The 57,671-nt window shown below is 37.3% G+C and carries 56 protein-coding genes, 1 tRNA gene, 1 other RNA gene and 1 pseudogene (2 of these 59 only partly in view); 41 read left to right on the top strand and 18 right to left on the bottom strand.

The annotated features are described in order from the left end of the window. A protein-coding gene (gene lmrA, locus RSC39_RS03185) for a multidrug efflux ABC transporter LmrA (RefSeq protein WP_231722475.1) crosses the window boundary here: on the top strand, window positions 1-1,209 show its 3' portion. It extends 546 nt beyond the left edge of the window; only the last 1,209 of its 1,755 coding nucleotides appear in the window; its start codon lies beyond the left edge, outside the window; it ends in the stop codon at window positions 1,207-1,209. A 19-nt stretch (window positions 1,210-1,228) separates the two neighbouring features. Here the strand turns inward: lmrA and RSC39_RS03180 are convergent, their stop codons facing one another. From RSC39_RS03180 to RSC39_RS03165, 4 genes are all read right to left on the bottom strand, one after another. Continuing rightward, window positions 1,229-1,840, bottom strand: coding sequence for a TMEM175 family protein (locus tag RSC39_RS03180; protein WP_332535049.1), 612 nt, complete (start codon window positions 1,838-1,840; stop codon window positions 1,229-1,231). A 74-nt stretch (window positions 1,841-1,914) separates the two neighbouring features. Continuing rightward, window positions 1,915-2,559, bottom strand: a complete 645-nt coding sequence (locus RSC39_RS03175; protein WP_332535047.1) for a DedA family protein — start codon at window positions 2,557-2,559, stop codon at window positions 1,915-1,917. A gap of 276 nt (window positions 2,560-2,835) precedes the next feature. Continuing rightward, window positions 2,836-4,830 (bottom strand): ABC transporter ATP-binding protein/permease, encoded by a 1,995-nt coding sequence (locus RSC39_RS03170; protein ID WP_014572963.1) that lies wholly within the window; start codon window positions 4,828-4,830, stop codon window positions 2,836-2,838. 105 nt (window positions 4,831-4,935) lie between these two features. Next, the gene (locus RSC39_RS03165; RefSeq protein ID WP_011675679.1) at window positions 4,936-5,154 is read right to left on the bottom strand and encodes a zinc ribbon domain-containing protein; all 219 of its coding nucleotides are present in this window, start codon (window positions 5,152-5,154) and stop codon (window positions 4,936-4,938) included. 210 nt (window positions 5,155-5,364) lie between these two features. Between RSC39_RS03165 and RSC39_RS03160 the strand changes: the two genes are divergently transcribed. Then, window positions 5,365-6,027, top strand: a complete 663-nt coding sequence (locus RSC39_RS03160) for a YoaK family protein (RefSeq protein ID WP_003129657.1) — start codon at window positions 5,365-5,367, stop codon at window positions 6,025-6,027. A gap of 28 nt (window positions 6,028-6,055) precedes the next feature. Here RSC39_RS03160 and RSC39_RS03155 read toward each other — a convergent pair whose 3' ends face one another. Next, a complete protein-coding gene (locus tag RSC39_RS03155) occupies window positions 6,056-7,042 on the bottom strand; it encodes a zinc-binding alcohol dehydrogenase family protein (RefSeq protein WP_332535044.1) in 987 nt (328 codons plus the stop codon). 167 nt (window positions 7,043-7,209) lie between these two features. Between RSC39_RS03155 and RSC39_RS03150 the strand changes: the two genes are divergently transcribed. The 10 genes and pseudogenes from RSC39_RS03150 to RSC39_RS03105 all read left to right on the top strand — a co-directional run bounded on the left by RSC39_RS03150 (window position 7,210) and on the right by RSC39_RS03105 (window position 12,799). Continuing rightward, entirely contained in the window at window positions 7,210-8,319 is a 1,110-nt protein-coding gene (locus tag RSC39_RS03150; RefSeq protein WP_332535042.1) for a vitamin B12 independent methionine synthase, read from the top strand. 148 nt (window positions 8,320-8,467) lie between these two features. After that, window positions 8,468-8,541: transfer RNA gene (locus RSC39_RS03145), tRNA-Met, on the top strand. Between the two features lie 118 nt (window positions 8,542-8,659). Next, window positions 8,660-8,860 (top strand): hypothetical protein, encoded by a 201-nt coding sequence (locus RSC39_RS03140; RefSeq protein ID WP_011675683.1) that lies wholly within the window; start codon window positions 8,660-8,662, stop codon window positions 8,858-8,860. A 122-nt stretch (window positions 8,861-8,982) separates the two neighbouring features. After that, window positions 8,983-9,183 (top strand): annotated as a pseudogene (locus tag RSC39_RS03135) (cold-shock protein). Between the two features lie 269 nt (window positions 9,184-9,452). Then, window positions 9,453-9,653, top strand: coding sequence for a cold-shock protein (locus RSC39_RS03130; protein ID WP_011675685.1), 201 nt, complete (start codon window positions 9,453-9,455; stop codon window positions 9,651-9,653). A 325-nt stretch (window positions 9,654-9,978) separates the two neighbouring features. Continuing rightward, the gene (locus RSC39_RS03125; RefSeq protein ID WP_332535039.1) at window positions 9,979-10,731 is read left to right on the top strand and encodes an MBL fold metallo-hydrolase; all 753 of its coding nucleotides are present in this window, start codon (window positions 9,979-9,981) and stop codon (window positions 10,729-10,731) included. Beyond that, window positions 10,719-11,657, top strand: a complete 939-nt coding sequence (locus RSC39_RS03120; protein WP_332535037.1) for a phosphatase — start codon at window positions 10,719-10,721, stop codon at window positions 11,655-11,657. The genes RSC39_RS03125 and RSC39_RS03120 overlap by 13 nt, the downstream gene beginning before the upstream one ends. Continuing rightward, complete coding sequence (gene tadA / locus RSC39_RS03115; RefSeq protein WP_043736449.1) at window positions 11,658-12,125, top strand: tRNA adenosine(34) deaminase TadA; 468 nt, start codon at window positions 11,658-11,660, stop codon at window positions 12,123-12,125. Window positions 12,126-12,140: 15 nt separating this feature from the next. Continuing rightward, an RNA gene (gene ffs, locus RSC39_RS03110) (signal recognition particle sRNA small type) lies at window positions 12,141-12,226 on the top strand. Window positions 12,227-12,277: 51 nt separating this feature from the next. Next, window positions 12,278-12,799 (top strand): hypothetical protein, encoded by a 522-nt coding sequence (locus RSC39_RS03105; RefSeq protein ID WP_332535035.1) that lies wholly within the window; start codon window positions 12,278-12,280, stop codon window positions 12,797-12,799. A 26-nt stretch (window positions 12,800-12,825) separates the two neighbouring features. Here the strand turns inward: RSC39_RS03105 and RSC39_RS03100 are convergent, their stop codons facing one another. From RSC39_RS03100 to RSC39_RS03070, 7 genes are all read right to left on the bottom strand, one after another. Beyond that, complete coding sequence (locus tag RSC39_RS03100) at window positions 12,826-13,242, bottom strand: PaaI family thioesterase (RefSeq protein ID WP_332535033.1); 417 nt, start codon at window positions 13,240-13,242, stop codon at window positions 12,826-12,828. Between the two features lie 451 nt (window positions 13,243-13,693). Next, window positions 13,694-14,806 carry an o-succinylbenzoate synthase gene (gene menC, locus RSC39_RS03095; RefSeq protein ID WP_332535031.1) on the bottom strand — a complete coding sequence of 371 codons (1,113 nt, stop codon included), beginning with the start codon at window positions 14,804-14,806 and terminating at the stop codon, window positions 13,694-13,696. After that, a complete protein-coding gene (menE, locus tag RSC39_RS03090) occupies window positions 14,803-16,158 on the bottom strand; it encodes an o-succinylbenzoate--CoA ligase (RefSeq protein WP_332535029.1) in 1,356 nt (451 codons plus the stop codon). Before menE ends, menC begins: the two co-directional genes overlap by 4 nt. Before the next feature lie 221 nt (window positions 16,159-16,379). Next, complete coding sequence (menB, locus tag RSC39_RS03085) at window positions 16,380-17,222, bottom strand: 1,4-dihydroxy-2-naphthoyl-CoA synthase (RefSeq protein ID WP_332535027.1); 843 nt, start codon at window positions 17,220-17,222, stop codon at window positions 16,380-16,382. Window positions 17,223-17,609: 387 nt separating this feature from the next. After that, entirely contained in the window at window positions 17,610-18,425 is an 816-nt protein-coding gene (gene menH, locus RSC39_RS03080) for a 2-succinyl-6-hydroxy-2,4-cyclohexadiene-1-carboxylate synthase (protein ID WP_332535025.1), read from the bottom strand. Continuing rightward, a complete protein-coding gene (gene menD, locus RSC39_RS03075) occupies window positions 18,415-20,079 on the bottom strand; it encodes a 2-succinyl-5-enolpyruvyl-6-hydroxy-3-cyclohexene-1-carboxylic-acid synthase (RefSeq protein ID WP_332535023.1) in 1,665 nt (554 codons plus the stop codon). The genes menH and menD overlap by 11 nt, the downstream gene beginning before the upstream one ends. Window positions 20,080-20,120: 41 nt before the next feature. Next, a complete protein-coding gene (locus RSC39_RS03070; RefSeq protein WP_046125008.1) occupies window positions 20,121-21,260 on the bottom strand; it encodes an isochorismate synthase in 1,140 nt (379 codons plus the stop codon). 264 nt (window positions 21,261-21,524) lie between these two features. Here RSC39_RS03070 and RSC39_RS03065 point away from each other — a divergent pair, with 264 nt between their 5' ends. The 3 genes from RSC39_RS03065 (at window position 21,525) to RSC39_RS03055 (ending at window position 24,411) form a co-directional block, all read left to right on the top strand. Beyond that, a complete protein-coding gene (locus tag RSC39_RS03065; protein ID WP_332535020.1) occupies window positions 21,525-22,106 on the top strand; it encodes a GNAT family N-acetyltransferase in 582 nt (193 codons plus the stop codon). Window positions 22,107-22,112: 6 nt separating this feature from the next. Continuing rightward, window positions 22,113-23,393: a DRTGG domain-containing protein gene (locus tag RSC39_RS03060; RefSeq protein ID WP_011835597.1), complete on the top strand. Its 1,281-nt coding sequence runs from the start codon at window positions 22,113-22,115 to the stop codon at window positions 23,391-23,393. A 94-nt stretch (window positions 23,394-23,487) separates the two neighbouring features. Next, window positions 23,488-24,411, top strand: coding sequence for a bifunctional oligoribonuclease/PAP phosphatase NrnA (locus RSC39_RS03055; protein ID WP_063281384.1), 924 nt, complete (start codon window positions 23,488-23,490; stop codon window positions 24,409-24,411). Window positions 24,412-24,424: 13 nt separating this feature from the next. Here RSC39_RS03055 and RSC39_RS03050 read toward each other — a convergent pair whose 3' ends face one another. Then, window positions 24,425-24,679, bottom strand: coding sequence for a hypothetical protein (locus RSC39_RS03050; protein ID WP_332535018.1), 255 nt, complete (start codon window positions 24,677-24,679; stop codon window positions 24,425-24,427). Window positions 24,680-24,719: 40 nt separating this feature from the next. Then, entirely contained in the window at window positions 24,720-25,688 is a 969-nt protein-coding gene (locus RSC39_RS03045) for an asparaginase (RefSeq protein WP_011835594.1), read from the bottom strand. 194 nt (window positions 25,689-25,882) lie between these two features. Here RSC39_RS03045 and RSC39_RS03040 point away from each other — a divergent pair, with 194 nt between their 5' ends. From RSC39_RS03040 to RSC39_RS03030, 3 genes are all read left to right on the top strand, one after another. Next, a complete protein-coding gene (locus RSC39_RS03040; RefSeq protein WP_021036903.1) occupies window positions 25,883-27,271 on the top strand; it encodes a Cof-type HAD-IIB family hydrolase in 1,389 nt (462 codons plus the stop codon). Window positions 27,272-27,357: 86 nt separating this feature from the next. Continuing rightward, window positions 27,358-27,702, top strand: a complete 345-nt coding sequence (locus tag RSC39_RS03035) for a hypothetical protein (protein WP_011675709.1) — start codon at window positions 27,358-27,360, stop codon at window positions 27,700-27,702. A gap of 60 nt (window positions 27,703-27,762) precedes the next feature. Then, window positions 27,763-29,274, top strand: coding sequence for a flotillin family protein (locus tag RSC39_RS03030; RefSeq protein WP_011675710.1), 1,512 nt, complete (start codon window positions 27,763-27,765; stop codon window positions 29,272-29,274). Window positions 29,275-29,310: 36 nt separating this feature from the next. Here RSC39_RS03030 and RSC39_RS03025 read toward each other — a convergent pair whose 3' ends face one another. Both RSC39_RS03025 and RSC39_RS03020 read right to left on the bottom strand, forming a co-directional pair. Then, on the bottom strand, window positions 29,311-30,663 hold the full coding sequence (locus RSC39_RS03025) for an aspartate kinase (protein ID WP_332535014.1): 1,353 nt from the start codon (window positions 30,661-30,663) through the stop codon (window positions 29,311-29,313). Window positions 30,664-30,884: 221 nt separating this feature from the next. Next, window positions 30,885-31,109, bottom strand: coding sequence for a hypothetical protein (locus tag RSC39_RS03020; RefSeq protein ID WP_332535011.1), 225 nt, complete (start codon window positions 31,107-31,109; stop codon window positions 30,885-30,887). Window positions 31,110-31,242: 133 nt separating this feature from the next. Here RSC39_RS03020 and RSC39_RS03015 point away from each other — a divergent pair, with 133 nt between their 5' ends. The 18 genes from RSC39_RS03015 to RSC39_RS02930 all read left to right on the top strand — a co-directional run bounded on the left by RSC39_RS03015 (window position 31,243) and on the right by RSC39_RS02930 (window position 52,344). After that, entirely contained in the window at window positions 31,243-31,911 is a 669-nt protein-coding gene (locus RSC39_RS03015) for an HAD family phosphatase (protein WP_063281669.1), read from the top strand. A 92-nt stretch (window positions 31,912-32,003) separates the two neighbouring features. Next, entirely contained in the window at window positions 32,004-33,968 is a 1,965-nt protein-coding gene (locus tag RSC39_RS03010) for a DHH family phosphoesterase (RefSeq protein WP_332535009.1), read from the top strand. Continuing rightward, window positions 33,965-34,417, top strand: a complete 453-nt coding sequence (rplI, locus tag RSC39_RS03005; RefSeq protein ID WP_021036908.1) for a 50S ribosomal protein L9 — start codon at window positions 33,965-33,967, stop codon at window positions 34,415-34,417. Before RSC39_RS03010 ends, rplI begins: the two co-directional genes overlap by 4 nt. A 5-nt stretch (window positions 34,418-34,422) precedes the next feature. Further along, window positions 34,423-35,790, top strand: a complete 1,368-nt coding sequence (gene dnaB / locus RSC39_RS03000) for a replicative DNA helicase (protein ID WP_021036909.1) — start codon at window positions 34,423-34,425, stop codon at window positions 35,788-35,790. Between the two features lie 225 nt (window positions 35,791-36,015). Further along, a complete protein-coding gene (locus tag RSC39_RS02995) occupies window positions 36,016-36,273 on the top strand; it encodes a Veg family protein (protein WP_010905542.1) in 258 nt (85 codons plus the stop codon). A 68-nt stretch (window positions 36,274-36,341) separates the two neighbouring features. Beyond that, complete coding sequence (locus RSC39_RS02990) at window positions 36,342-37,115, top strand: phosphotransferase family protein (RefSeq protein WP_063281664.1); 774 nt, start codon at window positions 36,342-36,344, stop codon at window positions 37,113-37,115. 125 nt (window positions 37,116-37,240) lie between these two features. Continuing rightward, window positions 37,241-37,894 carry a tRNA (guanosine(46)-N7)-methyltransferase TrmB gene (gene trmB, locus RSC39_RS02985; RefSeq protein WP_003132468.1) on the top strand — a complete coding sequence of 218 codons (654 nt, stop codon included), beginning with the start codon at window positions 37,241-37,243 and terminating at the stop codon, window positions 37,892-37,894. Between the two features lie 188 nt (window positions 37,895-38,082). After that, a complete protein-coding gene (gene nrdR, locus RSC39_RS02980) occupies window positions 38,083-38,529 on the top strand; it encodes a transcriptional regulator NrdR (RefSeq protein WP_003132469.1) in 447 nt (148 codons plus the stop codon). 95 nt (window positions 38,530-38,624) lie between these two features. Further along, window positions 38,625-39,800: a replication initiation and membrane attachment family protein gene (locus RSC39_RS02975; protein WP_332535006.1), complete on the top strand. Its 1,176-nt coding sequence runs from the start codon at window positions 38,625-38,627 to the stop codon at window positions 39,798-39,800. Further along, entirely contained in the window at window positions 39,800-40,681 is an 882-nt protein-coding gene (gene dnaI, locus RSC39_RS02970) for a primosomal protein DnaI (protein WP_063281661.1), read from the top strand. Before RSC39_RS02975 ends, dnaI begins: the two co-directional genes overlap by 1 nt. Continuing rightward, window positions 40,674-41,396 carry an NADPH-dependent oxidoreductase gene (locus RSC39_RS02965; protein ID WP_332535003.1) on the top strand — a complete coding sequence of 241 codons (723 nt, stop codon included), beginning with the start codon at window positions 40,674-40,676 and terminating at the stop codon, window positions 41,394-41,396. The genes dnaI and RSC39_RS02965 overlap by 8 nt, the downstream gene beginning before the upstream one ends. Beyond that, window positions 41,393-42,019, top strand: coding sequence for a pentapeptide repeat-containing protein (locus tag RSC39_RS02960; RefSeq protein ID WP_332535001.1), 627 nt, complete (start codon window positions 41,393-41,395; stop codon window positions 42,017-42,019). Before RSC39_RS02965 ends, RSC39_RS02960 begins: the two co-directional genes overlap by 4 nt. Before the next feature lie 111 nt (window positions 42,020-42,130). Further along, complete coding sequence (gene der / locus RSC39_RS02955) at window positions 42,131-43,441, top strand: ribosome biogenesis GTPase Der (RefSeq protein WP_063281658.1); 1,311 nt, start codon at window positions 42,131-42,133, stop codon at window positions 43,439-43,441. Between the two features lie 104 nt (window positions 43,442-43,545). Beyond that, window positions 43,546-44,394 (top strand): helix-turn-helix domain-containing protein, encoded by an 849-nt coding sequence (locus tag RSC39_RS02950; RefSeq protein ID WP_332534998.1) that lies wholly within the window; start codon window positions 43,546-43,548, stop codon window positions 44,392-44,394. A gap of 447 nt (window positions 44,395-44,841) precedes the next feature. After that, window positions 44,842-48,258, top strand: a complete 3,417-nt coding sequence (locus RSC39_RS02945; RefSeq protein WP_332534996.1) for a KxYKxGKxW signal peptide domain-containing protein — start codon at window positions 44,842-44,844, stop codon at window positions 48,256-48,258. Window positions 48,259-48,379: 121 nt separating this feature from the next. Beyond that, window positions 48,380-50,281, top strand: a complete 1,902-nt coding sequence (locus RSC39_RS02940) for a flagellar hook-length control protein FliK (RefSeq protein WP_332534993.1) — start codon at window positions 48,380-48,382, stop codon at window positions 50,279-50,281. 49 nt (window positions 50,282-50,330) lie between these two features. Continuing rightward, a complete protein-coding gene (locus RSC39_RS02935; protein WP_332534991.1) occupies window positions 50,331-51,620 on the top strand; it encodes a class C sortase in 1,290 nt (429 codons plus the stop codon). Beyond that, complete coding sequence (locus tag RSC39_RS02930; RefSeq protein WP_063281653.1) at window positions 51,613-52,344, top strand: pilin N-terminal domain-containing protein; 732 nt, start codon at window positions 51,613-51,615, stop codon at window positions 52,342-52,344. Before RSC39_RS02935 ends, RSC39_RS02930 begins: the two co-directional genes overlap by 8 nt. A gap of 78 nt (window positions 52,345-52,422) precedes the next feature. Here the strand turns inward: RSC39_RS02930 and RSC39_RS02925 are convergent, their stop codons facing one another. Both RSC39_RS02925 and RSC39_RS02920 read right to left on the bottom strand, forming a co-directional pair. Further along, window positions 52,423-53,121: an LrgB family protein gene (locus tag RSC39_RS02925; protein ID WP_332375093.1), complete on the bottom strand. Its 699-nt coding sequence runs from the start codon at window positions 53,119-53,121 to the stop codon at window positions 52,423-52,425. An 18-nt stretch (window positions 53,122-53,139) separates the two neighbouring features. Continuing rightward, window positions 53,140-53,544, bottom strand: coding sequence for a CidA/LrgA family protein (locus RSC39_RS02920; protein ID WP_332534988.1), 405 nt, complete (start codon window positions 53,542-53,544; stop codon window positions 53,140-53,142). Window positions 53,545-53,817: 273 nt separating this feature from the next. On the opposite strand from RSC39_RS02920, the gene rimP reads away from it, so the two are divergent. From rimP to infB, 5 genes are all read left to right on the top strand, one after another. After that, complete coding sequence (rimP, locus tag RSC39_RS02915; RefSeq protein ID WP_011835573.1) at window positions 53,818-54,291, top strand: ribosome maturation factor RimP; 474 nt, start codon at window positions 53,818-53,820, stop codon at window positions 54,289-54,291. 167 nt (window positions 54,292-54,458) lie between these two features. Further along, window positions 54,459-55,607 carry a transcription termination factor NusA gene (gene nusA / locus RSC39_RS02910; RefSeq protein WP_332534986.1) on the top strand — a complete coding sequence of 383 codons (1,149 nt, stop codon included), beginning with the start codon at window positions 54,459-54,461 and terminating at the stop codon, window positions 55,605-55,607. 164 nt (window positions 55,608-55,771) lie between these two features. Continuing rightward, complete coding sequence (locus RSC39_RS02905; RefSeq protein WP_011675735.1) at window positions 55,772-56,098, top strand: YlxR family protein; 327 nt, start codon at window positions 55,772-55,774, stop codon at window positions 56,096-56,098. 2 nt (window positions 56,099-56,100) lie between these two features. Next, complete coding sequence (locus tag RSC39_RS02900) at window positions 56,101-56,406, top strand: YlxQ-related RNA-binding protein (RefSeq protein WP_011675736.1); 306 nt, start codon at window positions 56,101-56,103, stop codon at window positions 56,404-56,406. Window positions 56,407-56,426: 20 nt separating this feature from the next. Beyond that, window positions 56,427-57,671 carry the 5' portion of a translation initiation factor IF-2 gene (gene infB, locus RSC39_RS02895; protein ID WP_332534984.1) on the top strand. Its footprint extends 1,608 nt past the window's final position, so 1,245 of the gene's 2,853 nt are visible here — the first part of the coding sequence; it begins with the start codon at window positions 56,427-56,429; its stop codon lies off the right edge, out of view.

The raw sequence follows: 57,671 nt of genomic DNA, 5'->3' as shown, positions 1-57,671 counted from the left end.
ATGTTTCCAATTATGACTTTTGGTCAAAAAATTGGGCGGACTAGACAAGATTCTTTAGCAAATTTCCAAGGTATTGCCAGTGAATCTTTATCAGAAATTCGTTTAGTCAAATCTTCAAATGCTGAAAAACAAGCTTCTAAAAAAGCAGAAAATGATGTCAATGCCCTTTACAAAATCGGTGTAAAAGAAGCCGTTTTCGATGGTTTGATGTCGCCAGTCATGATGTTATCAATGATGTTGATGATTTTTGGATTGTTGGCTTACGGAATCTATCTCATCTCAACGGGGGTTATGAGTCTTGGAACTTTGCTTGGAATGATGATGTATTTAATGAATTTAATCGGAGCGGTCCCAACAGTGGCAACTTTCTTTACAGAACTTGCCAAAGCGTCAGGATCAACTGGTCGTTTGACTGAATTACTTGATGAAGAACAAGAAGTCCTTCATCAAGGTGAAAGCCTTGATTTGGAAGGAAAGACCCTCTCTGCTCATCATGTTGATTTTGCTTACGATGATTCTGAACAAATATTGCATGATATCTCTTTTGAAGCTCAACCTAATTCAATTATTGCCTTTGCTGGTCCTTCTGGTGGTGGTAAATCAACCATCTTCTCACTTTTAGAACGTTTTTATCAACCAACTGCGGGAGAGATTACTATCGGTGGTCAACCAATTGATAGTGTTTCTCTTGAAAATTGGCGAAGTCAAATTGGTTTTGTTAGTCAAGATTCAGCGATTATGGCTGGAACTATTCGTGAAAATCTAACTTACGGACTCGAAGGAAACTTTACTGACGAAGACCTCTGGCAAGTTCTTGACCTTGCTTTTGCACGTAGCTTTGTTGAAAATATGCCTGACCAACTCAATACCGAAGTTGGTGAAAGAGGAGTCAAAATTTCTGGTGGACAAAGACAACGTTTGGCCATTGCACGGGCTTTCTTACGTAATCCAAAAATTCTAATGCTTGATGAAGCAACAGCCAGTTTAGATAGTGAATCAGAATCAATGGTTCAACGGGCTTTAGATAGTTTGATGAAGGGACGGACAACTCTCGTCATTGCTCACAGACTTTCAACAATTGTTGATGCTGACAAGATTTACTTTATTGAAAAAGGGGAAATCACAGGTAGTGGGAAACACAATGAACTTGTGGCAACTCACCCACTCTATGCTAAATATGTTTCAGAACAATTGACTGTTGGTCAATAAAATAAAAAAGCTCAACGATTTAAGTTGAGCTTTTTTTATTTTGGCTGCGTACTGTTGCAAAAATCATTTCTCCGGCAGTATAAATGAAGACAAAGGGAGGATAGATAAATGTCAGTATGAAACTGACAATCATTCCGATTTTCCAAAAGGAATGACGTAAATAATGATAGACTTCCATTTGGGCAATCAGTTCGGCTTTTTCCTTTGGGTTGTCCTCAATAAAACATTTTGTCATATAAGTATAAGCAAAGCCCCAGAGGTAAATCATCATGATAAAAAGTAAAGCAGGAGCTTTTGGAGAATGAAGTCCGAAATCATGAAAGAAGTCGATTGTCCGTCCAGCCCAAGCAGATAAAACAGGAAGCATGGATAATGACAAAACCCAGAGCATGCAACTGTGGTAAATCCGACGGCTAATGTTTTCAGCTTGTTGGAGCATGTATTGTTGATTAAACCATGAGGTGGTGACATAGATAAAACTTAAGAGGTAAGCAATCAAATAGACAAGATTATCTCTTAAAAACTCAATAATCCCACCTGTTTTTGGTAATTCAAACTCTAACAACATGATTGTCATTACTACCGCAATAATTGCATCAATAAATCCGGCTAAACGCCCCTTAGATACCATAAAATTCTCCTTTATATTGCCCAATTATAACAAAAGATAAGAAATTTTCATATAAAAAAAATAAGCACGAAGGCTTATTTTTCTGAGTCAGGTGAATAATTTTTATTTTTAGGGAAGAAGCGTTTTTTGACAAAGAGAAGAAGTCCAAGGATAAAGATGATCCCTAGAATTGCAACGACAACTGAAGAGTAAGAATCGAGAATTCCAGCAATCATCTCCCAGTTATCACCTAGTGCGGCTCCAAGTGAAACTAGAACAATGTTCCAAATGAGAGTTCCCAAAGTAGTTAAAATAAGAAAACTAGGAAGTTTCATTTTTGCAGAACCTGCTGGGACTGAAATTAAACTTCTAATCAATGGAATGAAACGGCAGAAGAAAATCGTTGCATATCCTCTCTTTAAAAACCATTTTTCAGCTTTTGTGATGTCTTCTGGCTTAAGGCGAAGAACTTTTCCTAAACGACCTGAAACTAATCTCTCAAGGCGTTCTACGCTCAAAAGACGACCTACGAAGTAGAGTATCAATGCACCAAGCACAGAACCAATAGTGGCTGCGATAATCATGCCGATAATCCCCAGTTCGCTATAAGTAGTCATGAAACCACCGAAAGTTAATATGACTTCGGAAGGAATTGGTGGGAAAATGTTCTCAATCATAATGAGAAAAGCAACACCAAAGTAGCCAAATTGATTCATGACTTGGATAATTATTTCTTGCATTAGTACTCCTTTTATTTGTCTATTAGTTTAATTCTAACATAAGGCTGGAAGGGGTCCAAACAATATAAAGTACAAAAAATAGGCTTTGTCTTTAGGCAAGGTCTATTTTTTGAAATGATTGTTTTCACTGACAGAATCACTAGCAGAGCCGGTTATTCTTTTATTTACTGATAGAAAGTTCATAGCAATTGACTGGATTGTCACAGTCGCTAGAATATTGTTTTGGTTCTGTCAGTAAATGTGAATGACTGACAGAAGCCTTTGTAAGTTGAGTGATTATTCAGAAGCAAGTGCTTCAATTGTATTCAAACGTGCTGCACGACCACTTGGAGCTAAGCTTGCCAAGAGGGCAATCAAAACGGCAATGATGATTGCAAAGATGATGTGACCACCAGAGATTTGAACAATGCTTGCACCTTCAAGGAAGCTACTCAAAACTTTGTTAATGAGGAATTGTCCCAGATAAGCAAATCCAATGGCAATAGCAGCTGATGAAAGACCAAGAATCAAGCTTTCTGCGGTGAATAGACGAGAAATATCTTTCTTACGTCCACCAAGTGCACGGATAACACCAATTTCTTTTGTACGTTCAGCAACACTCATATAAGTTGTAACGACAATCATAAAGATTGAAACAATCAAACTGATACCAGCAATAGCTGCAAGGACATAGCTGACAATGTTAGTAATATTAGTGATTACATCAAGGAATGAAGTAACACTGTAAGTAACAAAAGCTTTTGTTCCATCAATCTTCAAGTCTTGAATATCAGAAGTAGTTGATTTGACATTATCTACTTTATTAACTGTTACTACAGCATAAGTTGCGTCAGTGTCAGCATTAGCAGCTTCAAGAGCAGATTTTACAGTATTATAAGTAGCAATAACGCTGCTAGAAGAACCTGCAGGACCTTGAGGGTCTTTCAAAATACCTGAAACAGTGAATTCTTTTGTCACTTCAACACTTGCGCCAGCAGCTGTTTTAGCTGGAATTTTCAAAGTAATTTTCTTACCGACTAATGATTTATAATCTTTATTTAACTCTTTAGCGTCCTTCGCATAGATTGCAATTTCGCCATCAGCTGGTTTTGAACCAGAAACATAATCATCATTAATATTTGATTGTGTCCAAGTATCAAGTGTAATTAAACCAGATTTAGATTTGTCATTGTTAGTAAGTGTTCCTAAACCAGAAATAGAATAGGTTGGTTCAACTTTTTTGACATTATCTACTTTTTTCAATTTTGAAAGATGATCACTGTCAAGATTGGTAGAAGCATTTCCAAGTTCCTGTTGAGTTTGTTGCAGGGCTTGCTCATTTCCTAACTTATTATCTGTTGTTGTTCGCTTGAAGATGGTGACCACATTTGGATTGACACTCGAAGTGATGGTGTCATTCATATATTTGGTCGCCCCATTTCCTAGTCCTAAGAAGAAGATAACTGAGAAAAGACCGATTGCGGTTCCGATTGCAATTAATAAATTGATTTTCCAAGAGTGTGTAAAGTGTTTAAAGGCCGTTCTGAAAGTATCACGATATGAGAGTGCTTTTGATTGCATTCGTTGATGTGATTCAACAGGGTAAGGCGGTTTTAGACGTTCATCACCTATGATTTGTCCATCAGCCAAACGGATAATTCGAGTTCCATAGTCAGCAACTTCTTGTGAGTGGGTTACGACAATGACTGTTTTACCAGATTGGGCAATTTGACGTAGAAGTGCTAAGACTTCTTTTGTATTTTGTGAGTCAAGCGCTCCTGTTGGTTCATCAGCAAGAATAATTTCAGGGTCAGAAGCCAAGGCACGCGCAATGGCTACCCTTTGTTTTTGTCCACCAGAAAGTTGTGATGGATTTTTCTTACGATGTTCATAGAGTCCAACTTGCTTGGTCAGCTCAATCGCTCTTTCATGACGTTCTTTGTCAGATAAACTAGTCATTTTAAGACTAATTAAAATGTTATCTAAAACGCTCAAATAGCTGACAAGGTTGAAAGATTGGAAGATAAAACCGATAGTATCTCGGCGATAAGCATCCATATCTTTTTCTTTTTTTGTTTTTTGAGCAAGGCCATCAACGATAACGTCCCCCTCATATTTACGGTCAAGCCCCCCAATGATATTCATCAGAGTTGACTTTCCTCCTCCAGATTCCCCTAGGAGACTGACGAAATCACCACGTTCAAACTCGAGGTCGATTCCTTTGAGGACAGGAAATTCTTCTTTTCCAAGAAAATAAGATTTCCTAATATTTTTTAATTCCAAAACGGCCATAAAGACTCTCTTCCTTTTCTTAAAGTATGTACTTTACATTATAACTTAATTTTCTTAAATAAAAATAAGACTTAGGTCTTATTTTTAATTTTATTGACTTCATCATCAACCATTCAACAGAAAATCTAAAATATTCATTCCGTTGCTTGTCTGTGATTTATAGAGTTCAGTGTACCCGCATTGAGAACAAGAAATCGTAATAAATTTTTTGTTTTGCACATCAAAAAGCTTTGAAAAATTTCCACCAGTTGCTTGAAGCTGGTCTTCTTCAAAATTATGATTGCCACATTTGATACAAGTATATTGTTGTTGATAACCGTTCATTTTAATTCCTCCTCATTTTGAACTGGGAATGCTTTTGGAAAGCTAATCGTTTAAATCCATTATAACTCAAAAAACATTATTCTCTTAATCTTTTGAATCCGCTCTATTATTTTATATATTCCTTAAAATCATCAAAATCAAAATAAAAAAGTTAAATTTGCTTCATAATTGAAAAGCAAAGAGAATAAGCTTTGTGATATAATTCTAATTATGGATAGACAAGTTAAGGAAAAACTGCGGATAGCATTAATTTTTGCTTTGAACGCAGGATTTATGGATGGCTTCTCATTCTTTCATTTTAATGACCGTTTTATTGGGGCACAATCAGGGAATGTAATTCAAGCAGGAATTAATATTGCCAAAGGAGATTTTGCTCGATTTTGGGATTTTGCGATTCCGATTATTTTCTTTATATTAGGGGTAATGACTCGCGGTTTTTACTCTCATTATTTGATGAAGCGACGTCGTTTTGATGCTTCTTATTTGCTTTTGGTTCAATGGTTAGGTGTGACTATTTTTGCCTTAGCTTATGGCTTAGGCTTGAAGATTCCTGTTTCGTTTTATGTTGGAATTTTTTCTTATTTTATGGCAATTCAATATGATACCTTCACCAAGGTTCACGGACGAGCTTACGGAAGTATCTTTATGACAGGTAATATGAAGTCTATGTCAGCAAATCTTGCACAGTATATTATTACCAAAGACAAACAAAAACTTCGTTCAGTCGGTATCTATGCAGCGCTCATCAGTATTTTCTTTGCTGGAGCAGCAATAGCAACCCTTGCCGGGAATTGGTTTGGAAGTTGGACAATGATGGGCTCTACTTTCATGATAGGGGCAGTTTATTTAATTGTTCGTTTTGATGAAATTTAAAAATCCTCAAAAATGAGGATTTTTTTGTTCAAGCGAGAACAATTTTTCCGATAGTATGATTTTCTTCAATAAGCTCATGAGCTTTTCTGACATTGTCAGCAGTAAGAGCACCTAAATTTTGAGTCATTGTGCTTGTAAGCGTGCCATTATCTAGCCATTCAGAAACTTGATTTAATATGTCATGCTGACTTTGTAAATCATCAGTGTCTGAAACCACTTTAGTAAACATCCACTCAAAGTTAAAACGAGCAGATTTATGAGCCAGTGTATCTAAATTAATAGCTTGCCCTGGTTCAACAATATTTGCAATCGAACCTTGAGGAGCAATTAACTCATTTACTGCAGGCATATGTTCAACAACAGCATTTAATATTAAAATATAATCAACAAACTTAAAGCCAAGCTCATGAACTTGAGGTACCAGATTTTCATGATGATTGACGGTATAATCGGCGCCAAAATTCTTGACCCATTCAATGGCTTGGGGATTTGATGCCGTAGCAATCACTGTCAATCCGGCATTTTTTGCCATTTGAATTGCTACTGAGCCAACACCACCTGCACCATTAATAATGAGGAGTGATTTTCCTTTAGATTCATCAGTCACTTCTAGTTTTTCAAAGAGAAGTTCATAGGCAGTCAAACTTGTTAGAGGCATAGCGACTGCTCTTTCTTTGGCCAAATTTTTGGGAGCAAATCCAACAATTCGTTCATCAACTGCTTGAAATTCAGCGTTTGAACCCGCTCGTGTGACATCTCCAGCCCAAAAAACAGAATCTCCAACTTTAAAAAATTTGCTTTGACTGCCAACTTCGACCACAGTTCCCAATCCATCCCAACCAAGAATTTTTGGCTGAGTTAGTGTCCCTTTGATTGATTTTCGAACTTTTGTATCGACAGGATTGATTGAAATGGCTTCAACTTTAATTAGTAAATCATGTGGTCTTAAGATTGGCTTTTCTATTTCAAAGTCAATAAAATTTCGACCAGAGTCAACTGTTCCGATTGCTTTCATTTTTCTACCTCACTTATAAGTAAAAGTGTATACCAGTGTGACTCCTAAGTCAATCACTTGAATTTAATATTATATATTTTCATCACAACATTAAAAATTTCTAAGACCAAAGAAAAAAGGCTTTGTTACAATGGAGAGAGTTAAACTAATAGAATCTAGGTAAACTCATGACAAAAACTTATAATCATTATCATTTTGACCACGTTGGAAGCTTTCTTCGCCCAAAAGCCCTAAAAGATGCACGTTCGGCTTATTCCGAAGGTCAACTTTCACTGACAGATTTAAAAAAAGTTCAAGAAGTGGAAATTGAGAGACTGGTAAAAGAAGAAGTAAAGGTTGGTCTTAAAGCTGTAACTGATGGGGAATTTAATCGTTCGTGGTGGCATTTAGATTTTCTCTGGGGACTAAATGGAGTTGGAGCTTATGAACAAGAAGCTTCTTATAAATTTCATGGAGCAAAAACAAGAACGACTAATATTGAACTGACAGGAAAAGTAGCCTTTAATCCAGAGCATCCTTTTTTTGCTGATTTTGAATATTTGAAAAGTATTTTACCAGAAGGAGTTGAACCTAAAGTTACGATTCCATCGCCATCATTAATTCCGAATCGTGATGGTCGTTCAGATCGCTGGCCTGAGTTTTATGGAAGTTGGAAAGAGTTTTTAGATGATTTGGCTCAAGCTTATCATGAAACTTTGCTTCATTTTTATGAATTGGGCGCCAGATATATTCAATTAGATGATACAACCTGGGCTTATCTTATTGCACGTTTGTTAGATGATCCTGAAAATCATGAAAAATATGTCAAAATGTGTGAAGATATTGTTTATGTTGTCAACAAACTTTTACAAGACTTACCGGAAGATTTGAGAGTTTCGACTCATATTTGCCGTGGAAACTTCAAATCAACTTATCTTTTTGAAGGTTCCTATGAGCCTGTCGCAAAATACTTGGGACAACTTAACTATGATACTTTCTTTTTAGAATATGATGATGCTCGCTCAGGCTCTTTTGCTCCTTTAGCCGAAATCTGGAATCAAAGAAATGATGTATTAATTGTTCTTGGACTATTCACCTCAAAATATCCAGAGCTTGAAAAATATGAGGAAATTAAAGCACGTTTAGATGAAGCTCTTGAATCTGTGCCTCTCAAAAACTTAGCCCTTTCAACACAATGCGGATTTGCCTCAACAGAAGAAGGAAACTCGTTAACACAAGCAGAGCAATGGGTAAAATTGGCACATATAAAAAATATTGTGGATAAAATTTGGGAGTAAGAGATAGCTCCAAAACTTAGCGTTTGATAGTGAAAAGATGAAGTTTTTCTCTTCAAGTTTTTTTCTGTTGAACAAAAAATATGACCGTCCAAGTCAAATGATTTCTTAATGGATTTGACTTTAGTTGAACATAGTGTTATACTTGCGAAGCGGGATGGAGCAGTTAGGTAGCTCGTCGGGCTCATAACCCGAAGGTCATAGGTTCAAATCCTATTCCCGCAATATTATTAAGGGCTGTAGGGGGCCCTTATTTTTCTTATCATTAAAAAGTAAAATGAGCCTCTTATGTAGTGAAAAGTTCTTCGTTAAATAGGCAAAGCCTAGAAAAGGAAGTAATAACATGAAAACAGGAGATATTATCACCCTCTCAAACGGCGAAAAAGCAACGATCGTTTCGGCAGATATTAACACTTATAAGCATGCTCTCATTGTAGAATTAGAGAATCATGATGTGAGGGTAGTTGATAGAGAAACATTGACTCTTGCAAAAGCAAATCCGCATGATAATATAGGTAACCATAAGAAGATACGGAAAGCATAATTTGACTTTCTCTCAGAGAGGTGGTACTATCAAGAGGTAGGTTTTGTCGTGAGTTTAAATGTTTCAGGAATGCACTTTTTCGCAAAATAGGATTTACAATTAATGCGAAAGGATGTATTAAGATGATAAATGGAACAGTAAAATGGTTCAATATGGACAAAGGCTATGGCTTTATTATTACAGAGGATATGCAGGATGTATTTGCTTATCTACTGTCTATATAAGGAAATGGTTTTAAAAAGTATAATGAAGGTCAGAAGGTAACTTTTGATGTAACAATGACAGCTCGAGGGCGTTATGCTTCAAATATACATAAAGTATAAATTTTGAAAATGAGAGATTGTCTCTCTTTTTTTATTTATTGCTGTTGTAATTAGATTTTAAAATGTTATACTAGTCTTGGGAAGAATAGTTGCTTTCCTAACAGTTTATCAAGACTACCTTCATTATTGAGGTGGTTTTTTTTATAGGTTGACATGTAGCCTATATAATGATATGATAGACGAGTAGATTTTGTCATGAGTTAAATGTATATTATATTCACTTTTCACAAAATAAGGTTTACAATTTTTGTTGAAAGGAAATAATTAATATGACAAAAGGAACTGTAAAATGGTTTAATCCAGATAAAGGATTTGGCTTTATCACTTCAGAAGATGGTCAAGATGTGTTCGCACACTTTTCACAAATTCAAACTTCAGGTTTTAAAACACTTGATGAAGGCCAAAAAGTAACTTTTGATGTTGAAGCTGGTCAACGTGGCCCTCAAGCTGTTAATATCGAAAAAGCATAAAAGTAATTAATGAAAAACGGAGCAATTTGCTTCGTTTTTTTTATTAAAACTTGTAATTATAAAATCTTATGATATACTTAGCGCAGCAAGAGGAAACTCACACTTCCCTTGATATAAATTAGGGCCACTCTTTTAAGGAGTGGTTTTTAATTGTTTTTAATGTGTTATAATTAAAGTGTTGATACTGGTAAATGCCACTTTTTGAGAGAAGTTTATAATTGAAGTGGATAAGTGCCATTTAGAATAATATAGGACGTCTAGCACTAAGATTAAGGTGCTTTGAACTATAATAGAATTAAGAAAAAAAATAGAAAGAGAGAAAAAAATGAAATTAACAGCGCTAGGTGTTTGGGGAGGTTACCCCACTCGTGATGCAGGAACAACTTCTTATCTTTTACAATCGGAGTCTGGCTTCAACATGCTTTTAGACTGCGGGTCTCGTGCGGTGACTGAGCTTGAACATGAGTTACAACCGACTCAGTTGGATGCGGTTATTTTGAGCCATTATCATGAAGACCATATTGCTGATTTGGGAGCACTTCGTCAATATCGTCAACTTTATCCATTAGGACAGGACGGTTGGGACGGTATGATGTTACCGATTTATGGTCATGGGGAAAATGAATATGAATTTTCTAAATTGAATTTGGATAAGGTTTCCGAAGGTCATCTTTATGATGTGGAAAATGGGACAAAAGTTGGTCCTTTTGACATTACATTTTTAAAAACAGTACACCCTGTGGTTAATTATGCCATGCGCATTGTTGAACGTAGAACGGGTCAAGTTTTAGTTTATACTGGGGATACTGGTTATTTTGATGAATTGACAGAATTTGCCAAAGAGGCTGACCTTCTCCTTGCCGATGTTTATTTCTTTAAGGATAAAGCTAAAATGCCTAATCATTTATCATCAATTGAAGCTGGTCAAATTGCTAAAGAAGCGAAAGTTAAAAAATTAATTTTGACTCATTTGCCTCAATTTGGCGATTTGGATATTTTACTGACAGAAGCCAAAGAAGCGGCGGGAAATACTGTCATTACTGATTTAGCGGTGCCCCATAAAAAATGGCAACTTTAACGAGGCGCTTTAAAAAGCCAATAATTATTATTTTGTCTGTCCTTTTATTGACAGTTATTATCATTCTTTCTGTCAGTATCAGAAATCATTTCCTTAATTATAATCCTCCAAAGACTAAAAGGCAGATTGAACAATTAGTTAAAGCAAGTGCTGACAGTCCTAAAACGAGATTTGTTACTGACGGTCAGCATTATCAACGAAATTTATTTGTTTCAGACATTCATGGTCGCTTGCCAGGATTGAAAAAAACACTGACAGAGATTCACTTTAGTAAAAGTGACAGACTCTTCGTGCTTGGAGATAGTATTGACCACGGCCGATTTGGTTTTGATGTTTTGCTTTATTTGTTGAAAACTTTGCCAGATGCGGGCTATCATGTGACAGTCATGATGGGAAATCATGAACAAATGTGGTCAGAGCTTGCAAGTGACGGTAAAACGGATGCGGAGCAACTTTCTAATGCAATTGGAACGATTGATATTTATGAAGGGGCTCCGCCAAATGGTTGGCAATATTCAATCGAAAATTGGAAAAAGTTGTCAGTTGCTGACAGACAATTTTTACTGACAGAAATGAAAAATAACTTTGGTCAGCCAGAACAGTTGATTGAAAAAATTGGAAATAAGTGGGTGGTACTCTCTCATAGTGCAAAAATGAATCTCTCTTATCAAAAAGAGAAAAAAACTGATTTGTTTTGGGAACATTTGCCAGGTGATTCTTTTGAACGGCGAAATAGTGTTGCTAAAGCTGTGGGCGTACCAAACACTGATGTTCAGGTCTTTGTTGGTCATGTCAGTGGAATCTTGTTTGGTAAGCATCCAAACTATATTTGTTTAGATAATACGATTGTCAATGGAACATTAGAACAGTTTGAAGCAGTTCCAGTGAAAATATATTGTCTTGAACAAGAGAAATTTTTAGGATAAATGAATTTTACAGAAGAAGAAAAAGAATTTTTTATGACGGAAGCACTCAAAGAGGCGCAAAAAGCAGCTGAAAATGAGGAAGTTCCGATTGGGGTTGTCATTGTCAAAGACGGCGAAATTATTGCGCGTGATTTTAATAGGCGAGAGCTTGATGGTCGAGCAACGCACCATGCTGAAGTTTGTGCAATTGAAGCAGCAAATCAGGCAGTGGGAAATTGGCGACTTCTTGATTGTGCGCTCTTTGTTACCATTGAGCCTTGCGTCATGTGTGCCGGAGCGATTGGTTTAGCAAGGATTCCACAAGTTTACTTTGGGGCGACAAATCCTAAATTTGGAGGAACAGTCAGTCTCTATCAGATTTTAGAAGACAAGCGACTGAACCATCGAGTCCAAGTAGAATTGGGGATTTTAGAATACGAGTGTGCAAAAATTATGCAAGACTTCTTTAAAAATAGACGAAAAAAATAAATTGTGTTATAATAGTTTTCGGAGCAATAAGTTTCTTACGAAGCGTGTCAGGACCTGACGGTAGCAGCACTAAGTATGGAACTTATGTGCTCTTTTTTTGTATTCTAATTTATGTTAAAGTATAATCATAACCTTGATTGAGGAGGAGTTTTATGAAAAATGGAAATTGGAAAAATATGAAATGGTTGATTTTAGTTTTAGTAGCGCTCCTGATTTCGTTAGGGATATTTAAAGCATGTCAAATTTCAGCTAAAAACCGAAGTATAAAAAATGAAAAAGATTCAGTTCGCTTTTTAGAGGGGGCTTGGATTTCAGATGTGAAGTTACCAATGTCTAAAAAACTCAAAGGACAATTTTATCGGGCCAATATGGGTAACGAGCCTTATTTTAAATACGGTAAAGAACAAGTCGAACTAATATTTAGAGAGTTGGAAAATGGGTGGGGGAATATTGATGGAGATTTTGTGAGAGAAAATTCTGTCTATCATCCTTTGAATGAAGTAGACAAAGATGGTTTTCGGCCAGTTAATATAAATATTAATGAAAGAGGAGAAGAGGCTTTTTTCCGTTATAAAGTTATTAATAAAAATAAAGTAAAAATGAGAATTCTTCCTTCAGGAAGTGATAAGGTTGCTGATGAATTTGAGGTTTATTTTATAAGAGAAAATGGTTAACTTATGGCGTCTATAAAAAACTCTGACTATTTGTCAGAGTTTTTTTGTGGTACCAAAGCATTGACCACTGTGATTTGTGAAATGAGAGTTTCATTTTCGTCAGTGATTTTAATTTCCCAAACGTGGTTACGTTTACCATTTTTGAGAAGAAGACCGCGGGCATTGACGTAACCCTCACATTTTTTGGGATTGAGATGATTGGCAGTGACGCTTTGACCAAGGGCAAAATATTGACCGGAGCCGATGGCATTACTGGCCATACCAGCTGTGATTTCTGCAAGGGCAAGGCTTGCCCCTCCATTTAAAAAGCCGTGCGGTTGAGCATGAAAATCGCTGAGGATCATTTTACTTGTGAATTTATAAATTTTACTGACAGACTTGTCAGAATTTTCGTCAGTAAAAACTTGAAAATCTGTGATATTGAGTTGGTCAATCATGTTCATTGGAAATCTCCTTAATAAGATATGAGGGCGGCCTAGGGTCTTGGCATTTAGTGAATAGACTTCAGGGACAGCAACAAGCTGATATCTCTGATGGTAGTTTATCGCTGACTATCTTGAAATGATAAAAAATCCCTTTTTGGCTGACGCTTGCCCTGCCAGCAAGTACTTGCGATTCTCGTTGGCGCTTCAGCGCCTTACAGTGAGCCTTTTTGTCCATTGCTTTAGCAATATTGACAAAACGGACAACTTGGTATGGACATTCGAGCGTAGCGAAGAACAGTACTTAGCTGGAATGGACGGCGTAGCTAGCGACATTGTCAAAAGGGACAACGTAGCGGAGCGGAAGTAGGAAAAAAGTTGTTCTGCTTGAAGCAGAGCTTCAAGATTGTGGAAGGGATTTGCAAAGTAAAATTCACCTGAAAGTAGAGGTTCCAGTTTTTTCTTTTTTCATTCATTTCAAGGAGGTCAAGCTCAATTTATTTACAGTATAACGATTTAGAATTTCTTCATTGATTGTAACGCCAATGCCAGCTCCAGTAGGGACAGTCATAAATCCCTCTGGGAAAGAAATATCTGGTTTGATTAGGTCTTCATCAAAATAATGCTTAGAATCAGATAAATCACCGGCCATAGCATTTCCAGACAGGGCAGCTAGTTGGACATGGAGTATTTTTGAGATACCAGACTCAACCATACTGCCAATCCAAAAGCCAATCTGATGCTGTCTGCAAAATTCAATAGCTTTTTGACTTTGGTAAAGTCCGCCTAAACGACCAATTTTCACATTTAGCATGGTTTTGAAAGGAAGTTCTGTCAGCATTTTTAGACTTTCCAAATCTTGAACGGATTCGTCAAAGCAAATTGGTGTTAAGAAGTTTTCTGTCAGTAATTTTAATTCGGATAAATCTTTGATATCAAAAGGCTCTTCGATACAAGCCAGACCCAGTTTGTCCAGCTCTTTGATGACTGGCCACTCTGTCAGTTGAAAACTTCGATTGGCATCGAGGGCGAATGTAATTTGTGGATATCTTTTTACCAGCTTTTTAATCAAGTCGGTCCCAATTTGTGGACTAATTTTTAATTTAATTCTTTTGACGCCACTGTTAATAAGTTGGTCAATTTGCTTAATGGTTTGCTCGTCAGACATTTGTCCAATAACCGCACCACGTGGGATTTTATCAGCTAATTTTTCTTGGAAAAGTCCAGCAATCAAATTTTCATTTTTTTCTTTAAAATACAAATCTAGAAGCGCATTTTCAAGACCAGCCAGTGCCATTGGTAAGGGACTTCTAAAAAATTCATGTATTTCAAAAGGGTGTGAGAATTCCTTTTGCAAAATTTCTGGCAGGTAAGTTTCTTCCAAAATGTTCCAAGAATCAGCAAAAGTTTCTGAGGTATAAAAAGGAGTCGTGAAAGCAACAACTTCACCAAATCCGGAAAGGCCCTTAGGACTTTCAACTTTTATAATAATTGTATCGCGGAGATTTAAGGAACCTTTGGCGGTCTTAAAATTAAATTTCATGGGGAGTTGAACATGAAACATTGTAATTTTTTCAATTTTCATGCTTTGAGCTCTTTTCTTAAGATTTTTCCAGAAGCATTTTTAGGCAATTCATCCATGAAAATGATGGGCTGCGGACGCTTATATTTTGCAAGTTTTTCAGTGAGAAAGTTTTCTAATTTTTCTTGGGAAATATTGCCTGAAACAAAAAGAATCGGCACTTGACCCCATTTGGCATCAGTTTTTGCAACGACGGCACATTCCTTAATTTCAGGAAGAGAATATACTAAATCTTCGATTTCTTTGGGATAAATATTTTCGCCACCAGAAATGATGACATCTTTTCTGCGGTTGAGCAGATAGAGAAAGCCATCTCTATCAAGATAGCCAATATCGCCTGTTTCAAAAGCAGCACCATAAGGCTTTTGCCCTAAATAAGCGGTCATCAGCATGGGAGATTTTAGCCAAATTTCGCCAACGCCAGAAAGATCAGGATTGCGAATTTCAATTTTAACTCCTGGTAAAGGTCGACCGACAGAGCTTGTTTTATCTGGAAAATCTAAAATATTAAAAGTAACAGATTGTGAAAAACTTTCGGTCATTCCATATGTTTTATAGACTGGCAAAGCTAATTCTTGGCATTTTTGGATTAAAGGTTGAGGAATAAATTCACCACCAAGTAGAATTAATCGTAAATTATTTCCATCCAATTTGTCGGCAATTCTTGTCAGGATGGTCGGAACGAGTGAAATCATGTTTATTTTTCCAGAATTGACCACTTCTAGAAGCTGATTTTCATCAAATTTATCAACAATTGTGGCTGATGTTGCGTTGTATAGACTACGCATGATGATTGATAATCCACTGACGTGAAACATAGGTAAGATGATGAGCCAATTATCATCTTCGTAAAGGCCGAGCGTCTTTTGAGAAGCTTTGACGTGGTTAGAAATCATGCCCCATGTGATGGGCACGGATTTAAATTTTCCGGTAGTCGCCGAAGTATTCATGATGACAGCGATTTTTTCGTCAGGAAAATTGACTGACAGACTTACAGGTTCAGCTGTTGTTGCCAAAATATCTGAAAAAGAAATGCTGTCAGTCATTTTTTCTGTCAGTAAATCTGAAGTAAAGACTGTCTCAATTTCGAGTTCATTGACTTGCTCAGTCAGTTCGTATGTGGTTAGATGTGTATTCAAAAGAAGAATCTCTTTTGACAAACCGAGTAAGGCAAACAAGACAACCGCCATTTCAACCGAGTTTTCTGAGAGGAGCGCAACTCTAGTCTTTTTAGCGACGAGTGGAGCTAAATGTCTTGCTATTTTATCCACTCGTTGATTGATTTGTTCAAAAGTAAAGTCATTTAAAAATTGTTTTTGGGGATAAAGTTCCGCCTGTTTTTTTAACCATTTCATTATTTAAGATGTGAGCCCGACTGCTTTGAAGTAATGAAAATTAGAAAAATGCGGTTCTGCGCTCAGCGCAGGTTCCATTTTATCTATTTTCACTTACTTCAAGGAGGGCGAACTCAATTTCTCCTTCTTCCATTGTATTTTTTGCTGATAGGATTTTCGTCAGTAACTTTTAAATCACAAAAAGCGCCACAATGACGCTTTATCAGCAATTTTTCAAAAGTTTATGGGAATTTTGGAAATTGGTCAAAATCAGGTTTGCGCTTTTCTTTGAAAGCATCGCGCCCTTCTTTGGCTTCATCAGTGGTATAGAACATGAGTGTTGCGTCTCCCGCAAATTGTTGCAGTCCAGCAAGTCCGTCAGTCGCTGCATTCATTGAACCTTTGAGCATACGGAGGGCCATTGGCGAGAGAGCGAGCATTTCTTCGGCCCATTGAACAGTTTCTTCTTCAAGACGGTCAAAAGGTACAACTGTATTGACCATGCCCATGTCCATTGCTTCTTTGGCAGTATATTGACGGCAGAGGAACCAGATTTCACGCGCTTTCTTTTGACCAACCATGGCCGCCAGCAAACCAGCACCATAACCAGCATCAAATGAACCAACACGTGGACCAGTTTGTCCGAATTTAGCATTTTCAGAAGCGATGGTCAAGTCACAAACGATATGTAAAACATGACCTCCGCCGATGGCAAAACCATTGACCATGGCAATAACAGGTTTTGGCGTAATCCGAATCAAATGTTGTAAATCTAAAACATTCAAACGAGGAATTTGGTCTTCACCAACATAACCACCATTTCCACGAACTTTTTGGTCGCCACCAGAACAAAAGGCTTCTTTATCTTCACCTTTGCCATGATTAGCCCCAGTTAAAATAATGACACCGACATTAGTGTCATCACGTGCAATACTAAAAGCGTCAATCATTTCAACGACTGTTTTTGGACGAAAAGCATTGCGAACTTCAGGACGATTAATGGTAATTTTTGCAATTCCATTATAAGTTTCATAAATAATATCTTCGTAGTTACGATTGATTGCAACCCAGTTAAATTTTGACATAATTTCTCCTTTAAGATGTGAGGGGCGCTTGTTTAGAAACTGGGGAAAATGCCTTTTTGGCTGACGCTTTAGCGACATTGCCAAAACGGACAGCGTAGCAAAGCGTAGATAGGAAAAATTATGGTTCTTCACGAAGTGAAGGTTCTAATTTTTTTCTTTTTTCGTAGGTTTCTAACGCACCAAACTCAGTTAAATAAGATATGGTTCGTTTCATAATTCTGATTAGAACAAACTCACTTACATAAATTATTTTTATTCTAGTTAATTAGATTTCGATTTTACTGACAAATTGCCTGTAAAAACTCATTTATTTGACTAGTGAATGTTGCTGACAAGTGCACGGATGGCACAGGCATCACTTTTCCATTATATCATAAAGCTTTTTGACTAAGCCAAAAATTCCTCTAATATTTTTTGATAAAGGGAAGGATTTTCTAAGTGGATATTATGACCCGAGCCAGCGACGGGAATCCAAGTGACATTAGAATTTGGCGCAAAAATCTCTTTGGCAATGTTGGAATATTTCTCATCTAAATCACCAGAGAGATAGAGAATTTCAGGATTTACTAAAGAAATCTTGTCCCCGATATAATCCAGCTGACCTTGACCTGTTCCCCGCAAAGTTTGGGCAAGAGCTAGTGGTGAATTATTAGCGCGTCGCTGCCAAATTTCTTTTTGAATTTTTACTGACAGTTTTTTTTGTGAGTTAAAAAGTGAAAGATTTCCCCAAAAATTGGCGAACCATTCAGAGCCATTCAGAAGAATTTTCTGAGCCAACTCTTCGTCAGTAAATTGTCTTTTTTCGCGGTCACTAATGCTAAAAATTCCAGGTCCTGTTGACTCTAAAATTAATTTTTCAACGGGAGCCGACGGATAAGCCAAACAATAGCGGAGCGCGAGCCGCCCACCCATTGAATAACCCAAAAGTGAAAAAGGTTTTCCGTCAGCAAATTGTGTGAAAAGTAAATGAAGGTCTGACAGTACTTGATCAAGCTTGTAAGGAGCAAGGGTATCGGGTTTTGCTGATGAACCATGACCTAATAAATCAATGGCAACAATCTTGTAACCTGTCAAACTAAGTTTCTGCCAAGTGCTTGAACTTTCGGAAAAACCATGCAATGCAAAAATAATTTTCCCACTTCCCCAAATACTGACAGCATAATCAAGACCCGCAATCGTCATTATTTTTTTATCAATTTTCATAAGCAGTATATTTTTTATGCAAAGCCAAACTTAAATCTTTGTCCGTTTTAATTTCCAAAAGATGAATGCCAGGTTGACAGATAGAAGTCTCAAATTGCTGACCAAAATCAGCATAATTACTGACCAAATGATAATCTAAACCTGTCAATTCAGCCAAGCCCGCAAAATTCAAGCCATGTGGGGTTGAAAAGAGATAATCAAAATTTGGCACGCCTTTTTGTGCTAAATGATGAAAAATTCCGCCACCATCATTATTGAAAAGAACGATTGTCAGATTAAGTTCATGCGTTTTACCAATAATTAGCCCATTTAAGTCATGGAGCATGGACAAATCGCCTGTCAGTAAAACCGTTGGCTTTCCGGTTGTAGCAATACCAAGCGCTGTAGATTCGGTTCCGTCGATGCCATTGACACCACGATTTCCTAAGATTCTGACCTTGGAATCTTCCTTTTTCCACCAATAATCTATATCGCGGATTTCCATACTATTTGAAACAAGAAGTTGAGCGTCAAGTGCTTTCAAATGTTTTTGTAGTTCTTGGACGAAACGTCCTTCAAATGGCTTTTCTTCCTGAGCCACTTTTTCAAGTTGATGACGCATTTTTTCTTGGGCCTTTTGCCATTTCTCCAAATATGAAAAGTCTTGATTCACTTTTTGGATAGAATTTGCAAAAGTTGCGACATTGGATTGGACCATGATTGTCGTTGTTAAACTTGGATTGCGATAAGCTAAAGCAGGGTCAACTTGAATAAATTGTGCTTCGTCATTGAGGGCAATAAATTGTTGTAATCTTTTAGAAACAGGCATCTGACCAAAAAGAAGAATAGACTCTGCTTTTAAGTCAGTTTTCAAGTCATCATTTGCCAAAAAAGCATCATAGCTGTCCATGATAAAAGGAGAATTGTGATTTCTAAGATTGGAAAGAGGGTCTGCCAAGATGGGAGCTTTTAAGTGTTCGGCAAGTTTTAAAAGTGACTCTGAATAATTTTCAGCAGAATTGGCTCCTGCCAAAATCAGTGTTTTTGAAGAAAGTAATGCTTCATCAAAAAAGGCGCTTTGTTGACCTTTAAAGAATTTAAAAGGCAGTTTAGAACGTCCTTTTTCATAGTTTTCATTCTTTAATTCGGGAACTAAAGGGTCGCGCAATGGAATGTTGATTTGAACAGGTCCAGCCATCTGGTCAAGGGCAGATAAAAAGGCGCGTTGAGCCACTTTTCGCGGATAAGTCCAAAAGTTTTTTGCTTGAGGCTGGGGGGCTTCAAGATTTTCAAAATGATTGACGAAATTTCCAAAAAATCTGGTTTGGTCAAGCGTTTGAGGCGCCCCAACAAATTGAAGCTCGGCTGGTCGGTCAGCTGTCAAAATAATGAGTGGGATACGACTCATCTTTGCTTCAGTAATAGCTGGGAAATGATGAGCAGCAGCAGAGCCAGAAGTACAAACCAGCACAACTGGTCGACGATTTGCCTTAGCAATTCCGAGTGCAAAAAAAGCGGCCGAACGTTCATCAATATTGACATAAGTATCGTATTTTTTATATTCTTCAAAAAGCATGGCTAAAGCCGTTGAACGTGAGCCAGGGCTAAAGACAGCTTCACGTACTCCGAGATTGAAAAGTTCATCAACAAAGGGAGCTAAATATTCATTGGTCATGATTGTGTCCTTTTCTAATGGATTGATATTCTAAATAGAAGTCATAAGGCTTCTAAAATCGTTTTTAATTTTACCTTGGTTTCATTAAATTCTTCTAAAGCATCAGAAGATGGAATGATTCCACAGCCAGCATAAGCATAAAGTTTTTGCTCATTTATTAAAGCTGAACGAATGCCAACAATTAATGTTCCGTTGCCTTCATTATCAATCAAACCAAGAGGAGCCGCGTAAAGTCCACGTTCATGCTTCTCATGTTTTCTAAGAAAAGTGAGTGCTTCATGTCGCGGTTCACCTCCTAATGCCGGCGTTGGGTGAAGATGTTTTCCCCAATCAATGAGCGAGCTTTTAGAACTTTTTGCGGTCAATAAGGTCCGAAGATGATAGACGTTTTTTAGCTCCATTAAACCCGTCTGACCAACTTTGACCGATTCGGCTTTTTCAAGCAAATTTTTCTTGATTTTTTGGACAACAATCTCATGTTCTAAAAGATTTTTAGGGTCTGTCAGTAATTTTTCGCCCGCATTTTCCATTGTTTTAGGAAAGGTGCCTGCTAAAGCATAGCTCAACAACTGATTGCCATTTTTTTGAACTAAGATTTCTGGTGAGGCACCAAGAAAAATTCTTTGTTCTTTTTGATAAGCAAAAATAAAAGCATTAGGATTATTTTCAAGAAGATTTTGGAGGATACTTTCGAGCTCAAAAGGGCTTTGACTTAGGAATTCAAGTTCTCTGGAAGCTACAATTTTCTTACTTTTTCCGTCAGTAAAATTTTGCGAAATGGCCTGAAAAAGTTCTTCCCAGTCTGAAAAGTCAGAAGGCTTTTCACTGATTTGGTGCTTAATCTTAGTAAGAGGGATTTCGCTAATATTTTTTGGAGGATCACAAGTGAGATAATAAGAAGTTTTTTTGTTGGCAACAAAATAATGCTTGAAAGCAATCGTTTCGCCCCCAAAATTTTTCCATCGTTCTCCTTTGACATCATCAAAAAAAGTCTGACTGTGGAAAAGATAAGGAATGTCAGATAAATTATCCTTATCAGGGTCAACAGCTCTTAGACGTTCCGCACCAATAACAAACTCTTCTTTTTGTGGGTCAAACCAAAAGAAACGTTCACTTTCTGGAAAATTTGCCCAAAAGGACAATGGGTTTTTTAATATTAAATCGTTTTTTATATATTTCATTTTTTCTACCATAGAAATTATAACATAGCTCACTAAATGAGGGGAGCATTGAGCCCCAAAATTACAAAAGTTCCTTAAATTAAAGCGCTTTTTCTTTCATAGTTTTTCTAACTATTTTTTGATTTCAGAATGAATTGAACTTGTTTTTGCCAAGCATTTGGGGACATGAAAAAATGAAGTCACCCAAAAGGTCATAATTTTCAAATATGGGCTTGTCGAGTGTGGTATAATTAATGAAAGAATATCATCAAAAAAGGGAGCATCATGAATATTTATGTCAAATTGGCCGAGTTCAGGCTTATTGAAACAAGGCGACTCATCTTACGTCCTTTTGTGCTGAGCGATGCCGAGGAGATGTTTGCTTATTCTGGAAATCCTGAGAATCTCAAATTTGTTTTTGCGCCACATCTTTCTCTTGAAGAAACTCGCTTTGCGATTGCCAACAATTATATGAAAAATCCCTTAGGAAAATGGGCAATTGAATTGAAAGCAGAACACAAACTGATTGGTGATATTCATTTTGTGAAAATTTCTGAAAAAAATCAGTCAGCAGAGATTGGTTATGTTTTGAATCAAAATTATTGGAATCAAGGATTACTGACAGAAGCCTTAAAAGTACTGACAGAATTTTCTTTTGAACAATTTGCACTGAAAAAGTTAGAATTATTGATTGATAAAGAAAATCCAGCTTCAAAAAAAGTTGCCCTTAAATCAGGTTATCAAATGGTCAAAAAATTTAAAGGATGCAACCAATATCGTGCAAAAATAAGAAATTTTGAACAGTATGAGCAAAGAAAAAATGACTATGAAATTTATCGAAAAAAATCAGAGATTGGGGAAATTTGAGATTTTATGTCAAAGCATGAAGAGATATTAAGTTACATTGAAGGGTTAGAAATTGGCAAACAAGTCAGTGTTCGTGGGATTGCCAATCGCATGAAAGTCGCTGATGGAACGGCATATCGTGCGATAAAAGAGGCAGAAACACTTGGCTTAGTTGCTGTTAATGACCGTTCGGGAACTGTTAGAGTAGCAGTTAAAGGCCAAAAAGTTGCCAATCGTTTGACCTTTGGAAAGTTGGCAGAAGTAGCGAATGCGGACGTTTTGGGAGGACTTGCCGGTTTAGAAGTTGAATTCAGTAAATTTGTCATTTCGGCAATGCAAAGAGAATCCTTTAAACGCTATCTATCGCCCAATGGCTTAGTGATTGTCGGGGACCGAAAAGAAATTCAAAATTTAGCTTTAAGAGAACAAAATGCCGTTTTAGTGACAGGGGGCTTTGATGTTGACCAAGAGGTTGTGGATTATGCTAATCAGTTAGGAATCCCCCTTTTACGAACTTCTTATGATACTTTTACAGTGGCCAATCGGATTAGTCATGCTTTAGCCAATGAACTCATCAAAAAAGATGTCATTACCGTTGGAGATGTGTTTCATCAAAAAAGAGCAACTTTACGAGAAGAAGATACCGTAAAAGATTTTTTGGATTTAGTGAAAAAAACGAATGATAGTCGTTTTGCCGTGGTTAATCCCTATAATGTAGTAGTTGGGGTCATTGCCATGCGTGATGTCACTAATAAAAAAAATGATACACCCTTAAATAAAGTAATGACTCGAGCAAATGTTGCTAGAGCAAGCATGACTGTGGCTAGCGTTTCGCAAAAAATGATATATGAAGGCTATGATATGATGCCTGTCGTCTATGAAAATTATTCTTATGCGGGGATTATTACAAAATCAGACCTTCTGCAAAGTCTTCAAAAAGCTCAAGAAGAGAGTCAAGTGGCCCATACTTTCAGTGATAATATTGCCAACTGTCTGGTAGAAAAAGGTTCGGCTTATACTTTGACTGTTGAACCATTTATGATTAATAGTGTGGGAACGATTGCGAATGGTGTTTTTGCAGAACTCATCAGCCAAGTGGTTCAACGGGTCTTTACCAAAAGACGCCGTCGTAATATTATCATTGAATCCTTAAACATGCACATGATGGGGGCTGCGGCGATTGACAATGTCTTGGAAATTTATCCTAAGGTAATTGGAGAAACACGAATTGGAGCAATGGTCGACTGTGAAATCTACCACGTCAATAATATCGTTGCCAAAGTTTTAGTTAATGTCCAATTAACCTAAAAATTACTGACAGAATTGTCAGTTTTGCTGTCCATTCCATTAGTTATAGACTTAAAACTTATTTTTCATTTGATAGATTAAAAAAGGGGAAAAAATGAACGAAATTTTAGAAAAAATTAAAGCCTATGAGATAATTCTCATTCACAGACATAAAAATCCAGACCCAGATGCTATTGGTTCCCAGGCAGGATTGCGAGCAATTTTAAGAGAAAATTTTCCAGAAAAAAGAATTTATGCGGTCGGTTATGATGAACCAACCTTAACCTATTTGGCCGAAATGGATACGATTGAACTTAGTGAAGATGAAAAATACTTATCTATCGTTTGTGACACAGCAAACACACCAAGAATTGATGATGAACGCTATCAAAAAGCTGATTTTTTGATTAAAATTGACCATCATCCGAATGACGATGCCTATGGCGATTTATTATTAGTTGAGCCAGAACGAAGCTCAGCATCAGAAATTGTTGCTGATTTTGCATTTGAAAATGGTCTAAATTTGAATAAGGAAGCTGCGCGTCTCCTTTATGCCGGAATTATTGGAGATACTGGACGTTTCTTATATCCAGCAACTTCGCCCAATACTTTAAAAGTAGCTTCAAAACTTGCTGAATATCCCTTTGACCGCCCAGCTTTAGGACGTGAAATGTCGTCATTTGATATGAAAGTTGCCCGTTTGCAAGGTTTTGTTTATGAAAATATGGAAGTTTCAGAAAATGGAGCTGCTCGAGTTTTATTAACTCAAGAAATTTTGAAAAAATTTGATTTACGCGACGCTGAAACTTCAAGTATTGTTTCGACACCAGGAAATATTCGAGGAATTGAATCATGGGCAATCTTTGTCGAGCAAGCCGACGGACATTTCCGAGTGAGAATGCGTTCAAAAGTGACACCGATTAATGAAATTGCTAAAAGACATGACGGTGGAGGGCATGCTTTAGCCTCAGGTGCAAATTCATATTCTTTAGAAGAAAACCAACAAATTTGGCAAGAGTTACAAGATAACTTGAAATAAATCTACTGACAGTTTAAAGCGATTGAATAATGAGCTTTAAATCGGCAAATGAAGGAATTGTCAGCAGAGCTGACGATTCTGTCAGTAGCGATTGAATAATGAGCTTTAAATCGGCAAATAAAGGAATTGTCAGCAGAGCTGACGATTCTGTCAGTAGCGATTGAATAATGAGCTTTAAATCGGCAAATGAAGGAATTGTCAGCAGAGCTGATGATTCTGTCAGTAGCGATTGAATAATGAGCTTTAAATCGGCAAATAAAAGAATCATCAGTCAGCTGATGATTCTTTCTTTTGTCAGTAATTTTTATTTAATTTTCCAAAAAAGGACGTAATTCTGATAAATTTTTCAAACCAGCATTTAAGGCAATAATCAATTTAATTCGTGCCTTTTGAGAATTCACTTCGTCAGCAAACATCACGCCAGCTTCGTAAAGTTGTGAACCGCCACCCTGATAAGAATAGACTGGTTCGGCAATCCCATTGAAACAACGAGAAACAAGAACAACAGGAACCTTGGCGTCCAAGAGTCTTTGCAGTGATTGGCTAGCAATAGGTGGGAGATTTCCAGCACCTAATGCTTCAATGACAATTCCGTCTAACTTCTCTAAATCTAATAAATCTAAAATTTCACCAGTCATTCCGGCAAAAGCCTTGACGATTGGTACATTTCCATGAACTGTTGCCACATCCAAATGTTGATTTTCACTATCTTTGTGGAAATAGATAATTTTATTTTTGGTCAGTAAACCGACAGGACCATGCGTCGGAGTTTGGAAAGTTGACACGTTAGTCGTGTGTGTTTTAGTGACATAACGAGCAGAATGAATTTCGTCATTCATGACCACAAGTACCCCACGGTCACTTGAATTACTGTCAGCAGCAACACGAATGGCTGTCAGTAAATTATAAATTCCGTCAGTCCCCAATTCATTACTTGAGCGCATAGCACCTGTTAGGACAATCGGTTTGCCACGAGAAAGAGTCGTATCAAGGAAAAAGGCTGTTTCTTCAAGGGTGTCAGTTCCATGAGTAATCACCACACCATCAAAATTCTCAGAAATAAATGCCTTTTTGATTCTATTTTTTAAAACCAACATATCTGTTAAAGTAACATGGGGGCTTGGAAGATTAAAAATATCTTCTGTTACCAAGTCGATTTCATCAAATTGCATATTCACAGCATTCATTGGATTTGTTGCATTTGGGGAAACATGACCATTTTCATCTTCCGCCATCGAAATTGTTCCACCAGTGTGGAGAATTAAGATTTTTTTCATCATTATTCCCTTATCTATCTATAATAAACAAAATTTAAATATAAAAATTTATAGACTTCATATAAAAGCCAGCACTAGCATTATATCAAAATTTACTCCAGAAAAAAATAACTAATAAATGAAATAGATTTAAAATTACTGTATAATTTAGATAGTAAATGAAAGCTGTATCAAAGCTAGAAAAGATTTGAGAGATGGATATAAAAGCAGTATTTTTTGATTTAGATGGAACCCTATTTACTTCAACCCGTGGAGTAGCAACGAGTACCCGCAAAGCCATACAAGAGCTTCGCCAAAAAGATATTTTTGTTGGAATTGCCACAGGACGTGGGCCTGCTTTTGTGATGCCTTTGCTAGAGGATTTAGACTTAGACTTTGCAGTCACTTATAATGGTCAGTATATATTCACCCCCAAAGAAGTCATTTTCCAAAATCCTTTAGAACAAAAAACCTTAAAGAAATTAATGGATTATGCGACAGAAAACCATTCGGACATCTCTTTAGGGACGGCACATGGTGTGAACGGTTCAGGCTTGTTAAAGTTTGGAGAAACGCGGCTAGCAAGCTTTCTATCAGGAGTCTTGCCCTCTGGAACCTCCGGAGTCGCTAGAAACAGTTTCAAACATGTCATTCGTCGCGTTTTACCACAAAATTCAAAACTGGCGGATAACGAAGAAGAATTTATATATCAGGCCATGATGGTAGCTACAAGAAATGAAACAGCTCGTTTGCAAGAAGCCTTTCCAGAACTTTTGGTTACCAGAAGTAATCCCTATTCTGTTGATTTAATTTCGGAATCAGGAGGAAAATTGCCAGGGATTCAACGCTTAGGCGAACGTTTTGGTTTTAACTTAGAACAAGTGATGTGTTTTGGTGATTCTGAAAATGATTTGACAATGATTTCTGGTGTGGGTTATGGGATTGCTATGGGGAATGCTGTAGCCGAGGTAAAAAAAGTTGCGACTTATGTTACGGATACCAATAACCAAGATGGAATTGCTAAAGCTCTTGCCTACCATGGTTTAATTCATTATTCAGTTGAAAAAGATTTTGTATCAAAAGATCAAAATTTCAATAAAGTTAAAGATTTCCATCGTCTAATGGATGGAAAAACACAAGAAGTTCCAAGAGCTTTTCCGCCAACAGAAGCAGGATTCCGTGCTGATTTTAAAGTTGAAGAGATTGTTGAGTTTCTCTATGCTTCCGCTGATGGAAATCAAGAAAAATTCACAGAATTAGTCGAAAATTTACATCAAGCAGTGGACAAAGCGGCAGATAAGGTCAAGTCGAAAGAACACAAAGAAGACAGCTTAACTGGACAAGTAGATGCGATGATTGATTTACTTTATTTCACTTATGGCTCGCTCGTCCTTTCTGGAATTGACCCTTATGAAATTTTTAATGCTGTCCATCAAGCAAATATGGGTAAAATTTTCCCAGATGGCCGTCCACATTTTGACCCAGTGACCCATAAGGTCTTGAAGCCGGAAGATTGGGAAGAAAAATTTGCTCCAGAAGGAAAAATAAAAAAAGAGCTTGAACGACAAAAAAGAGTCGCTGCGAAAAAACATAAAACTAAATAAATAGGTAATTTACACTAACAATAGGCATTATAAAATGTTATAATATTAATAAAGTGTAACAAAAAGCTTTCAAGGAGAATAAGACTATGATTTTTATTATTATTACTTTGGTTATAATTGTACTCATTATCCTATTGACGGTCTTATTACTTCCAGGAATGGCCTTCTTCAATAAAGTATCAGATCAGAAATATAATGCTGATGAAAAAGATTTACTGACAGGAATTTTGACAACGGCAATCAGTTCAAAAGAAGCAACAGGTGAAGTCATGACAACCTTTGTCAATGAATCCCGTAAGACGATGCCAGCAAAAATTTATTTATCGTCAAAAGATAAGATTGATCAGATAGAACAAGGTGCAGAAGTTCTAATTATTGAAAGTAAGTCTGGAATTGCTTATGTTATTCCTTATAAACAAACGATTTTTTAGCAATCAATAACTTTAAAAATTGCTGGAATAAATAAAAATTTATTATCTAAAGGAGAAATTATGCCACTACTTTACATTTTGGCAATTGCAGTGATTGTTATTATCCTGATATTGTTAGGAATTATCGCTGCCAATTACAAAAAATCTGGACCTCAAGCAGCTCTTATCGTTTATGGTTCTGGCCTAGGTTCAAAAGGAGTCAATAAAGACTCACAAGGCAATCGCTTGAAAGTCGTTCGGGGTTCTGGAACATTTGTTTTACCCATTTTCCAAAATGCCCGATACCTCAGTCTGCAATCTGCTGCGATTGACATTAAAACCGAAAAAGTGCTATCAAAAGATAAAATTCCAGTAACGGTTGAAGCCACAGCAATGATTAAAGTAGGTTCGACTTTGCAGGATATTGCGACGGCTGCCGAGCAATTTTTAGGTAAAAGAGATGAACAACGTGACGCTATGGCCGACCAAGTACTTCGCGGACATCTTCGGGCAATTGTCGGAACAATGACGGTTTCTGAATTAATTGAAGACCGTAATAAGTTTTCAGGAGAGGTTCAGGGCCAAGCTGGTACTGACTTATCAAAAATGGGACTTTCAATTGTTTCGTTCGTTATCAATGACATTCGTGATGACCAAAACTACATCAAAGCATTGGGTGCTAAAGAAGTAGCCCGTGTTCAACAAGAAGCAGCGATTGCCGTAGCTAATGCGGATAAGGAAACTCGAATTCAAAAAGCAGCAGCTGACCAAGATGCTCAAAAAGCCGAAGCTCTTGCTGCTACACAAGTTGCCAATGCGCAAAAGGAAAAAGCAATCAGTCTTGCCCACTATGAGCAAGAACAATCGATTGCTGCAGCCGAAGCCAAAGCACAAGCTGACCAAGCTCAAGCCTCTGCTGACCAAGCTTATGCCATTCAAGAAGCGATTTCTAAAAAAGAAACAACCGAAGCAGAAATGCAGGTTGAATTAATTAAGAAACAAAGAGAAACGGACTTAGAAACACAAGAAGTACTCCGTAAAGCTCAAGAAAATGAAGCTAATGTCGTTAAAGCAGCGGAAGCAGCTAAGGCTGCTCAAATTGCTAAAGCCGAAGCTGACGCTCGTGAGCGTGAAGTCAGAGCTCAAGCCGAAGCGGCAGCCATTGAAGCGACTGCTAAAGCAACCGCGAAACAACGTGAAGTGACTGCTTTAGCTGAAGCCACAGCCATTGAAGCAACCGGGAAGGCTGAGGCTGAGGCTATTCGTCTTAAAGGTCTTGCCGAAGCGGAAGCGATTGATAAAAAAGCGGAAGCAATGCTAAAAATGAATGATGCAGCCAAATTGAACATGGCACTCGAAATCCTCCCAGATGTTGTTGCTAGCGTCTCAAGCAATCTCCAAGCTGTTGATTCAATCAATATCTATGGTGGCGAAGGTTCTTCAAAAATTCTCGGAATGTCACAAGAAAGTTTAAAACAAGGACTTGATGTCTTAGGAACGATGGGAATTGATGTGCCTGATTTACTAAATAATTTTTCTAATCGTGTAACTTCCAGTGAGAAATTGGAAACTGTGGAAAAAATAAACGAATAAAAAAATAGCTCTTAGAGCTATTTTTTATTTAAATAATTAATCAAAAAAGGCTGAATAAATGGCTTTCAATGCCTCTTGCTCATATTTTTCTTTGACAATAAACATCACAGAAACTTCACTTGAACCTTGGGAAAGCATTGCAATAGAGATACCTTGCTTAGAAAGTGCAGCAGTTGCCCTAGCTGTGACACCGACATGTTCTTTCATGTCTTCACCTACAATGGTAATAATTGAGAAGTCACGGTCAATATAAACTTCATCAGGATGAAGGGACTCGGTGAGATTTGAAATTAAGGCTTTGGAAATAGGTTGAGTCAAATAACGACTTCTAATAATGATAGACATGTCATCAATTCCTGTGGGCATATGTTCAAAACGAACACCTAAATTTTCCAAAACGGAAAGCACCTTTCGTCCAAATCCTACTTCGCGGTTCATCAGATATTTACTGACATAAAGAGAAGAGAAGGCGCTAGATGAAGCAATTCCGACTACGGGAGAACCTTTTGTTTCCCTTTGCACGACAATTTTTGTACCTGGATGGTCAGGATTATTCGTATTTTTAATAACCAGAGGGACACGGGCACGATAAGCAGGGACAAGGGCTTCATCATGCAAGACAGAAAAACCAGAATAAGCCAACTCCCGCATTTCACGATAAGTTAATTCAGCGATATAAGCTGGATTTTTTACGATTCCGGGATGCGCGGCAAAAATTCCATTGACATCAGTGAAATTTTCATAAAGTTCAGCTCTCACACCAGCTGCAATAATTGAGCCAGTAATGTCAGACCCCCCACGAGAAAAAGTACAGACTTCGCCTTCCTTGGTAACACCAAAAAATCCGGGAATAATTAGGGTTTCTTCAAGGTCATTAAGATACTTGATATGTTCATAAGCCCCTCCAAGTAAGCGAGCATTTCCTGGGTCAGAAGAAACAGTGATTCCAGCATCTGATGGATGAACGTATCGACTTGGTAAGCCAGAATGGGTAAAGAAGTCAGCAATTAATTTAGCGTTATTATTTTCTCCAGCAGCTAAAAAAGTGTCATAAGTAAAGACATTCTCTAAATCTAAATGAGCCAAGTTGTGGATATTGTCCGCAATTTCATCAATGACAGAACTTTTTAGCTCAAGTTCATCATAGATTTCACGGAATCTTGCAATAATCCAATTTTGATAATATTGAATTCCTTTATCATCGGTTGTTTTGTAAGCTTTATAATAAGAAATTAAAGCATCGGTAACTTTAGTATCAGCCCCCGAACGTTTTCCTGGTGCAGAAACAACAATAAATTTTCTTAATTTATCCGCTTGGACAATATCAAAAACTCTTTTGATCTGAGTAGCTGATGCGAGTGATGAACCCCCAAATTTTGCAACTTTCACTTAAAATTACCTTCCCTTCAAGATTAAATTAAATTATAAATTGATTTATTATAGCTAATTTTCAGATAATTTTCAATAAATAACTCATTTTATTTTGAAGAGTATTCAATAAATAAGCGATGTTTCACGATTAAATAAAAAGCTTACATTTAGAAAAATTCCAAAGTAAGTTTTTTTTAGAAGATAGCATGAAAATGCTGACTATGAATTCATAAAAATTATCACCAGTTCTTTTTAATAGAAGGAGCATCAGCACGTCCTTGTTCACGGGCAGCTTCAGCAACAGTAGGACGCATTTTTGCTTCCAATTGAGCAAATAATTCATCTAATCTGTAAGGAACCGACACAGGTAAACCAGTAAGAACAAACAAACATTTCATCAGCAGCGTTGACAACATTAAGAGAGAATCTTGAGAAAGAGTGGTTGTTAAAGAAGTGTAAGTCATTGATTTCAACTAATGAGCCAAGCTTCGTGGGGTCAATAGAATATTTATATGTCAACTTATTATTTTTAACTTTTGAAATGTCTTTTGACGGAGTCTATTGAACCATACTTATGGACTGTGTTATAATGGTTTTATGAAATTTAAAGCAGTGATTTTTGATATGGATGGTGTTCTTGTGGACACTGAGCGCTATTATTTACAACGCCGAGAAGAATTTTTTGGCGGACACGGGATTTCAATCAATCATTTAAGCCCGAGTGATTTTATTGGGGGAAATATGAAAGAGATTTGGCCTCGGATTTTGCGTGACGACTTTGATGAACAAGCGGCTAGTAAGTTACAAGCCGATTATGAGGATTTTAAAATCAATCACCCGATGCCCTATGCAGAACTTTTATTTCCTGATGTCCAAGAAATTCTAACTTTTTTGCGTCAAAAAGAAGTGAAAATTGCCCTTGCTTCAAGCTCGTCAATGCTTGATATTAATCAAATGTTGGATACTCATCAGCTTCGTTCTTATTTTGATGTCATCCTTTCAGGAAATGACTTTAAAGAAACTAAGCCAAACCCAGAAATTTATCTGACCGCAATGTCAGAATTAGGAGTAGAAGCTACAGAAAGCTTGATTATTGAAGATTCTGAAAAAGGAATTCAGGCAGGTAAATCAGCTGATGCAACTGTTTGGGCCATTGAAGATAAACGTTTTGGAATGAACCAAGATAAAGCTGACATGAAAGTTGAATCACTGACAGCCATTCAAAAATTACTGACAGCTTCGTCAGTAAAAATGATGAATGTTTAATAAAAAATTATAAGAGAAAAATCACTGACAATCGGTGATTCTTTAAGTTTTTTCTGTCCTATGTTAAAATAGAGGAATATAGGAGTAATATTATGAATTTTGTCCGTCGGTTTTCACCGCTTGCTATTATTGTCATAATGGTTATTGTTCAAATCATTGAAACCATAGTTGTCCATGCTTCAGCAACTCGTTGGTCAATCTTGGTTTATTTGTTGATTTTGAATATTGTGATTACGCTCATCTTACTATCTCAAACCCGAAATTATCAGTTGCGCCGTCAAGATTTTATTCGTAAAATCAATGATGAAGCAGAAAATTCACTCAATGCTACTTTGGATAATATGCCAATTGGAGTCATTCGTTTCAATAATGAAACCTTCGAGCCCGAATGGTTTAATCCCTTTATTGATATGATTTTCAAAGGGAATGACAAAGTAATTAATCGTGATGATATTAAAAAAATATTAAAAAATGCAAGTGATGACCAATATATCACTATTGGTAAGCAAAAGTATGTTGCAGAACTTGATTCTGATAAAAACCTTATTTATTTAATTGATGCCACAAAAGAAGTTGCTTTTAAATCAGAATTTAATGACAGTCGTGCAGTTATTGGTGCGATTTCAGTTGATAATTATGATGATGCCACTGATTTGATTACTGATAGTGGTCGAACAGCGATTAATAGTTTTATCGCATCATTTTTAGAAGAATTTGCTGACAAATATGGAATATATATCCGTCGAATTAACAGCAGTCGCCATTATTTTTTCTGTGATTATCGTATTCTTGAAAAAATGATTAATGATAAATTCGCTGTTCTCAAAGAATTTAGAGAACTTTCAGCTCAAAAAGAAATTCCATTGACACTCTCTATCGGTGTGGCTTATGGTTGGAATGATTTTCCTACCATCGGAAAAGTGGCCCTCAATAACCTTGAGTTGGCTCAAGTACGCGGTGGTGACCAGGTTGTTTTGCGTGAAAATACACCACAAGCTCGTCCAGTTTATTTTGGGGGAAATTCAGAAAGTAGAACTCAAAAAAGTAGAACAAGAGCACGGGCTATCTCAACTGCCCTTCGGACAATCATTGCCGAGTCAGAAGACGTTTTTATCGTGGGTCATCGATTTACAGATATGGACGCTTTAGGGGCAGCAGTAGCAATGAAAGCTTTTGCTAATATGTCAGGGAAAGAAGCCTTTGTGGTTTATGACCCTGAACAATTATTGCCAGATGTTGAACGGGCAATTAATAAAATGAATGAATCTTCTGATGGATTTACACATATCGTTCGATTAGAAACTGCTCAAAAGCTTAAGAAAAAAGATTCGTTACTCATTATGGTTGACCACTCTAAAACCAGTCAAACCTTAAATCTAGATTTTTATAAATCTTTTGAAAAATTAGTGGTGATTGACCATCATAGACGTGATGATGATTTTCCAGAACATGCCCTACTTTCATATATTGAATCATCAGCAAGTTCTGCCAGTGAATTGACAGTTGAAATTCTGCAATTTCATGATAATAATCAAAGAAAAATGTCAACAATTGAAGCAAGTATTGTTCTTGCTGGAATTGAACTGGACACAAAAAACTTTACAAAAGCAACAACTGAAAGAACCTTTGAAGCAGCAGCTTATTTACGTTCAAGAGGTTCAGACAATGATCTGATTAAGATGATTATGGCGACTGATTTTGAAAAATACAAAAAGACAAATGAAATCGTGCTTAATTCACAAATGATTTTACCTGGTATTGCTCTAGGGATTGGACTTAAACATGAAAAATATGATAATATAGCAACAGCTAAAGCCGCTGATACTTTGCTAGACATGGCGGGAATCACCGCAGCATTTACAATTACTCAACATACAAATGGATACATCTCAATCTCAGCCCGTTCTCGTAATGGATTTAATGTCCAAACAATAATGGAACAAATGGGTGGTGGTGGACATTTTAACAATGCCGCGACACAGATTTATGAAAAGAATATCCAAGAAGTACAAGATGATTTAATTGAAATATTAAAAGAAAGAGAAAACGAAAAATGAAAGTTGTATTCTTAGAAGACGTTAAAGGACAAGGAAAAAAAGGTCAAATTAAAGAAGTACCGACTGGTTATGCTCAAAATTTTTTGATTAAGAAAAATTTGGCAAAAGTAGCAACAGCAGCAGCGCTTTCTGAAGTCAAAGGACAAGCGAAAGCTAAAGAAAAAGAAGAAGCTGAACTTTTAGCGGAAGCTAAAGCTCTTAAAGAAGTGCTTGAAAAAGATGAAACTGTTGTTGAAATCAAGATGAAAGTTGGACAAACTGGTCATACTTTTGGTGCTGTTGATAAAGCAGATATTGCTAAAGCATTGAAAAGTCAATTTGGTCTAAAATTGGACAAACGTAAAATTCAATTGATTAACAAAATTCAAGCATTGGGAACAAAAGACGTACCAGTAAAACTTCACCGTGATGTGACAGCCGTGGTTAAAGTCAAAATAAGCGAGGCCTAAAATAGATGCCCGAAATTGATTTAATAAAAGCCCCGCCTCAAGACCTAGCTGCTGAGCAGGCCGTTCTTGGGGCTGTTTTTTTAGATAGTGAACGATTAGTCGAAATTAAAGAATTTCTAAGTTCGGATGATTTTTATAAGAATGCTCATAAAATTATTTTTCGAACAATGGAAAAATTGTCTGATGCGCGTGAAGCAATTGACGTTCTAACCATTCGTTCACACCTTGAAAATCAGGGAGAATTAGAAGCGATTGGTGGAATCGCTTATATTGCTGAACTAGCAACGGCGACACCGACAGCAGCAAATGCGGCCTACTATGCTAAAATTGTTGCCGAAAAATCACTTCTCCGCCAATTAATTAATCGTTTGACCGAATCAGTCGAAAAAGCCTATGAGCAAGATTCGCCAGCGGATGATATTTTAGCTCAAGCAGAAAAAAGTTTGATTGATGTCCAACAGGGACGCAATACAAATGGTTTCAAAAAAATCTCTGATGTCTTAGCTATCCACATGGATGACCTTGAACAAAAAGCACAGCAGAAATCAAATATTACAGGGATTGCTACGGGCTATCCTGCGTTAGATAATATGACTACGGGGCTCCATGAAGAAGAATTAATCATTCTAGCAGCCCGTCCTGCGGTTGGTAAAACAGCCTTTGCCTTAAATATTGCGCAAAATATTGGGACAAAACAAGACCGGACCGTTGCTATTTTCTCACTGGAAATGGGTGCAGAAAGTCTTGTCAGTCGGATGATTGCTGCCGAAGGTTCAATTGATTCACATAGCTTGCGGACGGGGCAACTCAATGATCAAGAGTGGAATGACTACTTTATGGCAACTGGAACATTGTCTCGCGCCAGTATTTATATTGATGATACACCGGGGATAAAGATTTCAGAAATTCGAGCGCGTTCGAGAAAATTAGCGCAAGAAACCGGAAATCTCGGTTTGATTGTTATTGACTACTTACAATTGATTTCTGGAACAGGACGAGAAAATCGCCAACAAGAAGTTTCTGAAATTTCTCGTCAGTTGAAAATTTTAGCTAAAGAACTAAAAGTTCCTGTTATCGCCTTATCACAGCTCTCACGTGGGGTTGAGCAACGTCAAGATAAACGACCGGTTTTGTCCGATATCCGTGAATCTGGGTCAATCGAGCAAGATGCTGATATTGTTGCCTTTCTTTATCGTGATGATTATTATGAACGTGGCAATGGTGAAGATGAAGACGGTGAAGAAATTTTAGAAGATAATAAAGTTGAAGTAATTATTGAAAAAAACCGTTCAGGAAGCCGTGGAACAGTTGAATTACTCTTTATTAAAGAGCATAATAAATTTGCAAGTATTGATAACCGATATGGCGACTAGATTTTTTTGAGTGTTTCGTGTTATAATATGAGTAATTGTCTAATTCTGTTTATAAATATAAGTGAAGTATAAAAAATACAAGCTTTATGTTCTCTTATATTATGAAAACTTAGCAGATATACAGTTCCTTAGATTAGAAAAAGAAGTAAATAATCAAGGATAAAATTAGATTAATAAGGTAAAGTTCGGAGTAATCCGATTTTTACATCTTATTTGGAGGAAAAAATGGATAACCAAAATCAAGAAATAGGAAAAATCGTTGATATTCGTGAAAAAGTTCAAGCACATTTGGGTGAAACGATTGAAATTACTTCACAATTTGGTCGTAAACGTGAAAATCGTCATAAAGTGAACTTGATTGAAGCCTACGCAACACATTTCATTATTGAAAATATCCCAGCTCGTGGTCCTAAAACAACAGAGTCATATCAATATGCTGATATTTTGACTCAAACTATTTTAATTCACTATCCAAACGCTTAATTTTTGGATATAAAGTAGATGTATCAAAAAATGATTAATAGAATTTTAAAGGAAAGGAGGAGATAAGGATGATGAAAGCTGATTGGGATATGACGCCTGTAAAAGGCGGCTCAGGCAATGCATTTTTTGGGAAAAGTGATGAAGAACGCGTTTTTATTAAAAAAAATGGTAGTCCTTTTTTGCCAAGCATTTATCTGGAAGGAATCACACCGAAAGTCTTATGGACAAAACGGACGGCTGAAGGAGACACCTTATCTGCTCAACCTTGGATTGATGGTCATACGCTAAGTCCTGAGGATATGGAAGACCGTCAGATTAATCATATTTTAGCACATTTGCATGACTCGAAAAAACTAGTTGAATCTTATAAAAAATTGGGAAGTCAAATTATTTTGCCTGAACAATTATTAGAGGATTGTGTCCAAAATACCGAGGCTTTACGGACAAATCACTTTTTGTCAGGAATTATTGAGGAAATGCGCAAGGAAATTCCTGAAATCAAAAATGAAGAGGTCGTGGTTGTTCATGGAGATGTCAATCATAAAAACTGGCTAGTGGATGATAATTCAGGAAAAATTTATCTTGTAGATTGGGATACGGTCTTTTTATCAGATTCCATGGTTGATATGGCACATGTTTTATCACACTATATCAAACCAACTAACTGGTCGTTATGGCTGATGACTTCTGGTGTGAGACCACGTTCTGACATTATGGAAAAAGTGGCTTGGTATGGAAAACTTTCTTTTCTTCGGCAAATTTCTGAATATCTTTCTAGAGGAAAAATGAAAGAAGTAAACCAAGAAATCTTGGGACTTCGTAAATTTTGTGAATTATTTTAGTAAAAATAGGCTAGGGTTTGGACCTTCCTATTTTTTGGCTTATAATTGAATAATCAAAATCAACAAACAAAAGGAGAGTTAGATTCACTGATTTTCCAATAAAAATAAAACAAATTGAGGTAAAAATGCGCGTCAGAAATCGTAAAGGAGCAGGCGAAATGCTTGCTGAAAACGCACATATCGTAGTTGAAAATCCAGCAGACTTTAAAGGACGTTGGTCAGAACGTTTTGGCAATGACCATCCGATTCACATTGAAGTTGGTTGTGGGAAAGGTGCTTTTATTACAGGAATGGCTGCTTTGCATCCTGAAATTAATTACATTGCAATTGATATGCAGTTATCAGTTTTATCTTACGCATTAGATAAGGCGATTGAAGCTGATTTACCAAATGTCCAAATGATGCTCGTTGATGGAGCAGCTTTGAGCGAATATTTTGCTGACGGTGAAATTGATCAAGTTTATTTGAACTTTTCTGACCCTTGGCCAAAAGGACGACATGAAAAACGTCGTTTGACTTATAAATCTTTTCTTGCAACTTACGAAAAGATTTTACGTCCAGAAGGTGAAATACATTTCAAAACGGACAACCGAGGCTTGTTTGAATACTCATTAGTTTCTTTAGCAAACTATGGCATGGAGCTAAAAAAAGTTTGGTTAGATTTACACCAAGATGAAGAATTTGCTCCTCAAAATGTGATGACTGAATATGAACAAAAGTTTTCACAAAAAGGACAAGTGATTTATCGACTAGAAGCAAAATTTTTACCAAAAAAATAAATTAAAATATTTGCGGCAATAAAACATGACCAGAGAGTGTTTTATTAGAAGATAAAGGGATTGTCAGCGCATCTGACGATTCCATCATTAACAATAATTAAAAAAGTTACTGACAGAATTTTTAATAAATAGAAAATTTCTGTCAGTAAGACTAATAACAGTTTATTATCTAAACTAAGGAGAATAATATGAGATGTCCAAAGTGTTCTTCTGAAGAATCAAAAGTTGTTGATTCAAGACAAGCCGAAGATGCGATTCGTCGCCGCCGGGTCTGCGAATCATGTGGTTTTCGCTTCACAACCTTTGAACGTATTGAAGAAATGCCCCTTTTAGTCATTAAAAAAGATGACAAACGCGAACCTTTTAACCGTGAAAAAATTGTTCGTGGTTTAGTTCGTTCAGCCTATAAACGTCCTGTTTCAAGTGAAGATATTGAAACAACAGTTGCCAATGTTGAACGAAAAATTCGGCAGCTTGACAGTAATGAAGTTGAATCAGATGTGATTGGCGAATTTGTCATGCAAGAATTAGCTGAATTAGATGATATTACTTATATCCGATTTGCGAGTGTTTATCGCTCATTTAAAGATGTCAGTGAATTAGAAGAGCTTCTAAAAAATATTACTAAAAAATAAAGACTAATTGTTTAATGCGATTGCTAAATGAGCATTAAATTGGCAGATAAAGAACTGTCATTAAAAACAGTCAGTAAAACTAGAGTGAGGGAAATATGAGAGCAGGAGATTCATTTACAATGCTTAATCGAGGAAAGACCAGCTTTGACGTTGAGACTTTTCGCCTACTCTATTTACCAATTATTGGGACGGATGCTTTTGCCCTCTACCAAATGATGTTGAGTTTCTCAACGGGTCGAATTTCTCATTTTTTGGAGTATCTAAATCTCGGACTTAATCCATTCATTGAGGCACTTGACAGACTTTCAGCTCTATCATTAGTTCGAGTTTATGATGACCATAGCAGCCTTTATTTTGAAGTGAAAAGCCCTCTCAATTTTGAAAATTTCCTTGCTGATGACTTTTATAGACAACTTTTAATATCAAGAATTGGTGAAAATCGTGTCACAGCTTTAGCTAAAACAATGGAACCCAAAGGAAAAGAAATTTCTAAGAAGTTCCATGAAGTTTATAAAGTTAATTTTGATAGGGAAGCCACACCAAACCAATCACTAAAAGAGAACCAATTTGATATGGGGGCATTTAAAAGTCTGATGGAACGCCAAGGTTATCGTTTATCAAATGAGAACCAAGATTCATTAACACTTTATTCCCTTGCAGAAAAATTTGAACTCAATTGGTACGAATTATTCAAACAGGCTGAACGCACAGCTAATGCCGATAAGAGTTTGAATATGAATCATTTAATTCGTAGTCTTTCAGCAACAAGTCAACCACAACCCGCACTTTCAGAATTTCCAAAAGTTTTTGCAGATTTGATTGTCGTCAGTAAAGCCCATGAGCCTGATGAATTTATTCGTCAGATAAAAGCCCAAGCTGGAGGTTTTGTCAGCTCTGATGAACATAAAATTTTAGCTAATTTGACTCGCCAAAAATTACCAGCAGAAGTTCAAAATATTTTGATTCATTATGTTTTGGTTCAACAAAAAAATGCTTCACTCAGCCCAAACTTTGTCAATGCTTTAGCGAATGATTGGATGAGAAATAAAGTATTCACAGCGGAGGCGGCTGTAAAGCGCATTTTGGAGCGAGAAGAACAAGCAACTGCTAAGGCTAAGACTGAAGTTACCAAGCACTCAACGAAAATCAAAAAAGAAGCACCAAAATGGTCAAATCCTGACTATGAAAATAAAACAAGCCAAGAGGAACTTGCTAAACTTGAAAAAATAAGGCTTGACTCTCTCAAAAAATTGGAAGGGGAGCAAAATTAATGGAATCTATCGGAGATATTTTAGGAAAGCGACAAGATATTCGAGAAAATTTTGAAAAATTAGTCACAGAAGTTCTAAAAAATACAGATGTTCAAGCTTTTATTGCTGAGCATCAAATGACTTCTGATGAAATCCAACGCTCTTACTCGAAGTTTTATGAATATGTACGTGAACATGATAAGTTTAAAAAAGGGGAAAAACGTGCTGCTGATGGATATGAACCAGTTTTAATTATGAATCATGGTTATGCGGACGTTTCTTATCAAGCAACGAATGAGTTAGCTGAACAACAAGCTGCTCAGAGCTTGATGCGTCGTGTAAGTATTATTGGTCTTCCAAAAGATTTAAAGCAAGTTAGTTTAGCTGAGATTGCCCTTGATGATGTTCAAAGAATCAAACCTTATCAAGCTTTAGTTGATTTCATTACCAATTTTCCTAAGAAAAAGGGACTTTACCTCTATGGCGATTTCGGTGTTGGAAAATCCTTCATGCTTGCAGCTATGGCAAATGAATTAGCTAAAAAAGGTATTTCGACGACTCTACTTCATTATCCAACTTTTATTTCGGATTTAGACTTTGACAATGCTAAAGTCTGGGTCAATGAAATAAAAGCCAGTCAAGTTCTAGTTTTAGATGATATTGGAGCAGAACAAAATAATGCTTGGGTGCGTGATAGTATTTTACAAGTCATCTTACAACACCGAATGCAAGAAAATCTTCCAACTTTTTTCACTTCAAATTTAAAAATGGAAGAACTTGAACAACATTTGGCTGAAACTAAACGAGCTGATGAGGTTTGGCCAGCTAAACGTGTCATGGAACGCGTCAAGTATTTAGCAGAAGAAATGCGACTGGAGGGAACAAACAGACGACATGACTGAGACAAATGAAACGATTGATTTAATGATGAATCACACTTCGGTCAGAAATTTTACAGAAGAAGCAATTGATCCTAAAGATTTAGAAAAAATAGTAAAAGCGGCTCAAATGGCATCAACATGGAAAAATTTTCAATCATATTCTGTGATTGTTGTAGAGTCACAAAATCAAAAAGATGCGATTTATGAATTTCAACCACAAAAATCAATCAAAAATTGTGCAGCATATTTAGTTTTTGTTGGCGATTTAAATCGTGCCCAAAAAGCAGTCGAATTACATCAGGGGAATTTTCAACCTCAAGGAATTGAAAGTTTATTGATTACTTCAGTTGATGCGGCAACTGCTGGGCAAAATGCACTGTTGGCTGCGGAGTCTTTAGGATACAACGGGGTCATGGTTGGTTTAATTCGGGACCAATCCTCAGAAATTTCTAAAGTTTTAGGCTTGCCTGATTATACTTATCCTATTTTTGGGATTGCTCTTGGAAAAGCCGCACGTTTGAACAAAGTAAAACCGCGTCTTCCCTTGGAAGCGACCGTTTTTAAGGAAAAGTATGTTGAGCAAACGAGCGAAACCATTGAAAAATATGACCAGATTCAAGAAGACTATGCTGGAGATAGACGCTTAAATAAATGGTCTGAACGGATTGTTGACCAATGGGGACAACCAGAAATTTCAGCCTCAACAGAAAATTTGAAGGCGAAAAAATTACTGTGAAATTAAAAAAAATCTTAGAACCAAAACTTCCTACAACTTTTCAAGCAGTCAGTAGTCAAGATTTTACTGATGGAGAAATCTATCAAGCAGAATTTACTGACCAGATTTTGACGATTAGCCAACGGACCATTTTTTCTGGCTGTTCTTTCAAAAACACAACCTTTGAATTTACTGACAACGCGATCAGTGAATTTACAGATTGCGTTTTCGAGAAATGTGATTTATCCAATCTGAACTTCAATAAAATTGGCATTTATCGTTCAGTATTTAAATCCTGTAAACTATTAGGCACTGATTTTACGGAAAGTCATTTGCAAGATGTTCAATTTACAGAGAATTTATTGACTTATGCCAATTTTTCAGGAAGTACATTAAAATCAGTCCGTTTTTTAGAAAATGAAGCTAAGGAAACTTTCTTCACTGCCTGTAATTTTAAAAATGTTGAACTTCTAAAAAATCAACTAGAAGCGGCTAATTTTTGGGAAACAGCACTTTCAGGAATTGATTTTTCTACGAATCAATTTGAACGCATGGAAGTTACGCCTCAACTGGCTAAAAACATGAAGATAAGTCTTAGTCAAGCCCCATTTTTTACAAGCCTGTTTGGGATTGAAATTATCTAAAATTAATCACGGAACTGAACTATAAAATTATATAGCCTTTAGATTACAACGTCTTTAGCTTAACTATCATAATTTTTAAAACAATAAGTAAACAAAGAAAGAAATAAAAATATGAGCTTACCTACAGTCGCCATCGTTGGGCGTCCAAATGTTGGAAAATCAACGATATTCAACCGTATTGCAGGAGAACGCATCTCAATTGTCGAAGACATTCCAGGTGTGACTCGTGACCGTATCTATGCCACAGGAGAATGGTTAACCCGTAAATTCAACATCATCGATACCGGTGGGATTGAACTTTCAGATGAACCTTTCATGACTGAAATTCGGGCACAGGCCGAAATCGCCATGACCGAAGCAGATGTTATTATTGCTGTCGTTGATGGAGAAACAGGAATTACTGATGCCGATGAAGCAGTTGCTAATATTCTTTATCGTACAGATAAACCTGTCATTCTTATCGTCAATAAAGTCGACAACCCAGAACGTCGAATGGAAATTTTTGACTTCTATTCACTTGGACTCGGCGATCCATATCCTGTATCAGCTGTTCACGGGATTGGGACAGGGGATGTACTTGATGCTATTGTTCAAAATCTTCCTAATGAAATCGAAGAAGAGAATGAAGATGTCATCAAGTTTAGCTTGATTGGTCGTCCAAACGTTGGTAAATCATCTCTTATCAATGCCATTCTTGGTGAAGACCGAGTGATTGCAAGCCCAATCGCGGGAACAACTCGTGATGCCATTGATACACACTTCGTTGATTCTGAAGACCAAGAATTTGTCATGATTGATACCGCTGGAATGCGTAAATCAGGAAAAATTTACGAAAATACTGAAAAATATTCAGTCATGCGTGCCATGCGTGCCATTGACCGTTCAGATATCGTTTTGATGGTCATTAATGCTGAAGAAGGAATTCGCGAATATGATATGCGTATCGCTGGATTTGCTCATGAAGCAGGTAAAGGGATTCTGATTGTTGTCAATAAATGGGATACTCTTGAAAAAGACAATGATACAATGAAAAAATTTGAATTAGAAATTCGTACAAAGTTCAAATTCCTTGATTATGCACCAATCGTTTACGTGTCTGCTAAAACTGGCCAACGATTGAATAAACTTCCAGATATGATTAAAGAAATTCACCATGCTCAAAACCTACGTATTTCAAGTTCTGTTTTGAATGATGTGATTATGGATGCCGTAGCGATTAATCCAACTCCGACAGATAAAGGAAAGCGTCTGAAGATTTTCTATGCAACACAAGTCGCCATTAAACCACCAACTTTTGTTGTTTTTGTCAACGAAGAAGAACTGATGCACTTCTCATATCTTCGTTTCTTGGAAAATCAAATTCGTAAAGCCTTTGTTTTTGGAGGAACTCCGATTCATTTGATTGCTCGTAAACGTAAATAATTAAAAGCACTGAATATTCAGTGCTTTTTTTATGCAAAAGAATTGCAAAAATCCTGAATTTGAAATATACTATTAAAAAATTAGTTAAAGCGAAAGAAGAACGAATGGTATATTTTAAATATGGGAAAGCTTTCCATGATCTCAGAATTCAACACGGATTTTCACTGTCTGCCTTCGAAGAATTAGGGATTGCGAAATCCACCCTTTCTAATTTTGAGAATGGTAAAAGTATGCTTTCTTTTGACCGACTAGACTCTGCCCTTCAAAAAATGAATGTCTCCCCACTTGACTACAGTATCATGATAAATAATGGTGAACAAGAAAGTTATATCTCGATTTTCGATGAGATTGAACACGCCTATTACCAAAGAGAAATTAAACGTCTTAAAGAAATATATGAAGAAAATCAAAAAGGAACCAATGAAGAAAAATTGGTAGCCTATACAGCTAAAGGGCTTTATCAACATCTCCTTCCTGAAGAAATTCATGAACTCGAAGATTACCTCAAAGGAATCCAGTTTTGGGGATTTTTTGAACTTTCAATTCTTGCTAATATTGGAGATAGACTCAATGAAAATTTAATTGATAACATTTTAGAAGATTTTTTCTACAATAAAGCTTATTATGAAAATGATTTATATTATCGAGTGCTCATTTATCGTTTTCTCTATAAAGTAATCCTTAACTGTATTGATTCTGGGAGGAAAGAGAAAGCTCAGGAAGTGCTCGATATTTCCAAACAGTTCTTTATGCCCGGCGATGTGATGAGCCGTGTCATTATTAATTATGCTGAATCTTTTTTTGTTTATTATTATGTGGATAAACAAAAAGGTAAGAGCCAACTTCAAGAAACATTAAAATTTTTAAAAAAAATAGGAGCTGATGATTTTCGTAAAACCCTAAAAATGCAATATGATAAAAGAATAATAAGAGAAAAGCGTTCTGAAAAATGAACACTATCTCCTCCAGATTTTTGATAAAGAGTAAAAACATAATAAGAGTAAAGCCAAAAACACAACATAATTTAATTAAGGCTAAGATAAGAAACATTATCTAAAGTAATATTACGAAAAGATTACTGCTCGAAAAGACGTTTAAAAACCGTTCTGAAAAATGAACGGTTTTTGTTTTTGATTTAAAGTCTATGGAATACAAGCTTTTTAGACCCTTTTATTTACAAAGTTTTAATTACCAAATTATTTTTAGGGTTAAAAAACTAATATTACAGAACGAGAAAGATTTGTATTTCGTTAAAATACTTGCTTTCGTTTTACTTGATGAAACAATATGCAATAATAAAATGACCTATGAGATAAATAAAAAATTTAAAAGCTTGACCCATTAAAAAAATTTACTAAGAGAGCTGAGAAATAGACAACTAAGAAAGTGAGGGATAAGACATGTACCGCTCAAAGCACCAAAAAGGTTATAAAACAAGTCACGAAGTACAAACAACTCACTTCCGTACTTGGAAATCAGGAAAAAAATGGCTCTATGGCGCTACTTCGTTCATGCTTCTTGCAGGAGGAATTGAGCCAGCTTTTACACCGCTTATGCTTAAGACAGTTGTTCACGCAGCAACGACATCCACGGCGTTGAATCAGGGCACTTCTATTAAAACACCTGATGTGGTTCCATATTATACTGGCTTGACTTCAGCCTCTGGGGCAGCAGCTTTTACAGCCTCAGGCAATACAACAATTAAAACGACTGGCAATAATACATCTGCGAACTGGAATAGCGGGACTTTGCAATTGCATGATGACAGTGCGCTTTCGGGTCAAAAAGGAAATGCTTGGGCGACTTTTAATCCGACCCTGAATATGCAGCAGCCTGTTAGCTTTAGTGGCTCAATAAAAAGTGTACCTAACTCCATACTAAATGCGGCAAATCAAGTCGGGCAATATTTGGGAATGTATTTTGTACCCGTTGGCACGAGTTTTTCCAATACTAGCCTATCTGGAGGAAAGACAACGACTGCCATTACTGGCGTTCCTAATGGCGTCTTTCTTGGACGTAACTACTGGTACAATGGCAATGCAAGTAATACCATTCAAGTATCCCAAACAAATGCTTCTACCACTCAAACGGACGTTGGAACTGTAGATAATTTCGCTGTCAGTAGTTCTGGAGAAAGCTTTAGCGTCACGTGGACACCGACAAGTGTTGGTGCAACGACCACCATGGGAACGATCACTTTAAGCGTCAATAACGGTACGACCACTCAAACAGTCACAGGCACAGTCACCATGCAAAATGCGATGCAAGTCGGTTTTGGTGGGGGGACTGGGAATTATGGCTCGGCGATGACGGTTTATAATGTGAAGCAAACAAATAATGGATTTGATGGTTTCTCTGCTTATCAACCAACAGGTCAAGTCAATGTCAACTATCTCAATACGAAAACCAGCACTTCGATGGCTCCGAAAGGGAGTACGTGGGCATCAACGGCAGTGACGGCAAATTTGGGAGATACGATAGGTATCTTAGCACCGAGTGGGGCTGTCGATTCGGCGACCTATGATTACATGGTTTCCGTTGCGCCATCAGGCTACACTTTTTCCGCAGTTAGCGGAAGTCCAACGACAGTTGCGGCTTCTAGCGCTGTCGTCAATGCTTACTACACACCAAACTCTCAATCCGCGACTTTTAATTATTCGCTTGCAACGGGTACGGCGAGTGCGGCTTGGGGAGCGACTTCATCCGTCGCACCATCTGTGACCAGTGGCTATACAGACGGGGCGATTGCTGCGCCTTCGGTCACCAGTGCAGCTTCTGGATATACAACAAGCTATGTGTATAATAATTCAAGTTACTCAACCTTGACCTCTGCTGAGTCAGCTTATGCTTCGCAATACAGTGCGGTTGCAGGAACCTTCGCAGGCGCAAGCCCGAACCCAACGTTTACTCTTGTCGCTTCTGCGAACTCACAAAGTGTGACAACGACAACGGCATGGACAGCGAGCAATACACCGGGTGCGAGCTCAGCCGCAGCGATGGGCTCACTCCAAGCCAGCCTTCCAAGCGCCGTCCAGTATTCAAGTGCGACAGGTGTGACAACGGGAACTGTTTTAAGTGGGTTGGACTATTGGAATTCAATGGGCCGAACACCCGCCAATATTCCTGCGGGTTACAATATCGCTACGATCAACTACAACGGTTATACCCTCTCTCAAGCTTATACGACAAGTGGTGCCGCGACAAGTATGTATCTCATGAGCGGGTCAAGTGTTCTTGCCTCTTCAGCAGGTTCTAACTTGGCGAGCTATGCTTATTCTGCGATATCTTCTTCGGCTCAACCAGCAATGGTTTCTGCCTTTACAGTACCTGCGAGCAGTACGGAGATGGACTTTACCTATGCGGCAAATAGTACCGCACAGGGTGAGATTTATCTGAAGACACAGACAGCAAGTGGTGCCTCCCTCACATCTGGTGCATCATCCTCTGGTGGAACAAAATATAACTATTATGCGCCAAATAGCACTTATAACGCAGCGACAGCCCCCACTTCGGCGGGCTTCTCCAACACGCAAAATACGTGGCGGGTAACGACGGGCGAATACTACAATAGCTATGCGGTCTTTCCAACGGACGCAAGTCTTGCGGTCAAAGGCTATAGCTACAGTGTCTTGGTCTTGACAAGCGGTGGAGCGACCTCAGCTTTCGCTCCTACAGATGCTATGTGGTCTTCTGCCGCTGCAGCTGGGGCTTCGGGTTCGTTACTTTCTGGGTCAGCGGGAAGCACCACGGCTCTTTCAGGCTATGACTTTACAACTATGGCAAGTGCTACCTCTCTCGCAACAGTCGCCTATAATACAACTGCCGGTAATTCTACAGGTAAAGTTGCTAACTTTGCTGTGGTCTATACCCCACTTGCACCGACAGTCAATACCAAAAACACCTTGCTTGCGGTGGGATCAAGCTGGAAACGACCAGATAATATTAGCTCGGTGACGGATGGGAATGGGACTTCTACAGATTCAAACTACATCAATCAGCAGATAAATGCCACTGTGACGGGCCCTAATGGCTATTCTGGCACAACTGTGCAAACGAATGTGCCTGGAACCTACACGATTACCTATACTTATACAGACCCTGTAAATGGGGCTACAACGACGAAAACGGCCACCGTGACGGTTGTCGGAGCTTATGGTTTTAACACGAGTGTTGGGCTAGACCAAGGGCTCACAGGGGCTGAAATCAATCAATCCTTTGGAGAGAACAGCTATGCAAGTCCCAATGATGTCAATGTCATCGCAGATAATACACCTTTTACTAGTCTAGCAACAGGTGCAACGGTAACCAATGCGACGGTTTCCAATCTCCAGTTTACAGATAATAATGGCGATAGCGCAACACCTAATCTGCAAGAGAGTGATATCACCGTAACGAATGCAGGAGAAGTAGAGATCGCGTCGGGTAAGCTCAATCAATCAGGAACCTATAGCTTTTTAGTAACTTATACCTACACCAATAGCGCAGGACAGACTGTGTCAGTCAGTACGACAGATACGATTAATGTGGTTCCACCGTTTGAGCTTCCTTTTACAGGCGGGAGCGGAAATCAATTTCTCTATCTCATGATAAGTCTAGCTGCTATCGGAGCGCTTGGACTCTACTTTAGTAAGCGACGTAAAGAAGAAGAACTCGAGTTCGTCCCTGAGCAAGCGGATTATGGTGTTTCAACACCTAATAAGGGCAAAAAAGCAAGGTTTTTACACACACTACGAAAAACCAGACCTTATCGGAAGGTCTTTCATAGCAAAAATCGTATCCATCTGGCGCAAACGCAGCGAAAGGAGGGGAAAAAATGATTAAAAAAATAAGAGGGAACTCTACTTAACGTTGGAAACTTCATTTAGCTACAAAAGTGCGATAAATAGAGATGAGCGCATCGCTTCAGACTCATTCAAACAAAAACAGGAGAAAAAATCCATGAAACTCAATTCACTCAATAAAAAATTTGCCCTTGCTAGTGTTAGTCTTTTGACATTTAGCGCCCTTGCAGGATTTGGCGGACTTGTAAATGTTAATGCCAAAACGAGTGCTACAACTGACCAAGTTTCAAACGGTGAAGTTGCAATTTATGCCGAGCAGGCCGCACCAACAGGATCCAATGTTGATGGTACTAATAATGACGGATCTGATCAATCAGGGCTAAATACGAATAATGTCGCAGGTGATGGCAGCGGTCAAACTAACGTTGGAGGTACTGCTAATAATCCAGGCGCTACAGGAACTGTTTATGGAATGCAAAATGTGACCTTTGATGTTTATAGTATTACCTCAACAACGGGCAAGACAAGCGACATGGATCCTAGCAAGTTGGGTTACAATGACGACGGCTCTATCAGTGGACTTTCGGATGCTGACATCACGTTGGGGAGTAAAGCGACTTCAGGTACGACGGATGCCACTGGTCTCGCTGATATTACTGGTCTTTCTGACGGCTACTATCTTATCTATCAAGTAACGACAGTTGGTGGTATAAGGACTGTTCAACCTTTCATCATTCAGGTCAACACAGCAGACGCTTCGGCGGGCGTCTTGAACGTCTATCCCAAGATGAATCTAGGATCATCCAATACCGCCGCAGATAGTGTCCTTGTCAAAGGTGACCCAACAGATACAGTGACAGATCCTAATACGGTTTCAAATAGCAAACTCTCAACAACAGGTGCTACGGGGACAACTTCAGATGACGTGACTTATGCAAATCAAGATGTCAATAGTAACGTGAATACTGCAGGCTCAAACGATACCGTCACTTGGAATATCAACTCTGTCTTCGACCAGTCACAAGTGACAAATTCAGACAATGCAGGAAATAATGTCACAGGATCATATAGCATTACAGATACACAAGATAGTGGAAATCCTGCTGGTTTATCAACACTTACGGTTTCAAAAGTTAACGTTACAAACAGCGACGGTAAAATTTTGGGTGCTTTATCATCTGGTACGGATTATACCGTTTCTGGCGGGACAGTAACTTTGACTACTGCAGGGCAACTTAAAGCAGCCGGTCTTATCGCTGTAGATGCTGGCAATACTAAAACATATGGAACAACAGGTGGCATCAACGTTCAATACACATCAACCGTTTCAGATGCAGCTATTGGTGTTTTCAAAGATGCTCCATCAACGAATATTGTCAATGCTTATGGTACAAATTTATCGGACTTTAGTGTTAATACAGGTATCAAGGCCTCAGTTCTAAACGTCGGTGGTATTGATTTTCAAAAAGTAGATGCTCACAGTACAAGTACCCTCCTTAAAGGGGCGCAGTTCGTTCTTGTTCAAGCAAAGACGGCAGCTGATGCACAGAATCTTGTAGAAACTAATACACGTCTCTTCAACAATGAGATGCAAACAGATGGATCCGCCTTTGTTGCAGTAACTTCCGACAATGCTAAGTTTGTTACAGATAGCACGGGTAAAGCCCTTCTTGCAACAACTAATGCGAGTGGTGTTGCTGAGTTTACAGCTCTTAATCTTGTTGATACAAATACAGATGCATCAAATACAGTGAATAACAATGGAACTTACTATGCAGTCGAAGTACACGCCCCAAATAAAGCGGACGGAAACGATAATAATTATGCTTTGCCGACTGTTTCGACTGCTGCTAATGTCTTTCCGGTTAATGCAACAACCACATCGTTCAACGGAAGCGGTACAACGGATAGTAACACAATTAGCAACACTCAGCCATTTGCTTTGCCATTTACTGGTGGACAAGGATTGGCAGGGATTATCGCTATTGCCACTGTTTCAGGAGTTGTAGCCTTTGCCATCAAACGTCGTAAAGATAATGAAGAAGAAGTTGTAAAATAAGCAAGATTAGTTTTGACAAAATGAAAATCTGGTTAGTTAGGAGGGAATAATGGCAAGAAAAAAACCAAAAACCTCCCGTATAAAGGGCTTTAGCTTACGAAATCTCCTAAGTGTGATTTTGGCAATTATCGCAATCGGATTACTTTTTTATCCGATTGTGGTTAATTACCTGGCAGGACAACAAAACGTCAAATCAGTCCAAAAATATGATAATCAACTGTCCACAATTGGGAACTCGAAAGTGAAGCAACTGCTTGCTCAGGCACAATTATACAATGCCCAGCTTTACAATGAATACATCTATGATGCAAGTCAACATATTGCATGGAATAAACCTATTCCCAACTATAACAATGTTTTAAAAGTTGATTCTACAGGAATGATGGGCTTTATCACGATTCCGCAGATTAAAGTCAATGATATTCCAATCTATCATGGAGATTCTGAAACGATTTTAGGGCTTGGCGTTGGTCATGTGCCCCAATCTTCTTTGCCAATCGGTGGAAACAATACTCACGCCGTTTTGCCTGCACATTCTGGTCGAGTGAATGATACTTTGTTTACTAATCTGGATAAACTTAAGAATGGGGATATCTTTTATTTACATGTCTTAAATCTGACTTTAAAATATAAGATTGATGATATTCGTATTGTTGCTCCTGATCAAGTTTCGTCATTGAGCATTGAAAAAGGGCGGGATTTAGTCACTTTAGTCACTTGTTATCCGACAGGGATTAATAATAAAAGATTATTGGTCACTGGCGAACGAACGGCACTTTCAAAGGTTACTCCTCAAGAAAAAGTCCAACGAAATCAGTTTGGTTATAATTTTTGGGTGATGTTTGGTTCGGGTCTGTTAATGCTTTTGGGGCTTCTCTATCTTTTGTGGTTACTCTTGGGCTTGAGGCACAAGTTGTATCATGTTGCTGACAGAAAAATCGAAGCACCAAAGCTTTCAGATGGACAGTTAAGGGGAGATTTTGGAGAAGGATTTTATTTGACTAACTCTAAAAAGCTAGCTAATCAATGGCTAGATGAAGAAGCTCAGAAAGAAAATCAAAATCCTAATGACCTCCTTATAAACGTTTATCGCCTGAAAAAAATGAAAAATTTATCACGCTGGATATTTAAAGATAAGACAGAAAACTGGCAAAATTATATCCTTGAAAAACAAGGTTATGGGGATGAAAAACATGCGCTAGTTGTGGGGCCTGTATTTACCAGTGATAAGAAAGTCATGCAATATGCTTTGAAAACAGAAGAAGCATTTGAGCATCTAAAATATATTAAATGCTTGAATAAAAATAAATCAAAGAAAGGGGGAGGAAGAATTGACTAAAAAGACCAAATTAATGAGCATTTTAGCATTTGCTTTGGTTTTGATTTTTGGATTTGTCAGTCAAAATGTTTTTGCTGATAGCCGTTTAACAATTGTAAAATATGGATTAAGTCCGGGGGCATCTGGTTTTAGCGAGAATCAGACGACAAATGATGGACTAAAAATTAACAACCTCCCCTTGGATAATTTGGGCAATGAGCTTTCGGTAGTGTCTGGAATTCATTATTTAGTCTATGAAATCTCACCTATTGGGGATGGTTCAGAGCTTACGGCAACAAATCCGCCACAATCAAGTTATACAATTTTAAAAGAGATTGCTGACTTAGTGACTGATTCAAATGGTGTGGCTAGTCTTTCTGTGAGCGATGGTTATTATCTAATTGAAGAGCAAAGTAACCCACAAAAAGGGCTGTTAAAAGCTGCTGTGCCATTAGTTGTAAAGTTGCCAGTGACTGGACTGGATAATGTTTATATCTATCCTAAGTCTAGTGTAGATAAAGAAGAAACAATTAGTCCTCCACAAGCAAAGCCTCAACCTAAGCCTAAGCCGATTGAAGTTCCCAATGCGCCTAAAACGGTTGATGATTCTTCTAAGAAAGTTTTTGGATTATTACCAAAAACGGGCGTAGTGAGCTCCTTACTATTGACTTCTTATGGCTTTGCTTTATTCTTGATTATCATTCTTTTAAAAAAGCACATCAAAAACGAAGAAGAAGTTAAGTGAAATAAATTTTTCTTAGGCAGATAAAAAAACGCTGGACAAGTAAAGTTCAACGTTTTTTTTTATTTTTATAATAGGCAGTTAATAACCGAGAATAATTTTAGCGATGATTGGTGCAAAAATAACATACATGATACCAGTGACACCAATACTGAGAGCTGCCATTGCTCCTTGCGTTTTACCAAGTTCGATCGCTGTTCCAGTTCCGACAGCATGTCCAGTTCCTCCAAGGGCAATTCCTTGAGCAACAGGGTCTGTAATTCTAAAGAGTTTTAACAATGGGCCGCCAAGCACACTGGTGAGAATTCCTGTAGCAACCACGACAACAACAGTAATTTGTTCCACGCCGTGCATTTTATCAGAAATTCCCATAGCCATTGCAGTAGTTACTGATTTTGGGAAGATTGAAAGAGAGGCCAGTTTACTGAGGCTGAAAAATTTAGCACAAAGAGCAGTAAAGACACAATTGACTAATGCCGCAATAGCAATTGAGCTAACGATTGAACGCGCGTGGTGTTTCATTAAATGGAAAGTTTTATAAAGAGGAATTCCAAGAGCAACGGTACTAGGACCGATGAGGTCATTGATGATTGAACCCCCAATATAATAATTTTTATAAGGAATATGAGCTAGTGAGAGAATGAGAATAATGCCGACAGTAGCAAAGAGGAGAGGATTTGTCCAAGGCTTACGAAAGTTTTCATTAATTCGTACACCAATCATAAAGACAAGAACGGTAAGGACAAAGCCAAAGAGTGGGTCAGTAGTGATAATGTTCATGATTTTAAATACTCCAAATTATTGGTCTTCAGTAGACGATGTGACGTTAGTATCTGGTTTTAAAGCGACATAATCGCCTTCAAATTTCACTTTAATCCACTCGACTAATTTTCCTAAGATAAGCATATTGATAACAAGTGCTCCAACAACAATCAAGAGAATTTGTGCCCAAAAATGACTGATTAAATTCCACTTGGCCATGATTCCGACACCAGCGGGTAAAAATAAAATGGTCATATTATTAATAAGAAAACTTCCTGCTTCATCAACATGACGAAATTCTAAAATTTTAAATTGCAGGGCTAGAAAAAGTAGTATCATTCCTAAAATAGAGCCAGGAACCGGTAAACGAAAAACGTTTGAGATGACATTTCCAATAAAAGAAAAGCCAAAAATGATTAATAATTGCAGGTAAATTTTCATATTTGTTAACTCCCTAAGTTAATTACGGATAATTTTTACAACAATTTTTATTGTACTCTTTGAAATAGGGTTTTTCAAGGATAAGCTGGTATTGCTTTTATGAAAATAATCTTGAAAAAATTTTTTATAAAGTCCCCTTGACATTTGCTTAAAACGTGTTATAATTAATATAAATAAACTATTAGAAAGGAGCGTTCGCAAGAGCGCTCCTTCTCTTGTGTTTTAAAATTGAAGTTGATTTCAACTTTGGATTTTATGAAAGGAGAATTGCCTATGAATGATGTTGTAAAAATTGTAGAAGATTTCATTAAACCTCATATTCCAAAACCCTTTGAACTCTTTGCTGTTGAATGGGAAAAATTTGGCGGAGATATGATGCTTTCAATTCTGGTGGATAAAGAAGGCGGAATCGAAATTGATGAAACAGCAGAACTAAGTGAACTTATTTCACCTTTGCTTGATACCATCAGCCCAGATCCATTTCCAACAGAAGGTTATCTATTAGAAGTTGCAAGTCCGGGAGCTGAACGTCCTTTGCGTAAGGCTGAACATTTTGCTGGTGCAGTTGGTGAGTATATCTTTGTTAAACTTTATCAAAAAATCAATAATGAAAAAGAATTTACTGGTGATTTGGTTAGTTTTGACGGGGAAACTTTAGTAGTAGATGTTTTAGATAAGACGCGTCATAAAAATATTGAAATTCCTTTATCTGCTGTTGCAAAAGCACAAACGATGGTGAAATTTTAAAGAATTCTGAATGGATTTAATTAATTTTCTACTGGGAAATTAATTTTCCTTAGCTGAGTTCGATTTCCTTGAGTTAGGTGAAATCGGGAAAATTTCCTTGATTCAAGGTAGTCGAACTTAGCAGATATTAAAAATGAAATTTTCTTATAAAAGAAAGAGAGAAAAAAATGAGCAAAGAAATGCTGAACGCCTTTGCAATGTTAGAAGAGCAAAAAGGAATTAAATCTGAGATTGTTATTGAAGCGATTGAGCAAGCTATCACAGCAGCTTACAAGCGTCAATATGGTCAAGCACAAAATGTTAAAGTTATCTTTGATGAAAAGAAAGGAAACTTTAATGTTTATTCTACTCGTGAAGTAGTAGATGAAGTTTTTGATAGTCGTCTCGAAATTTCTCTTGAAGATGCTCATGAATTAAATCCTCATTATGAAATTGGGGACAAAATCATGTTTGAAGAAAAACCAAAAGATTTTGCTCGTACTGCTGCAGGGGCTGCTAAACAAGTTATCATGCAAAAAATGCGTGAAGAAGAACGCACAATCATTTACAACGAATATAGCCGTTACAAGGACGAAATTATCCAAGGAACTGTTGAAAAAGTTGATGCACGTGCCGTTTATGTAAATCTTGGACGTGTTGATGCACTTTTGACTAAGAAAGACCAAATTCCACAAGAAAACTTCCATGTGGGTGACCGTGTGAAGGTTTATGTGACTGATGTTGTCTTGACTCCAAAAGGAACTCGTGTCTTTATTTCTCGTACTGCGCCTGATATGCTCAAACGCATGTTTGAAAAAGAAATTCCTGAAGTTTTTGATGGAACTGTTGAAATCAAATCTATTGCTCGTGATGCTGGTGACCGTGCGAAGGTCATCGTTCAAAGTCATGATGAAAATGTTGATGCGATTGGTACAATGGTTGGGGCTAAAGGTTCACGTATTCAAGGAATTATTCGCGAACTTGCTGGCGAAAAAATGGATATCATTGAATGGTCAGAAGACAAAGCAACTCTTGTAGCTAATGCTTTGAAACCTGCTCGTATTGAACAAGTTTTGATTACTGCTGATGGTTCAAGCCTGGCTGTTGTTGCTCGTGACCAATTGTCACTTGCCATTGGTAAACGCGGACAAAATGTTCGTCTTGCTGCTCACGTCACAAATAGCAAGATTGATATTAAAGCTGCTGACGAGTTTAACATGGACGATTATGAATTTGTTGGTGAAGCTGACGAAGAAACTCCAACTCTTGAAGTTGAGGAAACAATCTCAGTTGATGAAGTTGATGAAGAACCAGTAGTTAGCGAAAGTGAAGAATAAATTTTAAAAGTTGAAAAATTTACTGACAGAACATAAAAGATTATTAGAAGCATAAAGCTTCTAGGAATTTCTTTTTAATAAGTCTGTCAGTAAAATGACTGAGAGTTTAGGAATCAAAAAATGGCTGTCAGTCACTTTTTCAACAGAAATTTTGAGGATTTTCGATGAAGCAGAAAAAAATTCCAATGAGAAAATCTTTAGTTTCAAATGAGCAATTTCCCAAACGGGATTTATTGCGCATTGCCTACAACAAAGAGGGAGAAATTTCAATTGACCCTTCTGGCAAGGCACATGGGCGCGGAGCTTATATTGCAATTCTTAATAAAGAAGCAAAAGAAGCTAAGAAAAAACGCGTATTTGACCGAGCTTTTCAAACTAAAATCGCTGATGAGTTTTATGATGAATTAATCACTTATGTTGAACACCTTGTTGCTCGACGTGAACTTGAATCAACAACTTATTCTGCTGATTTAGCGCCGGATTATGACTAAAGATGGATAAAAAACAACAGATTTCAAATTTGCTAGGTATTGCAAAACGTGCGGGTAAAATTATTAGTGGAGAAGAATTGGTGATTAAGTCAATTCAATCGAATAAGGCAAGACTTATTCTTCTTGCTAATGATGCCGCAGCAAATTTGAGTAAAAGAATTACTGATAAATCAAATTATTATGAGATTCCTGTCTCAACACTCTTTACAGAAATAGAATTATCGCACGCTATAGGCCAAAATCGTAAGGTTATTGCGCTTGTGGACGATGGATTTGCAAAGAAAATGGAGAGCCTCATGAACAATTGATCATATAAGGAGGACAAAGATTGTCTGATAAAAAACGTATTAACCAAATTGCTAAAGAAACTGGATTATCAAATACTGAGCTTGTCGCAACTGCACAATCACTTGGTTTTGAAGTGAAATCACATTCAAGCTCTGTAACAGCAGAACAAGCGGAAAAAATCATTCAAGGTGTAAAAACAGGCACTGATACTATTGTTAAAACTGCTGAAAAAACTGTTAAAGCTAAAACTAAGACTGTTCCAGAAACAGCAAAAAGTAAACAAGAGGACCACCCACGTACTTTTGCTGGGAAAGCAGTCGTTGAAGACCCAGCCATTTTAGCAAGAATCAAAGAAAAAGAAGAAGCTAAAAAGGCTGCTAAAACAGAAGCCGAACCGATTGAAGAGGTTATTACTACGGAAAAACCAAAAGTGGCTGAGCCAGTTAAAAAATCTGAACCTAAAGCCGCAGCAAAAGCTGAAGAAACAAAGGTTGAAAAAGTAGAAGCCAAAGCCAAAACAGTAACTCCAAAAGCTGAAGTAAAAACAGAAAATGTTGCTGACAAAAAAGAACCAGTTGTTACTGAAGAGAAGAAAAAATCATTGACTCAAAAACCAAGAATTCAAATTAAAGTTATCAAACGTGCCGAAGATATCAAAAAAGAACAAGCTGCTGCTCGTCCTGAAAAGAAAAAATTCGACAAAAATCGCAACGATAGAAACAACCGTAATGATAACCGCCGTCCAAACCAAAATGGAAATGGTCAAGGCCATTCACAAGGTGGAAATCATTATGATAAAAACCGTCCAGCTGGTCAAGGACAAAATCAAGGGCAAAAACGTGATAAATTTGCTTCATCAGGTAGCAGCTCTACAAGTGATACCTTTACTCCAGCTGCTTCAGGGAAAAATAATCGTCGTGATCGTGACCGCAAAAAAACGGATAGCAACCGCGATAATACAAAAGATGGTAACCGCAAAGGTGGACCACTTCGCGTAAACGATAATCGTAATCAAGTCCGTAATGCTCGTAACTCAAATTGGAATCAAAAAGGTGGTCGTGGTCGTTACCAAAATAACCAATCTTCAAGTGTTCCAGCAACTCAACGTAAATTCCATGAATTGCCAGAAAGTCTTGAATATGAAGTAGGAATGAACGTTCAAGATATTGCTAAATCAATCAAACGTGAACCGGCTGAAATTATCAAAAAACTCTTCATGATGGGAACAATGGTCAATCAAAACCAATCGCTTGATGAAGATACAATCGAATTAATCCTTATGGAT

This window comes from Lactococcus sp., from assembly GCF_036648155.1.
Classification (GTDB): Bacteria; Bacillota; Bacilli; order Lactobacillales; family Streptococcaceae; genus Lactococcus; species Lactococcus cremoris.
Note: the sequence above shows the minus strand (reverse complement) of the source record. Positions and strands in the feature narration are given on the sequence as shown.

Excerpts from the sequence above, each read along its gene's own strand:
- RSC39_RS03180 (WP_332535049.1), bottom strand. The coding sequence starts at position 1,840 with ATGGTATCTAAGGGGCGTTTAGCCGGATTTATTGATGCAATTATTGCG.
- RSC39_RS03175 (WP_332535047.1), bottom strand. The coding sequence starts at position 2,559 with ATGCAAGAAATAATTATCCAAGTCATGAATCAATTTGGCTACTTTGGT.
- RSC39_RS03170 (WP_014572963.1), bottom strand. The coding sequence starts at position 4,830 with ATGGCCGTTTTGGAATTAAAAAATATTAGGAAATCTTATTTTCTTGGA.
- RSC39_RS03165 (WP_011675679.1), bottom strand. The coding sequence starts at position 5,154 with ATGAACGGTTATCAACAACAATATACTTGTATCAAATGTGGCAATCAT.
- RSC39_RS03160 (WP_003129657.1), top strand. The coding sequence starts at position 5,365 with ATGGATAGACAAGTTAAGGAAAAACTGCGGATAGCATTAATTTTTGCT.
- RSC39_RS03155 (WP_332535044.1), bottom strand. The coding sequence starts at position 7,042 with ATGAAAGCAATCGGAACAGTTGACTCTGGTCGAAATTTTATTGACTTT.
- RSC39_RS03150 (WP_332535042.1), top strand. The coding sequence starts at position 7,210 with ATGACAAAAACTTATAATCATTATCATTTTGACCACGTTGGAAGCTTT.
- RSC39_RS03140 (WP_011675683.1), top strand. The coding sequence starts at position 8,660 with ATGAAAACAGGAGATATTATCACCCTCTCAAACGGCGAAAAAGCAACG.
- RSC39_RS03130 (WP_011675685.1), top strand. The coding sequence starts at position 9,453 with ATGACAAAAGGAACTGTAAAATGGTTTAATCCAGATAAAGGATTTGGC.
- RSC39_RS03125 (WP_332535039.1), top strand. The coding sequence starts at position 9,979 with ATGAAATTAACAGCGCTAGGTGTTTGGGGAGGTTACCCCACTCGTGAT.
- RSC39_RS03120 (WP_332535037.1), top strand. The coding sequence starts at position 10,719 with ATGGCAACTTTAACGAGGCGCTTTAAAAAGCCAATAATTATTATTTTG.
- tadA (WP_043736449.1), top strand. The coding sequence starts at position 11,658 with ATGAATTTTACAGAAGAAGAAAAAGAATTTTTTATGACGGAAGCACTC.
- RSC39_RS03105 (WP_332535035.1), top strand. The coding sequence starts at position 12,278 with ATGAAAAATGGAAATTGGAAAAATATGAAATGGTTGATTTTAGTTTTA.
- RSC39_RS03100 (WP_332535033.1), bottom strand. The coding sequence starts at position 13,242 with ATGAACATGATTGACCAACTCAATATCACAGATTTTCAAGTTTTTACT.
- menC (WP_332535031.1), bottom strand. The coding sequence starts at position 14,806 with ATGAAAATTGAAAAAATTACAATGTTTCATGTTCAACTCCCCATGAAA.
- menE (WP_332535029.1), bottom strand. The coding sequence starts at position 16,158 with ATGAAATGGTTAAAAAAACAGGCGGAACTTTATCCCCAAAAACAATTT.
- menB (WP_332535027.1), bottom strand. The coding sequence starts at position 17,222 with ATGTCAAAATTTAACTGGGTTGCAATCAATCGTAACTACGAAGATATT.
- menH (WP_332535025.1), bottom strand. The coding sequence starts at position 18,425 with ATGAAAATTGATAAAAAAATAATGACGATTGCGGGTCTTGATTATGCT.
- menD (WP_332535023.1), bottom strand. The coding sequence starts at position 20,079 with ATGACCAATGAATATTTAGCTCCCTTTGTTGATGAACTTTTCAATCTC.
- RSC39_RS03070 (WP_046125008.1), bottom strand. The coding sequence starts at position 21,260 with ATGAAATATATAAAAAACGATTTAATATTAAAAAACCCATTGTCCTTT.
- RSC39_RS03065 (WP_332535020.1), top strand. The coding sequence starts at position 21,525 with ATGAATATTTATGTCAAATTGGCCGAGTTCAGGCTTATTGAAACAAGG.
- RSC39_RS03060 (WP_011835597.1), top strand. The coding sequence starts at position 22,113 with ATGTCAAAGCATGAAGAGATATTAAGTTACATTGAAGGGTTAGAAATT.
- RSC39_RS03055 (WP_063281384.1), top strand. The coding sequence starts at position 23,488 with ATGAACGAAATTTTAGAAAAAATTAAAGCCTATGAGATAATTCTCATT.
- RSC39_RS03050 (WP_332535018.1), bottom strand. The coding sequence starts at position 24,679 with ATGATTCTTTTATTTGCCGATTTAAAGCTCATTATTCAATCGCTACTG.
- RSC39_RS03045 (WP_011835594.1), bottom strand. The coding sequence starts at position 25,688 with ATGAAAAAAATCTTAATTCTCCACACTGGTGGAACAATTTCGATGGCG.
- RSC39_RS03040 (WP_021036903.1), top strand. The coding sequence starts at position 25,883 with ATGGATATAAAAGCAGTATTTTTTGATTTAGATGGAACCCTATTTACT.
- RSC39_RS03035 (WP_011675709.1), top strand. The coding sequence starts at position 27,358 with ATGATTTTTATTATTATTACTTTGGTTATAATTGTACTCATTATCCTA.
- RSC39_RS03030 (WP_011675710.1), top strand. The coding sequence starts at position 27,763 with ATGCCACTACTTTACATTTTGGCAATTGCAGTGATTGTTATTATCCTG.
- RSC39_RS03020 (WP_332535011.1), bottom strand. The coding sequence starts at position 31,109 with ATGACTTACACTTCTTTAACAACCACTCTTTCTCAAGATTCTCTCTTA.
- RSC39_RS03015 (WP_063281669.1), top strand. The coding sequence starts at position 31,243 with ATGAAATTTAAAGCAGTGATTTTTGATATGGATGGTGTTCTTGTGGAC.
- RSC39_RS03010 (WP_332535009.1), top strand. The coding sequence starts at position 32,004 with ATGAATTTTGTCCGTCGGTTTTCACCGCTTGCTATTATTGTCATAATG.
- rplI (WP_021036908.1), top strand. The coding sequence starts at position 33,965 with ATGAAAGTTGTATTCTTAGAAGACGTTAAAGGACAAGGAAAAAAAGGT.
- dnaB (WP_021036909.1), top strand. The coding sequence starts at position 34,423 with ATGCCCGAAATTGATTTAATAAAAGCCCCGCCTCAAGACCTAGCTGCT.
- RSC39_RS02995 (WP_010905542.1), top strand. The coding sequence starts at position 36,016 with ATGGATAACCAAAATCAAGAAATAGGAAAAATCGTTGATATTCGTGAA.
- RSC39_RS02990 (WP_063281664.1), top strand. The coding sequence starts at position 36,342 with ATGATGAAAGCTGATTGGGATATGACGCCTGTAAAAGGCGGCTCAGGC.
- trmB (WP_003132468.1), top strand. The coding sequence starts at position 37,241 with ATGCGCGTCAGAAATCGTAAAGGAGCAGGCGAAATGCTTGCTGAAAAC.
- nrdR (WP_003132469.1), top strand. The coding sequence starts at position 38,083 with ATGAGATGTCCAAAGTGTTCTTCTGAAGAATCAAAAGTTGTTGATTCA.
- RSC39_RS02975 (WP_332535006.1), top strand. The coding sequence starts at position 38,625 with ATGAGAGCAGGAGATTCATTTACAATGCTTAATCGAGGAAAGACCAGC.
- dnaI (WP_063281661.1), top strand. The coding sequence starts at position 39,800 with ATGGAATCTATCGGAGATATTTTAGGAAAGCGACAAGATATTCGAGAA.
- RSC39_RS02965 (WP_332535003.1), top strand. The coding sequence starts at position 40,674 with ATGACTGAGACAAATGAAACGATTGATTTAATGATGAATCACACTTCG.
- der (WP_063281658.1), top strand. The coding sequence starts at position 42,131 with ATGAGCTTACCTACAGTCGCCATCGTTGGGCGTCCAAATGTTGGAAAA.
- RSC39_RS02950 (WP_332534998.1), top strand. The coding sequence starts at position 43,546 with ATGGTATATTTTAAATATGGGAAAGCTTTCCATGATCTCAGAATTCAA.
- RSC39_RS02945 (WP_332534996.1), top strand. The coding sequence starts at position 44,842 with ATGTACCGCTCAAAGCACCAAAAAGGTTATAAAACAAGTCACGAAGTA.
- RSC39_RS02940 (WP_332534993.1), top strand. The coding sequence starts at position 48,380 with ATGAAACTCAATTCACTCAATAAAAAATTTGCCCTTGCTAGTGTTAGT.
- RSC39_RS02935 (WP_332534991.1), top strand. The coding sequence starts at position 50,331 with ATGGCAAGAAAAAAACCAAAAACCTCCCGTATAAAGGGCTTTAGCTTA.
- RSC39_RS02925 (WP_332375093.1), bottom strand. The coding sequence starts at position 53,121 with ATGAACATTATCACTACTGACCCACTCTTTGGCTTTGTCCTTACCGTT.
- RSC39_RS02920 (WP_332534988.1), bottom strand. The coding sequence starts at position 53,544 with ATGAAAATTTACCTGCAATTATTAATCATTTTTGGCTTTTCTTTTATT.
- rimP (WP_011835573.1), top strand. The coding sequence starts at position 53,818 with ATGAATGATGTTGTAAAAATTGTAGAAGATTTCATTAAACCTCATATT.
- nusA (WP_332534986.1), top strand. The coding sequence starts at position 54,459 with ATGAGCAAAGAAATGCTGAACGCCTTTGCAATGTTAGAAGAGCAAAAA.
- RSC39_RS02905 (WP_011675735.1), top strand. The coding sequence starts at position 55,772 with ATGAAGCAGAAAAAAATTCCAATGAGAAAATCTTTAGTTTCAAATGAG.
- RSC39_RS02900 (WP_011675736.1), top strand. The coding sequence starts at position 56,101 with ATGGATAAAAAACAACAGATTTCAAATTTGCTAGGTATTGCAAAACGT.